Source organism: Janthinobacterium sp. 61, from assembly GCF_002846335.1.
Taxonomy (GTDB): Bacteria; Pseudomonadota; Gammaproteobacteria; order Burkholderiales; family Burkholderiaceae_D; genus Janthinobacterium.
The window spans coordinates 5091314-5147550 of record NZ_PJMQ01000001.1; the positions used below are offsets into that span (position 1 = coordinate 5091314).

Annotated in this window: 54 protein-coding genes and 3 rRNA genes (1 of these 57 cut by a window edge); 36 read left to right on the forward strand and 21 right to left on the reverse strand. The window is 61.7% G+C overall.

Annotation, left to right across the window (positions count from 1 at the left end; all coding sequences use genetic code 11):
* The 3 genes from CLU92_RS23085 to rrf (CLU92_RS23095) all read left to right on the forward strand — a co-directional run.
* Positions 1–993 (forward strand): 23S ribosomal RNA (locus CLU92_RS23085); it begins 1897 nt to the left of the window's first position.
* 138 nt (positions 994–1131) lie between these two features.
* A 5S ribosomal RNA gene (rrf, locus tag CLU92_RS23090) occupies positions 1132–1244 on the forward strand.
* 210 nt (positions 1245–1454) lie between these two features.
* Positions 1455–1567 (forward strand): 5S ribosomal RNA (gene rrf, locus CLU92_RS23095).
* Between the two features lie 60 nt (positions 1568–1627).
* Here rrf (CLU92_RS23095) and CLU92_RS23100 read toward each other — a convergent pair.
* The 4 genes from CLU92_RS23100 to CLU92_RS23115 all read right to left on the reverse strand — a co-directional run bounded on the left by CLU92_RS23100 (position 1628) and on the right by CLU92_RS23115 (position 4643).
* Positions 1628–1972, reverse strand: coding sequence for a DUF1840 domain-containing protein (locus tag CLU92_RS23100; RefSeq protein WP_101483760.1), 345 nt, complete (start codon positions 1970–1972; stop codon positions 1628–1630).
* 180 nt (positions 1973–2152) lie between these two features.
* Positions 2153–2698 (reverse strand): hypothetical protein, encoded by a 546-nt coding sequence (locus tag CLU92_RS23105; protein WP_257561460.1) that lies wholly within the window; start codon positions 2696–2698, stop codon positions 2153–2155.
* A gap of 64 nt (positions 2699–2762) precedes the next feature.
* The gene (locus tag CLU92_RS23110) at positions 2763–4283 is read right to left on the reverse strand and encodes a YifB family Mg chelatase-like AAA ATPase (RefSeq protein ID WP_101483762.1); all 1521 of its coding nucleotides are present in this window, start codon (positions 4281–4283) and stop codon (positions 2763–2765) included.
* Between the two features lie 111 nt (positions 4284–4394).
* Positions 4395–4643 carry an accessory factor UbiK family protein gene (locus CLU92_RS23115; protein WP_035824443.1) on the reverse strand — a complete coding sequence of 83 codons (249 nt, stop codon included), beginning with the start codon at positions 4641–4643 and terminating at the stop codon, positions 4395–4397.
* A gap of 269 nt (positions 4644–4912) precedes the next feature.
* On the opposite strand from CLU92_RS23115, the gene CLU92_RS23120 reads away from it, so the two are divergent.
* The 13 genes from CLU92_RS23120 to CLU92_RS23180 all read left to right on the forward strand — a co-directional run bounded on the left by CLU92_RS23120 (position 4913) and on the right by CLU92_RS23180 (position 17687).
* Positions 4913–5680 carry a TorF family putative porin gene (locus tag CLU92_RS23120; RefSeq protein ID WP_101483763.1) on the forward strand — a complete coding sequence of 256 codons (768 nt, stop codon included), beginning with the start codon at positions 4913–4915 and terminating at the stop codon, positions 5678–5680.
* Positions 5681–5691: 11 nt separating this feature from the next.
* Positions 5692–6030: a P-II family nitrogen regulator gene (locus tag CLU92_RS23125; RefSeq protein WP_010393464.1), complete on the forward strand. Its 339-nt coding sequence runs from the start codon at positions 5692–5694 to the stop codon at positions 6028–6030.
* A gap of 11 nt (positions 6031–6041) precedes the next feature.
* A complete protein-coding gene (locus CLU92_RS23130) occupies positions 6042–7577 on the forward strand; it encodes an ammonium transporter (RefSeq protein ID WP_101483764.1) in 1536 nt (511 codons plus the stop codon).
* A 204-nt stretch (positions 7578–7781) separates the two neighbouring features.
* Complete coding sequence (gshA, locus tag CLU92_RS23135; RefSeq protein ID WP_101483765.1) at positions 7782–9080, forward strand: glutamate--cysteine ligase; 1299 nt, start codon at positions 7782–7784, stop codon at positions 9078–9080.
* Positions 9081–9177: 97 nt separating this feature from the next.
* Positions 9178–10146, forward strand: a complete 969-nt coding sequence (gshB, locus tag CLU92_RS23140) for a glutathione synthase (protein ID WP_101483766.1) — start codon at positions 9178–9180, stop codon at positions 10144–10146.
* A gap of 2 nt (positions 10147–10148) precedes the next feature.
* Positions 10149–10553, forward strand: coding sequence for a PTS sugar transporter subunit IIA (locus CLU92_RS23145; RefSeq protein WP_029496035.1), 405 nt, complete (start codon positions 10149–10151; stop codon positions 10551–10553).
* A gap of 92 nt (positions 10554–10645) precedes the next feature.
* A complete protein-coding gene (locus tag CLU92_RS23150; protein ID WP_034749416.1) occupies positions 10646–10915 on the forward strand; it encodes an HPr family phosphocarrier protein in 270 nt (89 codons plus the stop codon).
* 44 nt (positions 10916–10959) lie between these two features.
* Positions 10960–12702 (forward strand): phosphoenolpyruvate--protein phosphotransferase, encoded by a 1743-nt coding sequence (ptsP, locus tag CLU92_RS23155; protein WP_101484849.1) that lies wholly within the window; start codon positions 10960–10962, stop codon positions 12700–12702.
* 134 nt (positions 12703–12836) lie between these two features.
* Positions 12837–14036 carry a homoserine O-acetyltransferase gene (locus tag CLU92_RS23160; RefSeq protein ID WP_101483767.1) on the forward strand — a complete coding sequence of 400 codons (1200 nt, stop codon included), beginning with the start codon at positions 12837–12839 and terminating at the stop codon, positions 14034–14036.
* Positions 14033–14644: a methionine biosynthesis protein MetW gene (gene metW, locus CLU92_RS23165; RefSeq protein WP_070222822.1), complete on the forward strand. Its 612-nt coding sequence runs from the start codon at positions 14033–14035 to the stop codon at positions 14642–14644. The genes CLU92_RS23160 and metW overlap by 4 nt, the downstream gene beginning before the upstream one ends.
* Positions 14644–15903, forward strand: coding sequence for an AmpG family muropeptide MFS transporter (locus CLU92_RS23170; protein ID WP_101483768.1), 1260 nt, complete (start codon positions 14644–14646; stop codon positions 15901–15903). Before metW ends, CLU92_RS23170 begins: the two co-directional genes overlap by 1 nt.
* Positions 15884–16786, forward strand: coding sequence for a M48 family metallopeptidase (locus CLU92_RS23175; protein ID WP_101483769.1), 903 nt, complete (start codon positions 15884–15886; stop codon positions 16784–16786). Before CLU92_RS23170 ends, CLU92_RS23175 begins: the two co-directional genes overlap by 20 nt.
* Position 16787: 1 nt before the next feature.
* Positions 16788–17687: a pseudouridine synthase gene (locus CLU92_RS23180; RefSeq protein WP_101483770.1), complete on the forward strand. Its 900-nt coding sequence runs from the start codon at positions 16788–16790 to the stop codon at positions 17685–17687.
* 6 nt (positions 17688–17693) lie between these two features.
* Here the strand turns inward: CLU92_RS23180 and CLU92_RS23185 are convergent, their stop codons facing one another.
* Complete coding sequence (locus CLU92_RS23185; RefSeq protein ID WP_101483771.1) at positions 17694–18470, reverse strand: exodeoxyribonuclease III; 777 nt, start codon at positions 18468–18470, stop codon at positions 17694–17696.
* A gap of 108 nt (positions 18471–18578) precedes the next feature.
* Between CLU92_RS23185 and pyrE the strand changes: the two genes are divergently transcribed.
* A complete protein-coding gene (gene pyrE / locus CLU92_RS23190; protein ID WP_010393161.1) occupies positions 18579–19241 on the forward strand; it encodes an orotate phosphoribosyltransferase in 663 nt (220 codons plus the stop codon).
* Here the strand turns inward: pyrE and CLU92_RS23195 are convergent.
* On the reverse strand, positions 19238–19492 hold the full coding sequence (locus CLU92_RS23195; RefSeq protein ID WP_180338576.1) for a GNAT family N-acetyltransferase: 255 nt from the start codon (positions 19490–19492) through the stop codon (positions 19238–19240). The two genes, pyrE and CLU92_RS23195, sit on opposite strands and share 4 nt — an antisense overlap.
* Positions 19480–20223 (reverse strand): sulfite exporter TauE/SafE family protein, encoded by a 744-nt coding sequence (locus tag CLU92_RS23200; protein ID WP_101483773.1) that lies wholly within the window; start codon positions 20221–20223, stop codon positions 19480–19482. The genes CLU92_RS23195 and CLU92_RS23200 overlap by 13 nt, the downstream gene beginning before the upstream one ends.
* A gap of 124 nt (positions 20224–20347) precedes the next feature.
* Here CLU92_RS23200 and CLU92_RS23205 point away from each other — a divergent pair, with 124 nt between their 5' ends.
* The 5 genes from CLU92_RS23205 (at position 20348) to CLU92_RS23225 (ending at position 23267) form a co-directional block, all read left to right on the forward strand.
* Complete coding sequence (locus tag CLU92_RS23205; RefSeq protein ID WP_070222806.1) at positions 20348–21241, forward strand: LysR substrate-binding domain-containing protein; 894 nt, start codon at positions 20348–20350, stop codon at positions 21239–21241.
* A 21-nt stretch (positions 21242–21262) separates the two neighbouring features.
* Positions 21263–22138, forward strand: coding sequence for an alpha/beta fold hydrolase (locus CLU92_RS23210; protein WP_101483774.1), 876 nt, complete (start codon positions 21263–21265; stop codon positions 22136–22138).
* A gap of 93 nt (positions 22139–22231) precedes the next feature.
* On the forward strand, positions 22232–22423 hold the full coding sequence (locus CLU92_RS23215; RefSeq protein WP_092716721.1) for a YqaE/Pmp3 family membrane protein: 192 nt from the start codon (positions 22232–22234) through the stop codon (positions 22421–22423).
* Between the two features lie 65 nt (positions 22424–22488).
* Positions 22489–22953 (forward strand): carboxypeptidase-like regulatory domain-containing protein, encoded by a 465-nt coding sequence (locus CLU92_RS23220; RefSeq protein WP_101483775.1) that lies wholly within the window; start codon positions 22489–22491, stop codon positions 22951–22953.
* Positions 22953–23267: a hypothetical protein gene (locus CLU92_RS23225; RefSeq protein ID WP_101484850.1), complete on the forward strand. Its 315-nt coding sequence runs from the start codon at positions 22953–22955 to the stop codon at positions 23265–23267. The genes CLU92_RS23220 and CLU92_RS23225 overlap by 1 nt, the downstream gene beginning before the upstream one ends.
* Positions 23268–23288: 21 nt before the next feature.
* Here CLU92_RS23225 and CLU92_RS23230 read toward each other — a convergent pair whose 3' ends face one another.
* The 6 genes from CLU92_RS23230 to gatC all read right to left on the reverse strand — a co-directional run bounded on the left by CLU92_RS23230 (position 23289) and on the right by gatC (position 29717).
* On the reverse strand, positions 23289–24326 hold the full coding sequence (locus CLU92_RS23230; RefSeq protein ID WP_101483776.1) for an oxidoreductase: 1038 nt from the start codon (positions 24324–24326) through the stop codon (positions 23289–23291).
* Between the two features lie 97 nt (positions 24327–24423).
* Entirely contained in the window at positions 24424–25671 is a 1248-nt protein-coding gene (locus CLU92_RS23235) for a M56 family metallopeptidase (RefSeq protein ID WP_101483777.1), read from the reverse strand.
* Positions 25668–26051, reverse strand: a complete 384-nt coding sequence (locus CLU92_RS23240) for a BlaI/MecI/CopY family transcriptional regulator (RefSeq protein ID WP_101483778.1) — start codon at positions 26049–26051, stop codon at positions 25668–25670. Before CLU92_RS23240 ends, CLU92_RS23235 begins: the two co-directional genes overlap by 4 nt.
* A 189-nt stretch (positions 26052–26240) precedes the next feature.
* Positions 26241–27716 (reverse strand): Asp-tRNA(Asn)/Glu-tRNA(Gln) amidotransferase subunit GatB, encoded by a 1476-nt coding sequence (gene gatB, locus CLU92_RS23245; RefSeq protein WP_257562693.1) that lies wholly within the window; start codon positions 27714–27716, stop codon positions 26241–26243.
* A gap of 35 nt (positions 27717–27751) precedes the next feature.
* Positions 27752–29236 (reverse strand): Asp-tRNA(Asn)/Glu-tRNA(Gln) amidotransferase subunit GatA, encoded by a 1485-nt coding sequence (gatA, locus tag CLU92_RS23250; protein WP_101483780.1) that lies wholly within the window; start codon positions 29234–29236, stop codon positions 27752–27754.
* Positions 29237–29414: 178 nt separating this feature from the next.
* Entirely contained in the window at positions 29415–29717 is a 303-nt protein-coding gene (gene gatC / locus CLU92_RS23255) for an Asp-tRNA(Asn)/Glu-tRNA(Gln) amidotransferase subunit GatC (protein ID WP_101483781.1), read from the reverse strand.
* Between the two features lie 351 nt (positions 29718–30068).
* Here gatC and CLU92_RS23260 point away from each other — a divergent pair, with 351 nt between their 5' ends.
* The 6 genes from CLU92_RS23260 (at position 30069) to CLU92_RS23285 (ending at position 36944) form a co-directional block, all read left to right on the forward strand.
* On the forward strand, positions 30069–31112 hold the full coding sequence (locus CLU92_RS23260) for a rod shape-determining protein (RefSeq protein WP_010393186.1): 1044 nt from the start codon (positions 30069–30071) through the stop codon (positions 31110–31112).
* A gap of 104 nt (positions 31113–31216) precedes the next feature.
* Positions 31217–32284 (forward strand): rod shape-determining protein MreC, encoded by a 1068-nt coding sequence (gene mreC, locus CLU92_RS23265; RefSeq protein WP_101483782.1) that lies wholly within the window; start codon positions 31217–31219, stop codon positions 32282–32284.
* Positions 32281–32793 (forward strand): rod shape-determining protein MreD, encoded by a 513-nt coding sequence (gene mreD, locus CLU92_RS23270; protein WP_035824494.1) that lies wholly within the window; start codon positions 32281–32283, stop codon positions 32791–32793. The genes mreC and mreD overlap by 4 nt, the downstream gene beginning before the upstream one ends.
* Before the next feature lie 12 nt (positions 32794–32805).
* Positions 32806–34776 (forward strand): penicillin-binding protein 2, encoded by a 1971-nt coding sequence (gene mrdA, locus CLU92_RS23275; RefSeq protein WP_101483783.1) that lies wholly within the window; start codon positions 32806–32808, stop codon positions 34774–34776.
* A 9-nt stretch (positions 34777–34785) separates the two neighbouring features.
* A complete protein-coding gene (gene rodA, locus CLU92_RS23280) occupies positions 34786–35901 on the forward strand; it encodes a rod shape-determining protein RodA (RefSeq protein ID WP_101483784.1) in 1116 nt (371 codons plus the stop codon).
* Entirely contained in the window at positions 35901–36944 is a 1044-nt protein-coding gene (locus CLU92_RS23285; protein ID WP_101483785.1) for a septal ring lytic transglycosylase RlpA family protein, read from the forward strand. The genes rodA and CLU92_RS23285 overlap by 1 nt, the downstream gene beginning before the upstream one ends.
* On the opposite strand, the gene CLU92_RS23290 is transcribed toward CLU92_RS23285, so the two are convergent.
* Genes CLU92_RS23290 through argS form a run of 7 tightly spaced genes read right to left on the reverse strand, consistent with a single transcriptional unit; the run spans position 36945 to position 43157 of the window.
* Positions 36945–37637: an SPOR domain-containing protein gene (locus tag CLU92_RS23290; RefSeq protein WP_101483786.1), complete on the reverse strand. Its 693-nt coding sequence runs from the start codon at positions 37635–37637 to the stop codon at positions 36945–36947.
* Complete coding sequence (locus tag CLU92_RS23295; RefSeq protein WP_101483787.1) at positions 37631–38389, reverse strand: type III pantothenate kinase; 759 nt, start codon at positions 38387–38389, stop codon at positions 37631–37633. Before CLU92_RS23295 ends, CLU92_RS23290 begins: the two co-directional genes overlap by 7 nt.
* Positions 38390–38393: 4 nt before the next feature.
* Positions 38394–39188, reverse strand: coding sequence for a biotin--[acetyl-CoA-carboxylase] ligase (locus CLU92_RS23300; RefSeq protein ID WP_101483788.1), 795 nt, complete (start codon positions 39186–39188; stop codon positions 38394–38396).
* Positions 39189–39203: 15 nt separating this feature from the next.
* Positions 39204–39986 carry an SDR family oxidoreductase gene (locus CLU92_RS23305; protein WP_101483789.1) on the reverse strand — a complete coding sequence of 261 codons (783 nt, stop codon included), beginning with the start codon at positions 39984–39986 and terminating at the stop codon, positions 39204–39206.
* A 37-nt stretch (positions 39987–40023) separates the two neighbouring features.
* Positions 40024–40695, reverse strand: coding sequence for a thiol:disulfide interchange protein DsbA/DsbL (locus CLU92_RS23310; protein ID WP_101483790.1), 672 nt, complete (start codon positions 40693–40695; stop codon positions 40024–40026).
* 9 nt (positions 40696–40704) lie between these two features.
* Positions 40705–41427, reverse strand: coding sequence for an SPOR domain-containing protein (locus tag CLU92_RS23315; protein ID WP_101483791.1), 723 nt, complete (start codon positions 41425–41427; stop codon positions 40705–40707).
* 20 nt (positions 41428–41447) lie between these two features.
* On the reverse strand, positions 41448–43157 hold the full coding sequence (gene argS, locus CLU92_RS23320; protein ID WP_101483792.1) for an arginine--tRNA ligase: 1710 nt from the start codon (positions 43155–43157) through the stop codon (positions 41448–41450).
* A gap of 376 nt (positions 43158–43533) precedes the next feature.
* Here argS and rsmB point away from each other — a divergent pair, with 376 nt between their 5' ends.
* The 8 genes from rsmB to CLU92_RS23365 all read left to right on the forward strand — a co-directional run bounded on the left by rsmB (position 43534) and on the right by CLU92_RS23365 (position 51762).
* A complete protein-coding gene (gene rsmB, locus CLU92_RS23330; RefSeq protein ID WP_101483794.1) occupies positions 43534–44961 on the forward strand; it encodes a 16S rRNA (cytosine(967)-C(5))-methyltransferase RsmB in 1428 nt (475 codons plus the stop codon).
* 43 nt (positions 44962–45004) lie between these two features.
* Complete coding sequence (locus tag CLU92_RS23335; protein ID WP_243857861.1) at positions 45005–45565, forward strand: DUF4390 domain-containing protein; 561 nt, start codon at positions 45005–45007, stop codon at positions 45563–45565.
* Positions 45565–47862 carry a PAS domain-containing sensor histidine kinase gene (locus CLU92_RS23340; protein ID WP_101483796.1) on the forward strand — a complete coding sequence of 766 codons (2298 nt, stop codon included), beginning with the start codon at positions 45565–45567 and terminating at the stop codon, positions 47860–47862. The genes CLU92_RS23335 and CLU92_RS23340 overlap by 1 nt, the downstream gene beginning before the upstream one ends.
* Positions 47863–47960: 98 nt before the next feature.
* Positions 47961–48680 (forward strand): response regulator, encoded by a 720-nt coding sequence (locus CLU92_RS23345; protein WP_101483797.1) that lies wholly within the window; start codon positions 47961–47963, stop codon positions 48678–48680.
* On the forward strand, positions 48677–49078 hold the full coding sequence (locus CLU92_RS23350; RefSeq protein ID WP_101483798.1) for a GTPase: 402 nt from the start codon (positions 48677–48679) through the stop codon (positions 49076–49078). Before CLU92_RS23345 ends, CLU92_RS23350 begins: the two co-directional genes overlap by 4 nt.
* A 151-nt stretch (positions 49079–49229) precedes the next feature.
* The gene (locus CLU92_RS23355) at positions 49230–49487 is read left to right on the forward strand and encodes a DUF3567 domain-containing protein (protein ID WP_071079509.1); all 258 of its coding nucleotides are present in this window, start codon (positions 49230–49232) and stop codon (positions 49485–49487) included.
* 77 nt (positions 49488–49564) lie between these two features.
* Entirely contained in the window at positions 49565–50344 is a 780-nt protein-coding gene (locus CLU92_RS23360) for a class II glutamine amidotransferase (protein WP_101484851.1), read from the forward strand.
* A gap of 137 nt (positions 50345–50481) precedes the next feature.
* On the forward strand, positions 50482–51762 hold the full coding sequence (locus CLU92_RS23365) for an EAL and HDOD domain-containing protein (protein WP_101483799.1): 1281 nt from the start codon (positions 50482–50484) through the stop codon (positions 51760–51762).
* 316 nt (positions 51763–52078) lie between these two features.
* Here CLU92_RS23365 and metH read toward each other — a convergent pair whose 3' ends face one another.
* Positions 52079–55849, reverse strand: coding sequence for a methionine synthase (gene metH, locus CLU92_RS23370; RefSeq protein WP_101484852.1), 3771 nt, complete (start codon positions 55847–55849; stop codon positions 52079–52081).
* Positions 55850–56237 lie beyond the last annotated feature (388 nt).

Consider the following 56237-nt stretch of genomic DNA (forward strand, 5'->3'; position numbering starts at 1 on the left):
TAACTATAACGGTCCTAAGGTAGCGAAATTCCTTGTCGGGTAAGTTCCGACCTGCACGAATGGCGTAACGATGGCCACACTGTCTCCTCCCGAGACTCAGCGAAGTTGAAATGTTTGTGATGATGCAATCTACCCGCGGCTAGACGGAAAGACCCCATGAACCTTTACTGTAGCTTTGCATTGGACTTTGAACCAATCTGTGTAGGATAGGTGGGAGGCTTTGAAGCGGGGACGCTAGTTCTCGTGGAGCCAACCTTGAAATACCACCCTGGTTTGTTTGAGGTTCTAACCTTGGTCCGTTATCCGGATCGGGGACAGTGCATGGTAGGCAGTTTGACTGGGGCGGTCTCCTCCTAAAGTGTAACGGAGGAGTTCGAAGGTACGCTAGATACGGTCGGACATCGTGTTGATAGTGCAATGGCATAAGCGTGCTTAACTGCGAGACTGACAAGTCGAGCAGGTACGAAAGTAGGACATAGTGATCCGGTGGTTCTGTATGGAAGGGCCATCGCTCAACGGATAAAAGGTACTCTGGGGATAACAGGCTGATTCCTCCCAAGAGTTCATATCGACGGGGGAGTTTGGCACCTCGATGTCGGCTCATCACATCCTGGGGCTGTAGCCGGTCCCAAGGGTATGGCTGTTCGCCATTTAAAGTGGTACGTGAGCTGGGTTTAAAACGTCGTGAGACAGTTTGGTCCCTATCTGCCGTGGGCGTTGGAAATTTGAAGGGGGCTGCTCCTAGTACGAGAGGACCGGAGTGGACGAACCTCTGGTGTACCGGTTGTCACGCCAGTGGCATTGCCGGGTAGCTAAGTTCGGAAGAGATAACCGCTGAAAGCATCTAAGCGGGAAACTTGCCTTGAGATGAGATTTCCCAGAGCCTTGAGCTCTTTGAAGGGTCGTTCGAGACCAGGACGTTGATAGGCTGGGTGTGGAAGTGCAGTAATGCATTAAGCTAACCAGTACTAATTGCCCGTACGGCTTGTCCCTATAACCTTAGCAGGTACAGAGGATAAGACGGTACAACGTTGTGAGTTTGTTGATACTACTATTCATTACCCTAATCTTTGCTTCTTCCAGATTCAGGCTTTGTCGCTCAATTGAGGACAAATGCCAGTACAAGTTATGCCTGATGACCATAGCAAGTTGGTCCCACCCCTTCCCATCCCGAACAGGACCGTGAAACAACTTTGCGCCGATGATAGTGCTGCAACCAGTGTGAAAGTAGGTTATCGTCAGGCTTGTTATTCGTAGTAGAGAAAAACCCCCTCCAGTGCCAAGATGCCATGATGTCATCTTGCTGCCGGGAGGGGGTTTTTTTTCGTCTGGAGATTTATTTCAATAAAAACCGGGGCTTTTGGCACCGCATTGAGGCGAATTGCTATATAATTCGCCTCCTCAGATCAGATGGTTTGCTGCCCCGTTGGGAGCCGGCTGTTGAAAAAGTTATGCCTGATGACCATAGCAAGTTGGTCCCACCCCTTCCCATCCCGAACAGGACCGTGAAACAACTTTGCGCCGATGATAGTGCTGCAACCAGTGTGAAAGTAGGTTATCGTCAGGCTTGTTATATAAAAAAACCCCGCGTGCGCGGGGTTTTTTTTCGTCTTCAGTGTTCATCGAACTAGATGCCCCAGGTGATGCTTTCACCTTCCGCCTTGGCTGAGCGCAGCATTTCCATCAATGGGTAGGCACGCTGCGAAAAATGCACTTTCTGTGCGCGCGCATGGGTGCCCGTTTCGCCATCTTCCAGCGATTCAGGCGTATGCGCATCGTGTTCGATGTCGTTCTCCGGATGCAGTTTGCTTTCCGCGACTTCCTTTTCCAGCAAGGCCAGGGCATCTCCCGCTTCCGTCGGCGTGATCACGCCGCGGGTGGGGTTTTTGTGCAGGATGTCGAGGATACGCTGGGCATGTTCCTGGTACATCAGCACTTCAGGGGAGGATTTGGATTTGAATGAGATCAACATAAGCGCTTTCTGAAACTTGTTGTTAGTGTCGAAACAATATCACGACTTGAAATATTGCACAGGCTGTCCGATTGCCCGGATGACGCATTTGCGAGCCGGATAGGGCTATCTGTTGGACAGCACACGTATTTACAAGGGCGGCTGCTCCAGGCAGCTGCCTGTTTAAGCGATCATTAAGTCTCAATCCAGTTTCACTGAGTCCATGAAAGTGTCGATGGTGTCACGCGACAGCTTGCGCTCTTCACCGAGAATGATGATCTGGAAGATGTGCTTGTCCTGTGCCACGAAACGGCCGACCAGCAAGACAGGCTTGCCTTGCTGCGTGCCGCTCGCCTCGATGCTGAGCGAAGTGCGCTGGTGCGTTCCGGCAGCAGTGCTGCTGGCCGCCGATGCGGTTTTTTCGCTGCGCACGGTGCCGTTGATATTTTTCAACAGAGCTGTCTGCATGGCGGGCAGGGCAGCTTGCGCCTGTTCTGCGCTGTCGAGCACCGCGCTGCCGATGGCGAAGGTATTGCCATCGATTTCGCTCGCTGTCATGGTCAGGCTGACTTTCTTGCCATCGAGATCGATCTCGCGCGTCAGCACGGCCGGCTTGCCTGGAAACAGGGCCGTGAACTGGGCGTCGGGGCTGCGATAGTCGCGCCAGTCGAATTTCGGACTGCAGGCGGCCAGCGTGCAGGCTGTAGCGAGCATGGCAAGGAAGAGGGCAAGTGATGGTTTTTTCATCAGCAGATGGTAGCAGTGCCGCCAATCACGCGCAATCGCGCACGTGTGGCGTTTACCAGTCGCCTTATATTTCACGCAGTACGCGCCGGTACTGGATCGCTTCGGCGACATGCGGCGGCGTAATGGCGGAGCTGTCCGACAGATCCGCGATGCTGCGCGCCACGCGCAGTACCCGGTGGTAGGTGCGGGCCGACCAGTGCAGGCGCGTCATGGCGCCATGCAGCAACTGTTCGCCATGTGGCTCCAGGCGACAATGCTGTTCGATTTCCACGTTGCTCAGGCGCTGGTTCGATTTTCCCTGGCGTGCCAGCTGCAAGGCAAAGGCTGCCGCCACCCGGGTGGCGATGGCTTGCGTGCTTTCGCCAGCGCCTGCGTGCCTGCCCAGCGCCGCTGGCGGCATGGCGGCAACTTCGATTTGCAAGTCGATACGGTCGAGCAGCGGGCCGGACAGGCGACTGTGATAGCGCAGCACCGCGTCCGGTGTGCAGCGGCAGCGGCCGGAAGCGTGGCCCAGATAGCCGCATGGGCAGGGATTCATGGCGGCGATCAACTGAAAGCGGGCAGGAAATTCGGCCTGGCGGGCCGCGCGCGAAATGCTGATGACGCCCGATTCCATGGGCTGGCGCAAGACATCGAGTACCCGGCGCTGGAATTCGGCGATTTCATCGAGAAACAACACGCCGCAGTGGGCCAGCGAGATTTCTCCCGGGCGCGGCACGTTGCCGCCACCCACCAGGGCCACGCCGGACGCCGTCTGGTGCGGGGCACGATAGGGACGACGTTTCCAGTGTTCCACCTTGAAGTGGCCGCTCAGGGAATGCACGGCGGCCGATTCCAGCGCCTCTTCATCGCTCATGGGCGGCAGCACGCCGGGGAAGCGGCTGGCCAGCATGGTTTTGCCCGCGCCCGGTGGCCCCACCATCAGCACGTTATGGCCGCCTGCGGCCGCTACCTCCAGTGCGCGCCGCGCCTGCTGCTGCCCCTGTACGTCAGCAAAGTCGGGATACGCAAAAACCTGCGCTGCCAGCAAGGGCTGATGGCGCTGCAGGGCGGTCTTGCTGGCATGCGCGGCAAAATGGGCGCAGACCTCGAGCAGGCTGTGGGCGGGATAGATGCAGGCATCACTGACCAGCGCCGCCTCGCCCGCGTTCGCCTGCGGCAGGATGAAGGCGCGTGGCGCGCCAGCCTGGCTGCGCTGCATGGCAAAGGTCATGGCCAGTGCGCCACGGATGGGGCGGAGCTGTCCCGATAGCGACAGTTCCCCCGCGAATTCGTAATGGTGTAATTGGTCGCCTGGCAACTGGCCGGAGGCGGCCAGGATGCCCAGCGCAATGGGCAAGTCGAAGCGGCCCGATTCCTTGGGCAGGTCCGCAGGCGCCAGATTTGCCGTAATGCGCCGCGCCGGCATGTCAAAGCCACAGTTTTGCAGCGCGGCACGGACGCGGTCGCGCGATTCCTTCACTTCGGTGTCCGGCAGGCCGACTATCGTAAAGGAGGGCAAGCCATTGGCAAGGTGGACTTCGACACTTACCTCGGGTGCCTCCATGCCGGCCAGGGCGCGGCTTTTCAGGACGGCCAGACTCATCAGACTCCCCTTTAGCGCGGGCGCGGTCAGGATCAGTCTAGTCCTTGAAAAGGTGTCAGGCTTGAGGTATGCCAGCAAGGTTGTCAATAACGCGACCTTGCTGGCGATACTTTATGCCTTTGGGTCGTTCAGGCGCGTTTCCAGTTCGATCAGGCGCAATTCCAGTGCGTCCAGCTTGGCGCGGGTCTTGGCCAGCACTTGTGCCTGGATATCGAATTCCTCGCGCGTGACGAGATCGAGACGGGCGAAGCCCTGGGTCATCATCGATTTCACGTTTTTCTCGATATCCTTGGCAGGCGAGTTTTCGATGGCTTGATGGATCTTGCCTTGCAAGTCGTTAAAGAAGGTATTCATGTCCATGGTCAGTCCTTTTATGGTGCGGCCTGTGCATCGCACCATTGCGGTGCACAGCGGCGTTAATCTGGTGCGAAACTGGGCGGTTCATTGTGCTTCAGCAGTCCATTAGCGCAGTCCTGGCGGCTTGCAGGGTATGTATGGACGGAAATGCACCTGTCAAGGTGGCAAGAGAGCTGGCACGTATTCTGCTAAAGAAGCTATGAACGCTTTGTGATCTCCAGCCAAGATTTTAAACCTCAACCGCTTTAAAAGTTCAATAAAAGGGAATCGCCATGAAGAATCTGTCCAAGAACATGACTTTAGTAGCAGCGTTGACGCTGGCCATGACCGCCGTGTGCGGTAGCGCCATGGCCCAGGATGCAGTGGCAGCGCCTGCTGCGGCCGAAGCCGTACCTGATAACGTGGTGAGCTATAACGTGGCGCTGACCAGCGACTATCGTTACCGTGGGATCTCGCAAAGTCGACTCGATCCTGCCATCAGCGGTGGTGCCGACTACACCCACAATCCGACGGGCCTGTATGTAGGCACCTGGCTGTCGAGCATCAAATGGATCAAGGACGGCGGCGGCGATACCAACCTGGAATGGGATATCTACGGCGGCAAGCGTGGCGAGATCAGCAAGGACTTCACCTACGATGTGGGCGGCCTGTACTACTTCTATCCCTCGAATGGGCTGAGCACCAACGCGAACACCTTCGAGCTGTATGGCCAGCTCGGCTATGGTCCGGCCTACATCAAGTACTCGCACTCGACGACCAATCTGTTTGGCGTGGCTGACAGCAAGAACAGCGGCTACCTCGATGTGGGCGCGAATATCGATGTATACGAAGGTTATCTGCTGAACCTGCATGTGGGCCGTCAGAAGGTCGAGCACAACGATGCCCTCAGCTATACCGATTACAAGCTGGGTGTCACCAAGGATTTCGGCGTGGCAACAGTCGCCCTGGCCTACGTCAAAGCCAATATCACTTCGCTGGCGCCGAATGGCAAGAACCTGGCGAAATCCGGTCTCGTGCTGACCGTGTCCAAAACCTTTTAAGCGAGAATGCCATGAAAATGATTACAGCAATCATTAAACCGTTCAAACTGGACGAAGTGCGCGAAGCCTTGTCGGCTATCAATGTGCAAGGCATTACCGTCACCGAAGTCAAAGGGTTTGGTCGCCAGAAAGGTCACACGGAACTCTACCGTGGCGCTGAGTATGTCGTCGATTTCTTGCCAAAAACTAAGATTGAAGCGGCCGTGGATGACGCCATTGTCGACCAGGCCATTGAAGCGATCGAAGGTGCCGCGCGTACCGGTAAAATCGGCGATGGCAAGATCTTCGTCTACAACCTGGAACAAGTCATCCGCATCCGTACCGGTGAAACCGGCAACGAAGCGCTCTAAGGGGAATATTGATGCGTAAAAATATAACAAAATTGCTCGCTGGGATAGCCTGTCTGTGTGCTTTTGGCCTTGCCACGCCGAGCTTTGCCGATGCCCCCGCCAAGGCGGAAGAGGCCACGACTACTGTCGTCGCCGCTCCCGCCGTGACGCCGGTTCCTGACGCAGCGCCCGCAGCTGCCGCTCCGGCACCGGCAGCTGCCGCGCCAGCAGCTGCGCCCGTCGCCAACAAGGGCGATACCAGCTTCATGATGATCAGCACCTTGCTGGTGATTTTGATGACCATCCCCGGCCTGGCCCTGTTCTACGGCGGCCTGGTGCGGTCGAAGAACATGCTGTCGGTGCTGATGCAAGTGTTCATGGTGTTCGCGCTAGTGATCGTGCTGTGGTGTATTTATGGCTACTCGATCGCCTTCACGGAAAAAACCGCCTTCTTCGGTGGCTTCGACCGCCTGTTCCTGAACGGCATCTGGGATCCGGCCAAGGGCACGTTTGCCGCCGCCGCCACCTTCAGCAAGGGCGTCGTCATTCCCGAGTTCGTCTTCGTGGCTTTCCAGGGCACGTTTGCCGCCATCACGTGCGCACTGATCGTCGGCGCCTTTGCCGAGCGCGCAAAGTTTGCCGCGGTGCTGGCCTTCGTCGTGCTGTGGTTCACGTTCGCCTACCTGCCGGCCGCCCACATGGTGTGGTTCTGGACCGGTCCTGACCTGATCACGAATGCCGCCACCTCGGCCAGTGAAGCCCTGAAGGCTGGCTGGATCTGGCAAAAAGGCGCGCTGGACTTCGCCGGCGGCACCGTGGTGCACATCAATGCCGCTGTCGCCGGCCTGGTGGGTGCGATCATGATCGGCAAGCGCGTTGGCTACGGCCGTGAATCGATGGCGCCGCACTCGCTGACGATGACCATGATCGGCGCCTCCCTGTTGTGGGTGGGCTGGTTCGGTTTCAATGCCGGTTCCTCGCTGGAAGCGGGCGATGTGGCTGCCTTGGCCTTCGTCAACACACTGCTGGCAACTGCTGCCGCCACCCTGTCGTGGGTATTTGGCGAGTGGATCAGCAAAGGCAAGCCATCCATGCTCGGTGGCGCATCGGGCGCCGTTGCCGGCCTGGTGGCGATCACCCCGGCGGCCGGCTTTGTCGGCCCGATGGGCGGCCTGGTCATCGGCTTGCTGGCCGGTGTCATCTGCCTGTGGGGCGTGAACGGCTTGAAACGCCTGATCGGCGCCGACGATTCGCTCGACGTGTTTGGCGTGCATGGCGTGGGCGGCATCCTGGGTGCCTTGTTGACGGGTGTGTTTGCTGCACCACAACTGGGTGGTCAAGGCATCTTCGACTATGTCACCAACAAGATGTCGGCTGACCCGTATTCGATCGGACACCAGGTATGGGTGCAGGCGCAAGCGGTCGGCACCACCATCATCTGGTCGGCCGTGGTCTCCCTCATCGCGTATAAGCTGGTCGACATCGTCATCGGCCTGCGCGTACCGGAAGAAGAAGAGCGCGAAGGCCTCGATATCACCAGCCATGGCGAACAGGCATATCATGGCTAAATGATAATGATCTGGCATGTCAGCGCCCCGGCGCGGCATGCTAGGCTTGAAAAGGCGCCTCTTTGAGGTGCCTTTTTTTCGTTGTGGGAATGGAAAAGGTCTTTAAAACAAGGCTTTTGCCCCGATTTGGGGTACTTACACGGTAATATAGTCGGCAGTTCTGTGTGCTTTTTTGAATACTGCACATAATTTAAGGATGTAACTATGGTTCCCCATCTCGTCACGGCCCTGACCGGACCGCTGCTCGACCTCGAAAAAAAGATTCTGGCCGCGACGCCGGCCATTGAGCGCTGGTTCCGCATGGAGTGGCAAGAGCACACGCCGCCCTTCTATTGCTCGGTGGATTTGCGTAATGCGGGCTACAAGCTGGCGCCCGTCGATACCAATTTGTTCCCCGGCGGTTTTCATAACCTCGCCACGGAAATGCTGCCCTTGTCAGTGCAGGCGGCCATGGCTGCCATCGACAAGTATTGCCCGGACGCCCGCAACCTGCTGATGGTGCCGGAATTGCACAACACCACGCCGCAATACTTGCAAAACGTGGCGCGATTGATGCAGATCTTCCGCCAGACGGGACTGCACGTGCGCCTGGGCTCGTGGTCGCCCGAGATCACCCAGCCGACACCGCTGGCGTTGCCAGATGGCAACATGCTCGTCATCGAGCCGCTCGTGCGCCTGAATAACGGCCGCCGCCTGGGCTTGAAGGATTTCGATCCGTGCACGATCTTGCTGAATAACGACTTGTCGGACGGCATCCCCGATATCTTGCAAAATATTCATGAACAAAGCCTGCTGCCGCCTTTGCACGCGGGCTGGGCCCTGCGCCGCAAGAGCAACCACTACACGGCCTACGATGAGGTGGTGAAAAAATTCGGCAAGATGATCGATGTCGATCCATGGATGCTCAACCCGTTTCACGCCAAGTGCAGTGACGTCAACTTCCAGGAAGGCGAGGGCGAAGATGCGCTGGCCGCCAGCGTCGACGTGCTGCTGGCCAAGATCCGCAAGAAATACAAGGAATACGGCATCAAGGAAAAGCCCTTCGTCATCGTCAAGCCCGATGCGGGCACGTATGGCACGGGCATCATGACGGTGCGCGACGCCAGCGAAGTGCGCGACTTGTCGCGCAAGCAGCGCGACAAGATGTCCATCGTCAAGGACGGCAAAGTCGTCACCGACGTCATCATCCAGGAAGGCGTGCCCACGTTTGAAAGCATCAAGGATGCCGTGGCCGAGCCTGTTGTCTACATGATCGACCGCTACGTGGTGGGCGGTTTCTATCGCGTGCACGCGGAGCGGGGCGTGGACCAGAACCTGAACGCGCCCGGTTCGCAGTACGTGCCGCTGGCGTTTGCCCAGCAGCATGCCGTGCCGGACTTGAAGGCCAAGCCGGGCACGGCCGCGCCGAACCGCTTCTATGTGTATGGCGTGGTGGCGCGACTGGCCTTGTTGGCTGCATCGCTGGAAATGGAGCGCACGGACCCGAATCCCGAGGTGTATTGATCGATCCCAGCAGCTTGCCGGGCGCGGTGACTACTGCGCCTGGCGATCTCGGCTAGAATCAAGCATTCCTTATCCAGGCTCCCCGATTGGACGCACCATGAAAATTGCATTCCTTGCCGACCCGCTGGCAGGCTTCAAGACTTACAAAGATTCCACTTTCGCCATGATGCGCGAAGCGGCCAAACGCGGCCACGCCGTCTACGCCTTCGAGCAGAAGGACATGGCGCTGGAAGAGGGCATCGTCACGGCCCATGTGCAGCACATCGAGCTGACCGGCGACGAGCACGACTGGTACAAGGTTGTCTCGCGCGAGGAAGTGCGCCTGTCGGCCTTGGACGCCATCATCGAACGCAAGGACCCGCCGTTCGACATGGAATACGTGTACGGCACGTATCTGCTGGAACTGGCGGAAAAGCAGGGCGCGCATGTCTTCAACACGCCGTCCGCCATCCGCGACAACAATGAAAAGCTGGCCATCGCCCAGTTTTCCGAATTCACTTCGCCCACCCTGGTGACGTCGAATGAAGCGCGCCTGCGCGCCTTCCACGCCAAGCACCAGGACGTCATCTTCAAGCCCCTCGACGGCATGGGCGGCACGGGCATCTTCCGCGTCAAGGCCGATGGCCTGAACCTGGGCGCCATCATCGAGACCTTGAGCGAGAACGGCGCGCAAACCATCATGGCGCAGCGTTTCATTGCCGACATCGTCAAGGGCGACAAGCGCATCCTCGTCATCGGCGGCAAGCCGGTGCCATTTTCGCTGGCGCGCATCCCGCAGGCGGGCGAAGTACGCGGCAACCTGGCGGCCGGTGGAACGGGCGTGGCGCAGCCCTTGACGGCGCGCGATCTGGAAATAGCAGAAAAGCTGGGCCCGATCCTGGCCGCGCGTGGCCTGATGCTGGTAGGATTGGATGTGATCGGCGACTATCTGACGGAAGTCAATGTCACCAGCCCGACCTGCTTCCAGGAAATCATGCAGCAGACGGGTTTTGACGTGGCGGCCATGTTTGTCGACGCCGTCGAACATGGCGTCGCACAAGCGCAGCAGCGCCAGAAGGTGAAATGACTATGGTAGGGATTTTGCTCATGACACATGCCCCGCTGGGACAGGCGTTCATCGCCGCCTGCGCGCATGTGTTTCGCGGGCCAACAGAACGTTTTGAAGCCATCGATGTCGTCGCCGACCAGGACCTGGCGGAAGTGCAAAAGCTGGCTTCCGAAGCCATTTGCCGCCTCGACGACGGCTCCGGCGTGCTGGTAATTACCGATGTGAAGGGCGGCACGCCGTCGAACTGCTGCAACAAGCTGGCCGATGCTGGCCGGGTGGAAGTCATCGCCGGCATCAGCCTGCCTATGCTGCTGCGCGCCATCACGTATCGCCGCGACACGCTCGACGTGGTGGTGGAGATGGCGCTGGCCGGTGCGCAAAGCGGCGCCGTGCGCGTCGATAACCGCATCCGTGTGGGCGAATAAGGAAGTGCATGGCCGCCGCCCTGAAGGCGGCGGGTTTTATAGGCCAAGATTGTCATCAGCGTAGTGCATTCAGGGATAGAGACCATACAAAAATGATTCAAAGAGAACTCGAAATCATCAACAAGCTGGGACTGCACGCACGCGCCTCCGCCAAATTTACCCAGCTCGCCGCCAAGTTCAAGAGCGACGTCTGGCTGACCCGCAACGCGCGCCGCATCAACGCCAAGTCCATCATGGGCGTAATGATGCTGGCCGCCGGCAAGGGCGCGAAAGTGACCCTGGAAGCCGAGGGCGATGATGAGCAGGCATGTGTCGATGCGCTCACCGCCCTGATTAATGACAGGTTTGGCGAAGGCGAGTAATGCCCGCCGAACGCAGCCGCAGCCGCATTCCGACAGGTCACCCCATGGCATCTTTCACGCTCCACGGCATCCCGGTCTCCCGCGGCATCGCCATTGGCCGCGCGCATCTGCTGGCGCCGGCAGCCCTTGACGTCAAACATTACCTGGTCGCCCAGGAACAGATCGAAGCCGAAGTCCAGCGTTTGCAAAACGCCATCGCCGCCGTCCACAAGGAACTGCAAACCCTGTGGAACGAGCTGCCGAAAGATGCGCCCACCGAGCTGGGTGCGTTCATCGATGTGCATGCGCTGATCCTCTCGGACCCGATGATCGCCGAAGCGCCGCTCGACATCATCCGTTCGCGCCATTACAACGCCGAATGGGCGCTGCTGACGCAAATCGATGAATTATCGGCGCAGTTCGACGAAATCGAAGACCCGTATTTGCGCGAGCGCAAGGCCGATATCCAGCAAGTGGCCGAACGCGTGCTGAAGGTCTTGCTGGGCACCGAACAGCTGCTGCCCAAGGCGGCAGCCGAAGATGAGGTGCTGGCGCAGATGATCGTGGTCGCCCACGATATTTCGCCCGCCGACATGCTGCAATTCCGCGACCGTTCCTTCATCGGCTTCATTACCGACGTGGGCGGACAGAACTCGCACACGGCCATCGTCGCGCGTAGCCTGGATATCCCGGCCGCCGTTGGCATGTCGCAGGCGTCGATGCTGATCGAGCAGGACGACTGGCTGATCATCGACGGCGACGCCGGCGTGGTCATCGCCAACCCCAGCGCCCTGGTGCTGGAGCAGTACCGCGAGCGCCAGGTGGCCATGCAGCGCGCGCGCAAGAAGCTGGGCAAGCTGAAAAAGACGCCGGCCGTCACCAAGTGCGGCACCCCCATCACCCTGCTGGCGAATATCGAACTGCCCGAGGATTGTCCGTTTGCGCTGGAATCGGGCGCCAGCGGCGTGGGCCTGTTCCGTTCTGAATTCCTGTTCATGGGCCGCGCCCACAAGATTCCTACAGAGGACGAGCAGTTCGAGGCTTACCGCAGCACGGTGCAGTCGATGAAAGGGCGCGTGGTGACCATCCGCACGCTCGACATCGGCGCCGACAAGCCGCTCGATCAGTCCGACCATACGGCCTTGAATCCTGCCCTGGGCCTGCGCGCCATCCGTTACTGCCTGGCCGAGCCGCAACTGTTCCTGACGCAGCTGCGCGCGATTCTGCGCGCCTCGGCCTTTGGCAAGGTGCGCATCCTGATCCCCATGCTGGCGCATGCCTTCGAGATTGATCAGTCGCTGGCCATGATCGCCCAGGCGAAGGCCAGCCTGCGCGAGGAGGGCGTCAAGTTCGACGACGCCGTCGAAGTGGGCGCCATGATCGAGATTCCCGCCGCTGCGCTGGCCCTGCCCATGTTCGTCAAGCGCATGGATTTCCTGTCGATCGGCACGAATGATTTGATCCAGTACACCCTGGCCATCGACCGCGTCGATTACGAAGTGGCGCATTTGTACAATCCGCTGCACCCGGCCGTGCTGCAGCTGATCTCCATGACGATTGCGGCTGGCCATAAGGCGGGCATCGACGTGGCCGTGTGCGGCGAAATGGCGGGCGACGTGAAGCTCACGCGCTTGCTGCTGGGTATGGGGCTGCGCGAGTTTTCCATGCATCCGGCCCAGCTGTTGGCGGTCAAGCAAGAGATCCTCAACAGCGACCTGGGTCTGATCGCACCACAAATGCGCAAAATTATGCGCTCCATGGAACCAAATGTGATCGCGGAAGCCGTACAACAGTTGCAGCTCATGTAAACTGTCGCTTTATCAGCACCAGGAGGCATCGCGCGCGGCAAGATGTTTCCTGGTGTTAAAGTTGCAGAACCTATCATCGCGGTGCTGCATCGACCATGGCCCGTGGGGCCACCCCCTTTTATAAACCGACACACATGTCATCCATTGGAATCGTTTCGCCGCAAACCATGTATTTTGCGCAACCCCTGCAGCTGCAAAGCGGAGCATCGCTGCGGGACTATATGTTGATGTATGAAACCTACGGCACCCTGAACGCCGACAAATCGAACGCGGTGCTGGTTTGCCACGCCCTGAATGCCTCGCACCACGTGGCCGGCGTGTATGCCGACGAGCCGAAGAGCACGGGCTGGTGGGACAATATGGTGGGGCCGGGCAAGCCGCTCGATACGAACAAATTCTTTGTCATCGGCGTCAACAACCTGGGTTCCTGCTTCGGTTCGACGGGCCCCATGCACACCAATCCCGCCACCGGCAAGCCATATGGCGCCTCTTTCCCTGTCGTGACGGTGGAAGACTGGGTCAGCGCGCAGGCGCGCCTGGCCGATGAGCTGGGCATCAGACAGTTCGCCGCCGTGATGGGCGGCTCGCTGGGCGGCATGCAGGCGCTGGCGTGGAGCATCATGTTCCCCGAGCGGTTGAGGCACTGTGTGGTAATCGCCTCGACGGCCAAGCTGTCGGCGCAGAACATCGCCTTCAATGACGTTGCGCGCCAGGCCATCCTGTCCGACCCCGATTACCATGGCGGCGACTTCTATGCACACGGCGTGGTGCCGAAGAACGGCTTGCGCGTGGCGCGCATGGTGGGCCACATCACGTATCTGTCAAATGACGACATGGCCGAAAAATTCGGCCGCAAGCTGCGCGATGCGGCGCAGACGGGCGACTACAAATTCGGCTTCGGCATCGATTTCGAGATCGAATCGTACTTGCGCTACCAGGGCGACAAGTTCTCCGAGTACTTCGACGCGAACACCTATCTGCTGATTACCAAGGCGCTCGATTATTTCGATCCGGCGCGCGCGCATGGCGGCGACCTGGCCAAGGCCCTGTCGGGCACCCAGGCCAAGTTCTTCCTCGCCTCGTTTTCCACCGACTGGCGTTTCTCGCCCGAGCGCAGCCGCGAAATCGTCGAGGCGCTGGTGTGCAACCGCCGCCAGGTGACCTATGCGGAAATCGACGCGCCGCACGGCCACGACGCTTTCCTGCTGGAAGATGCGCGCTACATGAACATGGTGCGCGCCTATTATGGCCAGGTATGGAATGACATCAACGTGGGCGCGCCCGCAGCAGCCAGGAACACCGCCGTCCGCCAGGGCGCCAAGGAGATAGCATGACTTTTGACGAATTGAGCGCGTTGCGCCCCGACCTGGCCTTCATCGCCCACTGGGTGCCGAATAACGCGCATGTGCTGGACGTGGGCTGCGGCGAAGGCGTGATGCTGCAGTACCTGCAAAGCGACAAGGAGTGCAGCGGCTATGGCATCGAGATCGCCGACGACAAGGTATTGGCCAGTACGTTACGCGGCGTCAATGTGATCCAGCAGGACATGGAAAAAGGCCTGGCCATTTTTGGCGACAACAGCTTCGACACGGTGCTGTGTCTGTCGTCCTTGCAGATGATGAAGCAGGTCGAGCCGCTGCTGCGCGACATCGTGCGCGTGGGCGCCGAGGCTATCGTCTCGTTTCCCAATTTCGCCTACTGGCCGCACCGCGTGGCGCTGCTGAAAGGGCGCATGCCCGTGTCGAAATCGCTGCCTTACCAGTGGTATGACACGCCCAACGTGCGCTGCGCTACCATCAATGACTTCCGTGAACTGGCCGAAGAATGCGGCCTGGAAGTGATCGAATGCGTGGCCCTTGCCGAAGGCAAGATGGTCTCCGTGCTGCCGAACCTGCGCGGCGACCTGGCCGTCTTCCGTCTGCGCAAAAAAGCGGTGCATTGATGACGACAAGTCCGGCGCCAGGCTGGCGTTCCTACGCCAGCGGCCGCATGCTGGCCGTGCTGGTGCTGGGCTTCAGTTCCGGCCTGCCCCTGTTCATCCTGCTGTACCTGCTGCAGGCATGGCTGGCCAAGTCGGGCCTGAACGTAAAAGCGCTGGGGCTGTTCGCCCTGGTGCAGTTCCCCTACATCTGGAAATTCCTGTGGGCGCCTCTGATGGACCGCTACCGCATCCTGGGACTGGGTCGCCGACGCGGCTGGATGGCACTTACGCAGGTGGCGCTGTTCTTTTCCATCGGCGGCATGGGCATGCTCGATCCGCTCACGCAGATCGGCCTGATCGCCGCCGCTGCGGGCGGCGTGGCCTTTCTGTCGGCCAGCCAGGACATCGTTATCGACGCCTACCGACGCGAAATCCTTTCCGATAACGAGCAGGGCCTGGGCGCCGCCGTCATCGTCAACGCCTATAAAGTGGCGGGCATGGTGCCGGGTGCGCTGTCGCTGATCCTGGCCGACCGCATGCCGTGGCAGCCCGTCTTCTGGATCACGGCCGCCTTCATGTTGCCGGGCCTCGTCTGTACCTTGCTGATCAAGGAACCCACCGTCTACGGTTCGCCGCCGAAGACCATGCGCGAAGCGATCATCTTGCCGTTCCAGGAATTCATCGCGCGCGATGGTTGGCGTAACGCAATGTGGATCCTCGCCTTCGTACTACTCTACAAAATCGGCGACAGCATGGCCACGGCGCTGGCGACGAAGTTTTACCTGGACCTGGGGTTTAGCATGACGCAGATCGGCCTGGCCGCCAATACCACGGGTTTCTGGGCCAGCCTGGCCGGCGGCGTGGTGGGCGGCGTGTGGATGCTCAAGCTGGGCATCAACCGTGGCCTGTGGGTGTTTGGCGCGCTGCAGGCGATCGCCATTCTCGGCTTTGCCTGGCTGGCGCAGGTGGGGCCGAACACCATGCTGCTCAGTGCCGTGATCGGTTTTGAAGCATTTGCCAGCCTGGGCCTGGGTGCTGCCGCCTTTGTCGCGTTCCTGTCGCGCACCACGGATCCGCGCTACACGGCCACGCAATATGCGCTGTTTTCCAGTTTGAGCGCCGTGCCGCGCACCCTGATCAATGCCTCGGTGGGCTTTCTGGTTGCCGAGCTGGGCTGGTTCTCGTTTTTCATTGTTTGCTTCTTCCTGGCCTTCCCGGCCATGATGATGTTGCCTAAAATTGCCCCATGGAGGTCTGCCAATGGCACCAATATCCCTTAAACGTTATACCGTCCTGGCCAGCCTGTGCGCGGCCACCGCGCTGGCGCCCCTGTCCGTCTTTGCCCAGCAGGCGACGGTACAGGATGGCATCAAGGTGCGTCCTTTGTCGACCTCGCGCATCTTTGCCGGCGGCGCCGATTTCAACGCACAATCGAAGCAGCAATATACGCAGCTGGTCAACGAAGCGAAGGAAAAAAATGCGCTGGTGCCGGACAGCGACCCGCAAGTGAAACGCCTGCGCGCCATCGCCCAGCGCATCATCCCGTTCGCCACGCGCTGGAACGAGGCGGCGGCTAACTGGAACTGGCAGGTCAACCTGCTCAACTCGGATGAGGTCAACGCCTTTTGCATGCCGGGCGGGCAGATCGCTTTTTACAGCGGCATTATCACGAAGCTGAATTTGACCGACGATGAAGTGGCCGTCGTCATGGGACATGAAATTTCGCATGCCTTGCGCGAACACGCGCAGGCGCAGGCAGGCAAGGGCAACCTGGCCGCCGTCGGCGCCAAGCTGGCCGGCGCCGGCCTGTCGGCCTGGCTCGGCGTCGACCCGAATCTGACCAGCACCGCCACGAATATGGCGGCCAAGGGCGTGATGCTGAAGTTCTCGCGCGACGATGAACGCGAGGCGGATTTGATCGGCATGGACCTGGCCGCGCGTGCAGGTTTCGATCCGCGCGCCGGCGTCATCCTGTGGCAGAAGATGGCGGCCGCAAGCGCGGGCGCGCCGCCGGAATTCCTCTCGACCCACCCGTCGGGCAAGGACCGCATCTCGCAGATGAACAGCCATATGGCGCAGGTGCTGCCCCTGTACGCGCGCAGCAAGGGCGTCAGTGTCGAGGCATTGCCGCCCTACCGCAGCAACGCTATCGCGCAGCGCTAGGATGTCCAGCCGCCACGCTGCCTCACCCTTGCCCATGCGCGATGGCGTGGCGCCCAGCTACCTGTGGCTGCCGGAAGGACAATGGCCCGACATGCTGTCGTTTCTGCTTGATCGCTATCCGCAGATCAGCGCCGCGCAATGGCAGGACCGCATGGCGCGCGGTGACGTGGTCAATGGCGACGGCGCCGTGCTGGCGCCCGACAGCGCATACCGGCGCGGCATGCGCATTTTTTACTACCGCGAGCTGGAGCGCGAAACGCCGATCCCGTTCCAGGAAGAGATCCTGTTCCAGGACGAACACCTGGTGGTGGTCGACAAACCGCATTTCCTGCCCATGACGCCGGCCGGGCGGTTCGTGCAGGAGACCTTGCTGACGCGCCTGAAGAAAAACCTGGACTGCGCCGAGCTGACGCCGATCCACCGCCTCGACCGCGAGACGGCCGGCGTGGTGATTTTTTCGCGCCTGGTAGCCAGCCGTGGCGCCTACCAGTCGCTGTTCCAGCGCCGCGAAGTGCGCAAGACGTATGAGGCGCTGGCACCGCACCTCGATGGCCGCGATTTTCCGTTCACCTATCGCAGCCGCATGGTCGAGGGCGAGCAGTTCTTCCTCATGCGTGAGGAGGCGGGCGAGCCGAACTCGGAAACCGTCATCGACGTGATCGAACGGCGCGGCGAGGTGAACCTGTACCGGCTGTACCCGCACACGGGGCGCAAGCACCAGCTGCGCGTGCACCTGGCTTCACTCGGCATCCCCATCGTCAACGATGCGTTTTACCCGCTGGCCCTGCAGTGCAAGGAAGATGACATGTCGCAGCCCTTGCAGCTGCTGGCGCGGGCGATCGATTTCACGGATCCGTTGACGGGCGAGCTGCGCCATTTTGAAAGCCGGCGCAGCCTGTAGCAGTGCTTATGCCTTGATCGTGTAATCGATGATCAGTGGCGCATGGTCGGAGAAACGCTCGTCCTTGTAGACGCTGACCGTATGCGCCTGGGCCGCGATACCGGGCGTGGCGACATGGTAGTCGATGCGCCAGCCCACGTTCTTCGCGTAGGCCTGGCCCCGGTTGCTCCACCAGGTGTACTGGTCTTCGCGCTTGTCCAGGCCGCGGTGCACGTCGACAAAGCCCACTTCGTCGAAGACGCGCGTCAGCCACGCGCGCTCTTCCGGCAGGAAGCCGGAATTCTTCTTGTTGCCCTTCCAGTTCTTCAGGTCGATTTCATGGTGGGCGATATTCCAGTCGCCACAGATGACCACTTCGCGGCCCAGCGCCTTCAATTCCAGCAGATGCGGCAGGAATAGCTCCATGAAACGGAACTTGGCTTCCTGGCGCTCCGGGCCGGACGAGCCGGAAGGGCAGTACACGGAAATGACGGACAGCTTGCCAAAATCACAGCGCACGTAGCGGCCTTCGGCGTCGAATTCCGGGCTGCCGAAGCCGATATGCACGGCGTCCGGTTCGACCTTGCTATATATGCCCGTTCCCGAATAACCCTTCTTCTCGGCATAGTGGAAATGGCCATGATAGCCGTGGGGATTGAGGAATTCCGGCGTCATGTCGGGCAGTTGCGCCTTCAATTCCTGCACGCAGATGAAATCGGCCGTCTGCGTGCCCATCCAGTTGAAAAAGCCTTTTTTGGCGGCGGAACGGATGCCGTTCAAGTTGGCGGAGATAATTTTTGGCATAAGTCGAGAGTGAAAGGGCGCTGGACGGGGCCGGCGGGCGCGGCATGGCGATTGTCTCGCCGGTGCGCGCGGATTAAAATACAGGCACTTTTAAAAAATGAGGCTAATGTGAATAATTTACGCCAGCAGTTTATCGCGTTTTCAGTATCCAAGGGAGTCTTGCGGTTTGGCGAGTTCACCACCAAGGCCGGACGCCAGTCGCCATACTTCTTCAATGCGGGCCTGTTCCATGATGGTGCTACCCTGGCCGAGCTGGCGCAGTTCTACGCGCAGACCCTGCTCGACTCGGGCGTCGAATTCGACATGCTGTTCGGCCCCGCCTACAAGGGCATCACCCTGGCATCGGCCACCGCCGTGGCGCTGGCCGGCAAGGGCCGCAACACTTCGTTCGCCTTCAACCGCAAGGAAGCCAAGGACCATGGCGAAGGCGGCACCATCGTCGGCGCCAAGCTACATGGCAAGGTTGTCATTATTGACGATGTGATCTCGGCCGGTACCTCGGTACGCGAGTCGGTGGACATGATCCGCGCCGCCGGCGCCGAGCCATGCGCCGTGCTGATCGCCCTGGACCGCATGGAGCGTTCGGGCCCGGACGGCCAGCTGTCGCCAAGTTCGGCGGTGCAGGAAGTGTCGAAACAGTATGGTATTCCCGTCATCTCAATCGGCAACCTGGACGACTTGTTCGGCTACCTGAATGGCGCGGGCGCCGATCCGGAACTGCTGAAATATAAAGAGGCTGTTTCCGCGTACCGCAATCGGTATGGAATTTAAGTAGTCCTCTCCAGCAGCGCCCGCAGCCGCGGGTCGCTGCAGGTAGCGCTGGCCGATGGGTGGCATTGCAACAAGCGCCGCAACAGCGCGCCGCCGATGCCGCGCCGCCGGAACGGCGGTTTCACGAACAGCATGTTCACCGTCACTTCATCGGCGCGCCTGCTGATATCGAGCATGGCCACTTGCTGGCCGTCGATCCACGCGCACAGCGCGCTATCCCCTTGCCACTCTATCTGCATCACGCCAGCCATGGTTTCAGCGCCGCATGCAGGCCCAGGGCGAACAGCCCGACAAAAAAGCACCGCTTGAATACTTGCTGCGCGATGCGCCCGCGCAGCCATTGGCCGGCCAGCATGCCGCCCAGCGCCGGCAGCAGCGCATACGCGGAAACGGCCGCCGCGCCCAGGCTGAAGTTGCCGTGCAATGCCAGGCTGGCCGCCAGCGCCACGGTCGATGCCGTAAACGCCAGGCCCAGCGCCTGCACCAGCGCGTCGCGTGCCAGCCCCAGTCCCTGCAGATACGGCACGGCGGGGATCACGAAGACGCCCGTGGCGGCAGTCAGCAATCCCGTCACGGCGCCTGCCATGGGCCCCAGCCAGGCTTCATGCCGCGTCGGCACGCGCAGTTGCAGCGAGAACAGTCCCGCCAGCGCGTACAGCATCAGCGCCACGCCCAGCGCAACGACGGCCCAGGCGCCGCTGTCCTGCGGCAGCAGGGCGCCGCCCGTCAAGGTAGCCGCGATGACGGCGGCCAGCATGGGCCACAAACGGCGCAGCAGGGCGCGCAGGCCCGGGCCGGCCGCCAGCTGCCATACATTCGTCACCATCGACGGCACGATCAGCAGGGCTGCCGCCTGCACGGGTGGCATGACGAGGCTGAGCGTGCCCATGGCCACCGTCGGCAGCCCCAGTCCGACTACGCCCTTGACGAAGCCAGCGACGAGGAAGCTGGCGCCGATAGCCAGCAGAAATGATGTCTCCATTTTTTATTCCACAGTGGTTTTGCAAGGATTCTGCGCCTGCCCGCGCCTTTCGCCAAGGTGGATTATCTTGAGTCAGCCTTAGGGATGGACGAAGGCTGATAAGATGGCGAAAAGGAGAGCTGCCATGCGTTTTGATCTGGTCGATTTGCAGCTGTTTGTCAACGTGGTGGAGGCGGGCAGCCTGACGGCGGGGGCTGCGCGCAGCCACCTGGCGCTGGCCTCAAGCAGCGCGCGCGTGCGCGGCATGGAAGAGATGCTGGGCATGCCCCTGCTGCTGCGCGGGCGGCGTGGCGTTGAGCCGACACCGGTAGGGCAGACCTTGCTGCATCACGCGCGCCTGGTACTGCTGCAAATGGAGAAAATGCGCGGCGAGTTAGGTGAATTTGCGCGCGGCTTGAAAGGACAGTTGCGGCTGCTATGCAATACGGCGGCGCTCAGCGAATTTTTGCCTGAGGCACTCGGTGCTTTTCTCGACCGCCATCCGAACCTGACCATCGACCTGGAGGAGCGCCTCAGTTACGATATCGTCAAAGCCGTTTCGGAAGGGCTGGCCGACATGGGCATCGTGTCCGACTCGGTCGACATGCGCGGCTTGCAGACGTTTTTGTTCCGCCCCGACCGTTTAGTCGTCATCGCGGCAGCCGACGGCGTGCATCACCGCGCGCTCGGCCAGGATGGCGTCGTCGCGTTCTCCACGCTGCTGGATCACGATTTCATCGGCCTGGCCGATGACAGCGCGATGCAGCAGTACCTTGGCATGCATGCGGCGCGCCTGGGTCGTCCGTTGAAGGTGCGCGTGCGCCTGCGCAGTTTCGATGCCGTGTGCCGCATGGTCGCCAGCGGCGTGGGCATCAGCGTGGTGCCGCTGGCGGCGGCCAGCCGCTGCCAGCAGACGATGGCGCTGCGCTGCCTGGAATTATCCGATCCCTGGTCGGTACGCAATCTGACGATTTGCGTACGCCAGTTCAGTGAATTACCCCTGTACGCGCGCCAGTTGATCGATCATCTGAAGGCGTAACAGGGCACGACAGGAGCAGCGATGCGTTTTTCAGAAGACAAGATGGCCAGCCTGCTGTGCAGCGACCAGGTCGAGCGGCCCATTCATATCTGGCAGCCGCCACAGCCCCAACGCCCCCGCGCCGTGATCCTGGCGATCCACGGCGGCATGGCGCACGCGGGCGATTACGTCACGCCGGCGCTGACCTTCCGCCAACATGGCTTCGCCACCGCCAGCTTCGACATGGTGGGCCACGATGGCAAGCGCAAGGTGGATATCCCTTCGTTCGAGGCCTTCCTCGACGACGAGGAACTGTTCCTCGCCTGGATCAAGCAGGCGTATCCGGGCTTGCCGATTTTCGTCATGGGCCATTCAATGGGGGGCTTGATCGCCACGCACCTTGGCCTGCGCCGTTTTGCGGGCGACCCGGCCATCCGGGGTTTCATTATCTCCTCGCCGTATTACGTGAATGCGATTCCCGTGCCGAAGGTGCTGCAGATGCTGTCCGGCTGGCTGGCCAAGCGCTACCCCACGATGAAGGTGCCGCTGGGCAACCTGACCATGTTGCTGACGCACGATCAAACCATCACCGCGCGCCATTTTCAGGATGAGCGCGATGGCATACGCGCCAGTGCAGCGTCGGTGCGCTTCGCCCATGCCTTGACGTCGGCGCAAAAGGAACTGGCGGGCGGCTTGTCGGATTGGCGCTTCCCCCTGTTTGCCGTGGTGGCGGGCGACGACAAGCTGGCCAACAGCCGCGCCACGGAAAGCCTGCTGCGCAGCGTGCCCGAGGGCCTGCTCGACTATCATTACTATCCGGCCAATTACCACGAGAATTTCAATGAAGTGAACCGCGACGTGATCTTTGCCGCCATCCTGGCCTGGATCGAAAAGCTGCTCCCACCCGTGCCGGCGTGAGTCGCAGGTATCGTTATAATCGGATAAATTGATTTTATCGCCGGCGCGCCGGCCCGGTCCCCGCGGCACAGGGGAATACTCAAGGAACGAACGATGCGCTTGCTGATTGCCCTGATACTCCCGTGGCTGACCTTTTTCACCATCGGCCGCCCCATTGCCGGCATCATTTGCCTGATCCTGCAAATCACCTTGATCGGCTGGCTGCCAGCCACGATCTGGGCCGTTTATGCGCTGAGCCAGTACAAGACGGACCAGAAGATCGCCGAAGCCATGCGCCGGCGCTGATCGTGTTCTAAGGCTGGCCTAAGCTGCGCTTCCTATCTTGATTCAAGCAATATGAGGAGAGTGAGATGGCACCAGACAGACGCGGTACCCTGAGCCTGGCGGCGGTAATGCTGGCAGCCGGGCTGTTGCTGGGAAGTGCGGTGCAAGCCCAAACCGACAGCGCACTTCCGCCCGTGCAAAAGAGCGGCGCGGTGGAATATCTGAGCGGCGGTATCGGCCTCGACGAGTCGACTGCCATCAAGAGCGCCAGCCGGCATTGGCCCTTGAGCCTGGTGTTTTCCGTGCAGGCGGGGGGCAAGGCGGAATTTGCCTCCGACGTGAAGCTGGAAATACACGATGCCAAGGGCGCGCAGGTGCTTGAAACGACGGCCAGCGGACCGTTCCTGCTGGCGAAACTGCCGCCGGGCAGCTACAGCTTGCGCGCCACCCTTGCCGGCAATACTTTGGCGCGCAAGGTGCAAGTCAAGGCGGGATCGTCCGCGCGCGTTGAGCTGGTCTGGGCGGCGGGAACGAACCAGGGCCGGCCTTGATGCCCGGCGACGGCAAGGCGTCCGAACGGGGCTTGTCGGCGCATATCCTGCCCACATCGGCGACGATGGTCGGCGTGTGCATGACGGTGCTGTCGATCGGGCACCTGGCGCCGCGCGGCGAGGTGCGCGTGGCCATCGACAAGCTGCTCGCCGTCGATGCCATCGTCTTTCTCGTCAGCGCCGTGCTTTCGTTCATGTCGCTGCGCCCCGGCCAGTCGCGCTTGCGCTACGAATGGTGGGGTGAACTGCTGTTCATTTGCGGCCTGGCCCTGCTGGCGCTGGGTGCCGTGGTGCTGGCCTTCGTCATCAACTGATCTCGGTCAGTTGACATCGAATCAGCTGACCGCGAGCACGCGTCCTTCGGCGGCGCTTTGCAGCGCCAGTTCGATCAGGCGTATTGTCGCTGCCGCATCCTCGGCTGCTACGGGCGCCGGTGCGCCGTGGCGGATGGCGTCGGCCATGCCCTGGTAAAAGTCCTGGTAGCGGCCCGCCTGCATGTCGAGGTGTTCAAAATGTCCATCCGGCTGGGTACCCAGGTGCAGCGCGCCGCGCACGGGGTCCACGCCCCAACCTGGCTGTCCCGGCCTGCCGCCCGCCTTCAGGGCATCTTCCTGCGGGTCGAGGCCAAACTTCACGAAACTCCCCTTGTCGCCATGCACGGCGAAGCGCGCCGTCGGCGCCTTCACCAGGCAGCCGGCTTGCAGCACCACGCGCAAGCGGTCGTAGTACAAAACGATGTGCATATAGTCGACTGCTTGCGCCCCATCGCGCTGCAGGACGATATCGGCGTACAGTTTTTCCGGCTGGCCGAACAGCTGCATGGCCTGGTCCAGCATGTGCGGGCCCAGGTCGTACAGCAAGCCGCCACCGGGTGCGCCAGACTCGCGCCAGCGCTGGCGGATCTCGGGGCGGAAACGGTCGAAATGCGATTCGACGCTGGCGATGCGCCCCAGGGTGCCCTGTGCCAGCAGTGTTTTCAGGGTCAGGAAGTCGCCATCCCAGCGCCGGTTGTGATACACGCTGAGCACCAGCTTGCGTTCCTTGGCCAGGGCGATCAGGGTCTGCGCCTCGGCGCTGGAAATAGTAAATGGCTTGTCGACCACCACGTGCTTGCCCGCCTGCAGGGCCGCCAGGGCCAGGCTGAAATGCGCTTCATTGGGCGCGGCGATGACGACCAGCTCGATCGACGCATCGGCAAACAGCTGCGCCGCTTCCGCATACACGGTCGTATTCGGCCAATCCTTGTGCACGAGCTCCGGTTTGCTGGAGGCGACGGCGGCCAGTTCCAGGGCAGAGACGGTAGACAGGACGGGGGCGTGGAAGGTGGAGCCGGCAAAGCCGTAGCCAACCAGGCCGGTTTTGATCTTGTTCATGGCGGGTTCACAGGTGCGTGGAAGAATCCATGATCATACCCGCAAGCGGGCGGCGGCAGCGCTGCTGCAATGTTGCTACGATGCCGCCGCGCATACATTAGTTCAGGCTCCAGACGTATTGCACCTTGACGCTGGCGCTGACAGGCTTGCCGCCAGCAAGGGCAGGCTTGAACGTACACTTGGCAATGCCGCTGCGCGCCGCCTCGTCGAGGGCCGGATGGCCGCTGCTTTTGACCACGCTCGAGCCCAACACCTTGCCGGAGGCATTGACGTCAAAGGACATGTTGACCGTGCCCTCTTCTTTCGCCTGCAGCGATGCGGCTGGGTAGACCGGTTTGCCGCAGACGCCAAAGTCGATGATGGGCCGGCGCTCCAGTACAGGTGCACTGTCGGCGGCGACGGCCTGGCGGTAGATGCCGAGGCAGGCGCCGGCGAGGGCCAGCAGCGGCACGGCCGCTTTCCAGTTCAAGGTTTGTGGTGCAGGGCGCAGCAATCGTTTGATACGTGACATAAGATCTCCTCCGTTGGCCGCTTGGGCCAGGTGGTGGGTTGAGAACTGGAGACGTTCCAGTTCCGAGAGTGCAAGAGCCAGACGCCGCGGTTCGCCCAGTTGTCTTGCTGCGAAATCATCTGCAATATGTTCGCGTTCGAGGCGCACGCCGCGAGAGATCCACCAGACGGCAGGGTGGAAGAACAGCAGCGTCTCGATGGCGTTTTGCAGCAGGTTGATCAGATAATCGTGGCGCCGGATGTGCGCCAGTTCGTGCGCCAGCAGCGCATCGAGCAGGTGCGGCGGCATGCCGGTGATCAGCGCTGCAGGCACCAGCACCATGGGGCGCCAGATGCCGGCCGTGAGCGGGCTGGCAATGTTGTCGAGCACGCGCAGACGCACGGGCCGTCCCACGCCGGCATGCTGCGCCATGCGCGACAGCCTTGTCTGCAGTTGCGGGTGCGTGGCCCCGGTGTTCCTGGCGCTGCGCTCTATCCACAGCATGCCCAGCGCCATGCGCACGGCCAGCACGGCGGCGCACAGGGCCCACACGCCGACGACGGCGCGCAGCAGCAGGTCCAGGTCGGGCAAGCTGTCGGGCGCCAGCAGGGCGGCCGGCAGCAAGGCACTGGAGAACAGCGCGCCCGTGGCATCGCCGCCGGCCAGGCGCAGATACAAGCCCGCCGCCGGCCATGCCAGGCTGGCCAGCAAGGCGCCGCAACCGATGGCGTAGCGCGCCTCGGGACGCGCGTTGCGCAGGGCCGCCCACGCCAGCGCCGTGGCGCAGCCGATCAGCAAGCCTTGCCACAGGAAGTGCAGCAGGGTCCAGCCCAGCGCTGGCACGAAGCCGTTCATGATTGATCCTCCTTGAGCATTTTTTCTATCTCTTCACGTTCTGCGCGCGACACGCCCGTGCGCAGCGCCGCCAGCACCAGCGCCTTGGCCGAACCGGCAAAGGCCTTCTGCATCAATTCCTTGAGCAGGTTCGTCTGCAGGCTGTCCTGCGCCTGGGCCGGCGCATACACGTGCGAACGCTGGCTTGCGTCGCGAATCAGCAAGCCCTTGGTGTGCATGATCTGCATCAGGCGCAGCACGGTGCCATACGTGATGGCCGGCTTGGCCAGGGCCATCGCCTCGTGCACCTGCTTGGCCGTGGCGGCGCCCAGCGGCCACAGTGCCTGCAGCAGATCGAGTTCGGCTGCCGTCGGTTTCGGGATGTCGTGCGTCTTGGTCATGCTGTTTTCCTCTTGCCTGAAAATCAATAAGGTTAGAATAGTCGTTGTAGACAGAAATGTATACTTTAATTTTATGTGCCGCATAAACGCCTTCCAGGCATGCGGAAAAAACTAGACAAGCTTGTTTATGAGTGGAGTGGCCAGGCAAAAAAAAAGACGCCGCGGCGTCTTTTTTGGGGGGCGTGGGAATTATCCGGCCAGCTTGGCCTTCAGCATTTCCGTCAGCTGGGCCGGGTTGGCCTTGCCCTTGGACGCTTTCATTGCCTGGCCGATCAGCGCGTTGATGGCCGCTTCCTTGCCGGCGCGGTATTGCTCCACCGACTTGGCGTTGGCCGCCAGTACTTCATCAACGATGGCTTCCAGGGCGCCCGAGTCCGAGATCTGTTTCAGGCCCTTGGCGTCGATGATGGCGTCGACCAGGTTCTCGTCGCTGGACTTGGCTTCCCACATGCCGGCGAAGACTTCCTTTGCCGCCTTGTTCGAGATCGTGCCGTCGGCGATGCGCTTGAGCATGGCGGCCAGCTGCGCGGCGGAGACGGGGGCGTCGTCCAGGTCCACGCCTTCTCGGTTCAGTGTCGACGACACGTCGCCCATCAGCCAGTTGGCGGCAGCCTTGGCGTTTTCCTTGCCGGCCTTGTCCACCACGGCGACGAAATAGGTCGCCATGGCTTTCGATTGCGTCAGCACCAGCGCATCATATTCAGGCAGCGCGTATTCGCTGATGAAACGCGCGCGCATGGCGGCCGGCAGTTCCGGCATCGAGGCCTTGACGGTGTCGATCCACGCTTGCGAGATGACCAGCGGCGGCAGGTCGGGGTCCGGGAAGTAGCGATAATCCTGGGCGTCTTCCTTGCTGCGCATTTCGCGCGTTTCCTTGCGATCCGGGTCGTACAAACGCGTGGCTTGCACGACCTTGCCGCCGTCTTCGATCAGCTCGATCTGGCGGCGCACTTCCACGTGCACGGCTTCCTCGATGAAGCGGAAGGAGTTCAGGTTCTTGATCTCGCAGCGGGTGCCGAATTCTTTCTGGCCGACAGGACGCACGGAGACGTTGACGTCGCAGCGGAACGAGCCTTCCTGCATGTTGCCGTCGCAAACGCCCAGCCACATGACCAGCGAGTGCAGGGCCTTGGCGTAGGCCACGGCTTCGGCAGCGCTGCGGATCTCCGGTTCCGAAACGATTTCCAGCAGCGGCGTGCCGGCGCGGTTCAAGTCAATGCCGCTCATGCCTGCGTAGTCTTCGTGCAGGGATTTACCCGCGTCTTCTTCCAGGTGGGCGCGCGTCAGGTTCACCGTCTTGGTGACGAATTCGCCATCCTTTTCATAGCCGAAGGTCAGCGCGCCGCCGATGACGACAGGGTCCTCGAACTGGCTGATCTGGTAGCCCTTGGGCGAATCCGGATAAAAATAATTCTTGCGCGCGAAGACCGAGTGCGGCGCGACGGTGGCGCCGACGGCCAGGCCGAAGCGGATTGCGCGGTCGACCGCTTGCTTGTTCATGACGGGCAGCACGCCTGGCAGCGCCAGGTCTACCGGGCTGGCCTGCGTGTTGGCGTCGGCGCCGTACTTGATCGGCGAACCGCTGAAAATTTTGGATTCGGTCGTGAGCTGCACGTGGTTCTCAAGACCGATGACGACTTCCCATTGCATAGTGTTCTCGCTTATTTTTTAGTGGCGCCGCCAGGGCGGCGCGTCTGTTCTTAAATGCCGGCAGGGCTGCGCGTATGCCAGTCCGTCACTTGCTGGAACTGGTGGGCCACGTTCAGCAGCTTGGCTTCGCCAAAATAATTGCCGATGATTTGCAGGCCAACGGGGCGCTTGGCGTTTTTCTCGCCGGTGCCGAAACCGCAAGGGATCGACATGCCGGGCAGGCCGGCCAGGCTGGTCGACAGGGTGTAGATGTCGGCCAGGTAGTTCGCCACCGGGTCATCCGTCTTGTCGCCCAGGTCCCAGGCGACAGTTGGCGCGACCGGTCCCATGATGACGTCACAGACGGCGTTCGGACCATTTAATACGGCATCGAAATCCTGCGCGATCAGGCGGCGGATCTTTTGCGCCTTCAGGTAGTAGGCGTCGTAGTAGCCGTGGCACAGCACATAGGTACCGACCATGATGCGGCGCTGCACTTCCGGGCCGAAGCCCTGTGCGCGCGATTTCTTGTACATGTCCTGCAAGTCCTTGTACTCGGCGGCGCGGTGGCCGTAGCGCACGCCGTCGTAGCGCGACAGGTTCGACGACGCTTCAGCCGGGGCGATCATGTAGTAGGCGGGAATCGACAGGGCCGTGTTCGGCAGCGAGATGTCGACCAGGGTGGCACCCAGTTTTTCATACTGCGCCAGTGCGCCGCGCACGGCCGCTTCCACGTCCTTGGCCAGGCCCTCGCCGAAGTACTCGCGCGGCACGCCGATGCGCAAGCCCGTCAACGGCTGGCCCAGCTCACGCGAAAAATCTTCCGCCACGCCGCCTTGTTCCGGGGAGAGGCTGGTCGAGTCGCGCTCGTCGAAGCCGGCCATGGCGGTGAGCAGCAGGGCGCAGTCTTCGGCCGAGCGAGCCATCGGGCCACCCTGGTCCAGCGACGAGGCAAAGGCGATCATGCCGAAGCGCGACACGCGGCCATAGGTTGGCTTGATGCCGGTGATGCCGCAGAAGGCGGCAGGCTGGCGGATCGAGCCGCCCGTGTCGGTGCCGGTGGCCGCGGGCGTCAGGCCTGCAGCAACGGCGGCGGCCGAGCCGCCGGACGAGCCGCCCGGCACTGCTGTTGTATCCCAAGGATTCTTCACGGCGCCGAAGGCCGAGTTTTCGTTGCCGGAACCCATGGCGAATTCATCGCAATTGACCTTGCCCAGGGTGACCATGCCGGCCGCCAGGAATTTTTCCACCACGGTGGCGTCAAACGGGCTGGCGTAGTTGGCCAGCATTTTCGAGCCGGCCGTGGTGCGCCAGCCACGGGTCACGAACAGGTCCTTGTGCGCGATCGGCACGCCCGTCAATGGTGTGGCCGTGCCGGCGGCGATGCGCGCGTCGGCCTCTGCAGCTTGCGCCAGGGTCAAGGCACGGTCGACGTGCAGGAAGGCGTTCGAGTTGTCCGCTGCGATGCGGTCGAGGAAGTGCGTCGCCAGTGCAACGGCGGAAATTTCCTTGTTCTGCAAAAGCGTGGACAGCTGTTTGATGGATTTTGTATGCATGGCGTTTCTATTTTTATCTATTCGGCAAGGTTGTTGTTCGTGCACTGCGCCGTTCTAGCGCCTGACAGAAGCGTAGCGAGCGAAAGTGAGTTGTGGCCGAGAAGCGGGGCTGTGCTTAGGCACAGTGAGCATCGGAGGCCGCAAGTCGCGACGCGCAGTAGCTTATGTCAGGTGCCAGTTATTCGATCACTTTCGGCACCAGATACAGGCCATCCTGGACTTTCGGTGCCACTGCCTGGTAGGCGTCGCGGTGATTTGCTTCGGTGGCGATGTCCTCGCGCAGGCGCAGGGCGATATTGTCCATATGGGCGGCCAGCGGGTGGCTCAGGGGGGCCACGCCATCGGTATTGACGGCTTGCATTTGTTCGGCCAGTGCAAAAATCTTGTTCAATTGGGCCAGCGACGTGACGGCCTGATCGTCGGCCATTTCAAGTTGTGCCAGGTGGGCGATGCGTTTTACGTCGGATAGTGTCAGGGACATGGCGAATGGCGCGGAGTGCCGCGCATGAGTATTAAGTTGGCGTTTTGTTAAAACGCGGGTATATGCTGCTTTTTTGCTCACAAAAGCCAAGGAATGCCGCGTAACTTGCGGCTGCAAGAGTCGCACTTTTCCATGGTTTTTGAGCAAATCGCATTCAAATTATAAGGTAGAATGGCGGGTTAATGCGTTGCCGGCGCTGATGGACTGCTGCCGCAGCATAGAAAAGATTGCGCAAGCGCCAAGCGAAACCCGGGAAAATCGCCTTCATGGATTTTCAGGGTGCCTGAAAGCGCCCGCTTTGAAACTCCCCATAAACAGCTTTTGCGCAGCTCGATGCGCTACAGGACACTCATGTTTGGTTTTTTACGCAGGTATATCTCCACCGATCTGGCCATTGACTTGGGCACGGCCAACACCCTTATTTATGTGCGCGGCCTCGGTATCGTCCTGGACGAGCCATCCGTCGTCGCCATCCGCCAGGAAGGCGGTCCGAATGGCAAGAAGACCATTCAGGCAGTCGGCAAGGAAGCCAAGCAGATGCTGGGCAAGGTGCCGGGCAATATCGAAGCGATTCGTCCGATGAAAGATGGCGTGATCGCCGACTTCACCGTGACCGAACAGATGCTCAAGCAGTTCATCCGCATGGTGCACGACTCGAAATTCTTCCGTCCTTCGCCACGCATCATCATTTGCGTGCCGTGCGGTTCGACCCAGGTCGAGCGCCGCGCGATCCGCGAATCGGCCCTGGGCGCCGGGGCCTCGCAGGTATACCTGATCGAAGAACCGATGGCAGCGGCCATCGGCGCGGGCTTGCCCGTGTCCGAAGCGACCGGCTCGATGGTGGTCGACATCGGCGGCGGCACCACGGAAGTGGGCATCATCTCGCTGGGCGGCATGGTCTACAAGGGTTCCGTGCGCGTGGGCGGCGACAAGTTCGATGAAGCCATCGTCAACTACATCCGCCGCAACTACGGCATGCTGATCGGCGAACAAACGGCCGAAGCCATCAAGAAGGCCATCGGTTCGGCTTTCCCGGGTTCGGAAGTGAAGGAAATGGAAGTCAAGGGCCGCAACCTGTCCGAAGGCATCCCGCGCTCGTTCACCATTTCCAGCAACGAGATTCTCGAAGCGCTGACCGATCCGCTGAACAACATCGTCTCGGCCGTGAAGAACGCGCTGGAACAGACACCGCCGGAACTGGGCGCCGACATCGCCGAAAAAGGCATGATGCTGACGGGCGGCGGCGCACTGCTGCGCGACCTGGACCGCCTGCTGATGGAGGAAACCGGCCTGCCGGTGCTGGTGGCCGAGGACCCGCTCACCTGCGTGGTGCGTGGTTCCGGGATGGCCCTGGAGCGTATGGACAAGCTCGGCTCGATCTTCTCCTACGAATAATCTGACAGAAGGGCCGGAAACCAACTCCGGCCTTTTTTTGGTTTTGGCGCCGGTGTTCGACCGGGCCTTGCACGTTGGCGCACTGCGCCTGATTATTGGATGTCATGGAATACAGTCCTCCGCCACTTTTCAAACAAGGCGCCTCCGCCCGCGTCAAGATGATGGTGTTCGCCGGCATTTCTATCGCCCTGTTGCTGGTCGATTCGCGCATGCACGCCTTGACAGCCGTGCGCCAGGCAGTCGGCACCGTGCTGTATCCGGTGCAGATGGCAGCCCTGGTGCCGCGCGATGTGGCGCTTGGCGTCGGCAACTACTTTTCTTCGCTGTCTTCCCTGGAAAAACAGGTGCGCGACCTGAAGCACGAACAAATCGCTTCGGCGCAGATCATGCAGCAGGCGCAGCTCAATATCGTTGAAAACAACCATTTGCGCAAATTGATGGAGGCGCGCGAAAGAGTCCCCGTCAAGACCCTGATGGCTGAAGTGCTGTATGACACGCGCGATTCTGCCACGCGCAAGATCGTGCTGGACAGGGGCATCCAGAATGGCGTCGAACTGGGCCGCCCCGTGATCGACAACCTGGGCGTGGTGGGACAAGTCACGCGCGTGTTCCCGTTCACCTCGGAAGTGACCTTGCTGACCGATGAAGAACAAGCCATTCCCGTGCAGCTGCTGCGCAATGGCGTGCGCAGCGTGGCCATCGGTCGCGGCAAATCCGGCACCATGGAGCTGCGTTTTACAGCGCCCACCGCCGATATCCAGATCGGTGACATCGTCATTACCTCTGGCCTCGACGGCCTGTACCCGGCCGGCCTGGCAGTGGCGCGCGTGACACTGGTCGAGCGCAACGCGCATGGCCCGTTTGGCCGCGTCGTGTGCCAGCCGCTGGCCGGCATCGAACGCAACACCCAACTGCTTATCTTGATGACGTCGCCCGAGATGCCCGCCCGCCCGCCGACCGAAGAAGTCAAGACGGGCCGCAAGATTGCCGGCAAGATGGCGCCGATCAAGGACCCTGTCAAGGAGGCTGCCGCCGGCGGGGCGGCGACAGCGCCGGCCACCGCACCGGCCACACCGGCCGCGAAGCCGTCCGCTAGCCCGGTTCCGAAACCGGCGGCGCCGGCCGCTGCCACAACACCTGCTGCCGTGCCACCGAAGGAAGCGACACGATGAACCGCCCGCATTACATCCTGCTGCCGGTCAGCCCCCTGTTCATCGGATTTTCCCTGCTGTGCGCTTTTCTGCTGAACCTGCTGCCATGGGGGCAGTTTGTCGGCGTGCCCGATTTCGTCGCCCTGGTGCTGGTCTTCTGGGGCATCCACCAGCCGCGCAAGGTCGGCATCGGCGTGGCGTTCTTCATGGGTTTGATGATGGACGTGCACGACTCGACCCTGCTGGGTGAGAATGCGCTGGCCTACACCTTGCTGTCCTACTTCGCCATCATGATGCACCGCCGCGTGCTGTGGTTCCCCATCCTGACGCAGGCGCTGCACGTGCTGCCGCTGCTGCTGCTGACGCAGGCGCTGCAATTGCTGACGCGCCTGATCGTCTCGGGCCGTTTCCCCGGATGGCTCAATTTCATCGAGAGCTTCGTCGCCGTGGCCCTGTGGCCCTTCGTCACGTGGATCTTGCTGGCGCCGCAGCGCCGCGCCGTGGACCGCGACCACAACCGGCCGATTTGACGGGCGCCTGCCATGACTGAACTTAAGAATACCGAGCGCGAACTGCATTTTTTCCGCATGCGCCTGACCATCCTGGGCGGGCTTGTCTTCGTCTGCTTTTCGCTGTTGCTGGCGCGCTTCATCTGGCTGCAGGTGATCAAGCACGAGGACTACGCGACCAAGGCCGAGGACAACCGCATCGCCGTGGTGCCCATCGTGCCCACGCGCGGCCTGATCCTCGATCGTAACGGCGTGGTATTGGCGCGCAATTACTCGGCCTATACGCTGGAAATCACGCCATCGAAATTGAGTGCCAGCCTCGATTCGGTGATCGACGAGCTGTCGACACTGGTGCAGATCGACATCAAGGACCGCCGCCGCTTCAAGAAGCTGCTGGAAGAGTCGAAGAACTTCGTCAGCGTGCCGCTGCGCACGCGCCTGACGGACGAGGAAGTGGCGCGCTTCACGGCGCAGCGCTTCCGCTTCCCCGGCGTCGAGGTGCAGGCGCGATTGTTCCGCCAGTATCCGATGGGCGAGGTGGCGTCGCACGTGGTGGGCTTCATCGGGCGCATCAACCGCAATGAAGCCAAGGCGCTGGAAGAGGGCGAGGACGCGGCCAACTACAACGGCACCGACCATATCGGCAAGGAAGGCCTGGAAAAAAGCTACGAAAAGCAGCTGCATGGCACCACCGGCTACGAAGAAGTGGAAGTGTCGGCTGGCGGGCGCGCCATGCGCACCCTGTCGCGCACGGCAGCGACGCCTGGTAACAACCTGATCCTGTCGATCGACATCGAACTGCAAAAAGTGGTCGAGGAAGCGTTTGGCGAATGGCGCGGCGCAGCCGTGGCGATCGACCCGGCCACGGGCGACATCCTGGCTTACGTCTCCAAGCCCGGCTACGACCCCAACCTGTTCGTCGACGGCATCGACCAGCAAAGCTGGAATGAACTCAATACCTCGCTGGACCGGCCGATGGTGAACCGTCCCCTGTCCGGCACCTACGCGCCCGGCTCGACCTTCAAGCCCTTCATGGCGCTGGCCGCACTCGAATTGGGCAAGCGCACGCCGAGCCAGTCGATTTCCGATCCCGGTTTCTTCATCCTCGGTGGCCACACCTTCCGCGACGACAAGGTGGGCGGCCATGGCACGGTGGACATGCACAAGTCCATCGTTGTCTCCTGCAACACCTATTACTATCAGCTGGGCCGCGACATGGGCATCGATGCCATCCACGACTTCATGAAGCCGTTCGGTTTCGGCCAGTTGACGGGCATCGACCTGAATAATGAAAAGACGGGCGTGCTGCCGTCGACGGAATGGAAGCGCAACCGCTTCAAGACGCCACAGCAGAAAAAATGGGTGGGCGGCGACACGATTTCGGTGAGTAACGGCTCCGGCTATAATTCCTACACGCCGCTGCAGATCGCCCACGCGACAGCCAACCTGGCCAATAACGGCGTGGTGATGAAGCCGCATCTGGTGAAGATCATCGAAGATGCCGCCACGCGCGCGCGTACCCTGACGGTGCCGAAGGAAAGCTACCGCATCGCGCTCAAGCAGGAAAACATCGATACCATCAAGCGCGCCATGGTGGGCGTGACCAGCGAGCAGGGCGGCACGGCCGCGCGCATCTTCGCCGGCGTGCAGTACACGGTGGGCGGCAAGACGGGTACGGCGCAGGTGGTCGGCATCAAGAAAAACGAGAAGTACAATGCCAAGCTGCTGGCCGAACGCCTGCGCGACAACGCCTTGTTTACGGCCTTCGCGCCGGCCGACAAGCCGCGCATCGCGATTGCCATCGTGGTGGAAAACGCGGGCTTCGGCGCCGGCGTGGCTGCGCCGATCGCGCGCAAGGCACTCGATTACTACCTGCTGGGCAAGCGCCCGAGCGACAAGGAAAAGGACACCACCAAGGTGCCCAAGGAAGATGTCGACGAGGTGCGCACCCTGGAAGAAATCACTGACGAGCAGGCTGCCCCGGCGCCGCCTGCCAGGCAATAAAGGAAGCACATGCCCATTAACGAGAGGCGCTCGCTGTGGCGGCGCGCCAAACCCTATCTGGCGGTGTTCGATCCGCCGCTGATGATCATCATCCTGATGCTGCTCAGCACCAGCCTGCTGACCCTGTATTCGGCCAGCATCGGCATCCCCGGCAAGATCGAGGACCACCTGCGCAACATCCTGCTGTGCTTTTTCGTCATGTGGGTGGCGGCCAACGTCACGCCGCAGATGATGATGCGCATCGCCGTGCCGGCGTACACGGTATCGGTGATATTGCTGGTGGCCGTGGCGCTGTTCGGCACCATCAAGCTGGGTGCGCGGCGCTGGCTGCATATCGGCGTGATCGACATCCAGCCCTCGGAATTCCTGAAGATCGCCACGCCCCTGATGTTGGCCTGGTTCTTCCAGCACAATGCGGGCGCCCTGCGCTGGAAATCGTTCCTGATGGCGGCCGTGCTGTTGCTGGTGCCCGTCTACCTGATCGCGCGCCAGCCTGACCTGGGCACTGCATTGCTGGTGGTGGCGGCCGGCTTTACCGTCATCTTCCTGGCCGGCCTGTCGTGGAAGGTGCTGGCCGGCTTGCTGATCACCTTTGTTTCCTGCCTGCCGATCGCCTGGTCGCATCTGCATGATTACCAGCGTGACCGCGTGATGATGCTGATCGATCCGACCAAGGACCCGCTGGGCAAGGGCTTCCATATCATCCAGTCCATCATTGCCATCGGCTCCGGCGGCATGACGGGCAAGGGCTGGACGCACGGCACGCAGGCCCACCTGGAATTCGTCCCGGAGCGCACGACAGACTTCATCTTCGCCGTGTATTCGGAGGAGTTTGGCCTGGTGGGTAATCTGATTCTGATGCTGATGTATTTGCTGCTGGTGGGACGGGGCATGATGATTGCCGCCAACGCCCCCAGTTTTTTCACTCGCCTGCTGGCAGGAGCGATAACAATGATTTTCTTTACGTATGCGTTTGTAAACATGGGCATGGTCAGCGGCATCGTGCCGGTGGTCGGCGTCCCCCTGCCTTTCCTCAGCTATGGCGGCACCGCGCTGCTGACCCTGGGCGTGGCCACCGGTATCTTGATGAGCATCCAGCGTCATCGCAAGCTGGTGCAGACCTGATGCGCGCGCCTTTCGACACTCTCGCCATGCGCGGACTGAGCCTGGCGGTCTTGCTGACCCTCGCCGCGTGCGGCACCACGCCGCACAAACCGGCATCGAATAACGTGCCGCTGCCGTCAGGCGGCAAGGTCAAGTCCCCCGTGCGCCAGGACCCCACCTTGCCGGCGCTGCCGGCGGCCGGCTCCGGACGCGGCGGCTACTACAAGGACGATGGTCCGGGCGACAATCCGCCTGCGAACCTGCGCGACGTGCCCGACGCGGAAGTACGCAACGAGCCGTATTCGACGCGTTCGAACCGTCCCTACGTCGTGTTTGGCAAGACGTACACGCCGATCACCGACAACGAACCGTTCAAGCAGAAGGGCACGGGGACCTGGTATGGCAAGAAATTCCATGGCCAGCGCACCTCCTCGGGTGAAATCTACGATATGTACAAGATGACGGCGGCCCATCCCACCTTGCCGATTCCGTCGTATGCGCGCGTGACGAGCATCGACAGCGGCGAACAGGTGATCGTGCGCATCAATGACCGTGGCCCCTTCCACGCCACGCGCGTGATCGACGTATCCTACACGGCGGCGCTGAAACTTGGCTTCCTGGGCAAGGGCAGCCACCAGGTGGTCGTCGAACGCTTGCTGCCGGCCGATATCGACGCCATCCTGGCTGCCAGAGCGGCGCCCAAGCCGGTGCCTTCCGTGGTGGCCATCTCCATCGACACGCCGGTGGAAACGGGCGCCGTGGTGCAGCCGGAAGTGTCGTCGCAGATGTTGCCCGTCGATGCGACGGTGGCCATGCCTGCCCCGGCGGCGCTGGCCAGCGGCTTTTATTTGCAGCTGGGCGCTTACTCGCGCGCCGACAATGCGGAAACGGGGCGTACGCGCCTGGCGCCATACGCGGCGGCCCTGGGTACGCTTGGGGTGGTGCAGACCGGTAACCTGTTCCGCCTGTACGGCGGACCGTTCTCCAGCCGTGCCGAGGCGGCACGCGCGGCGGCTAATTTACCGGAATCGACTGGTATCAAGCCTATCGTTATTCAAAGGTAGTTATTTGCAATTACGCAATTCCTGCTCCGGGAATTGCGCTTTGATTTTCTCCAGCCGCGCGCGCGTGGCGGCGTCGAGGTCGCGGAATTGGTAGGCCATCTGCTTGCTGGCGCTGTAGCGCGGCGCGATGCGGGCGCTGTGCACGCCCTGCTTGTTGAGCGATGCCAACTGGCTTTGCGCGCTGTTTTCCGACTTGAATACGCCCAAGGAAATGCCCCAGCGCAGCGGGCTGCTGTCGTTCATGATGAAGTAATTCGTCACGCCCAGCTGCTTCAATTCGCCTGCCTTGCGGTCCGCGCCTTCCTTGCTGCCCTGCGGCGGGATGTACACCATGTAGCTGGAAATCTCATGGCCGGCCACGTTGCGGCGCGACTGCCGGTCGCCCAGATCCAGCGCTGCCACTTGCGCTTCGAAGCGGCGTCCGTCGGCCAGCAGGAAATTGCCCACCTCCGTACAGGCATACGTAGGCTGCGGCGCCGGCACTGCGGGCGTCGCCGCCGCCTCGGCGGCTGGCGGCGCGGCTGCCGCCGTGGCCTGCTCCTGCGTGAGCAAGGTTAGCTTGGTCACCTGCAGCTGGTTTTTCAGACGCGCCGGTTCGCGCGTCTCGCTGCGAAAACTGCCTAGATAACCCTGGCCGATGGCCAAGACCAGCAGGTTGACGCCGGCCAGCAGCCAGAAGACGAATTTCAGCATACGTGGTTTCCTTGTGTTCCTGCCGCGCCGGCGCGCGCGGCTGCCTGCAGGCCGATCATGACGATATTGTCCACCAGATGCAGCGGTACCGGCAGTGCCAGGGCCGGTGCGATACGCGGCGCGGCGCCGCCTGACAATACACAGGTGCTGGCGCCGTGCATGCGCACGGCCCGTTCAATGGCGCCCGCCTGGGCCGCCAGGCAACCACTCAAAATCGCGTCGTCCGTGTTGTCGGCAAAGCCGGCCGGCAGCATGGTGTCGCCGGCGATTTGCGGCAGCTGTGCCGTATTGCGCGCCAGCGAACTGGCCATCAATCCCAGCCCGGGCAAGATCATCCCGCCGAGGAAAACGCCGTCGGCGGTGATGGCGTCGATGGTGGTGGCTGTACCGCAATTGGCGACGATGACGGCCTGGTCAGGCGTCAGCGCCCGTGCGCCGATGGCGGCGGCAAAACGGTCGCAGCCCAGTTGCGAAGGCGCGCGGTAGGCGTTCGTCAGTCCGGCCAGCTGCGGCAGCGAGGCGAAGTCGCGGGGCACCACCGGCAGCATGGCGCGCAGGCGCGTGCCGATGACGCTGCCTGCCACGTTCGACAGCAGCACCTCATTGATGGCGAGTGTCTCCCACTGCGTAGCCAGCGTATCGATCTGCGCATGCGTGACGGCGCCGCTGGCCAGCCAGCCGCCGAGGGGGCTATCGGCGGCCACGAGTGCCCATTTGATGCGCGTATTGCCGGCGTCTATCAGCAGTAGCATGCGCTTACTCCCCGGCCAGGCGCAAGGACACATCGCCGGACATGATTTCCTGCAAGCCGCCGTCGGTACGCAGCAGCAGGCGGCCCAGCTGGTCCACGCCGGCGGCCACGCCTTGCTGCAGCAACTGGCCGTTGTCGAGGATTTTCACGTGCTGGCCCTGCCAGGCATGCAGCAGGTTCCAGCGTTCGGCAAAGGGCGCGAAGCCCGTGTCGTCGAATTCGGCCAGCACGCCAGCCAGGCGGCTGAGCAAGGCTGCCACCAAGGTATTGCGCTCCATCTGCGCCAGCCAGGGCACGGCCGAGGCGCTGCGGCCGATCTGCCGCTCCAGCGCATCGGGCATCAACAAATTGATGCCGCAGCCGATGACGGCCCACACACCGCCATCCGCTGCCTGCTGCGTCTCGACCAGGATGCCGGCCAGTTTATGGCCATCCCTGAGCATGTCGTTCGGCCACTTCAGTTGTACCGGCACGCCCAAGGAAGTCATGCTTTCGGCCAGGGCCACGCCGACGGCCAGTGGCAGGCCGACCAGTTGATGCAGCGGCCCCTTGAAGCGCCAGGCCAGCGAGAACATCAGGCTGGCGTCCGGCTGCGACACCCACGGCCGTCCGGCGCGTCCGCGCCCGGCCGTCTGCTGGCCGGCGATGCGCAATGTCGGCCCGCCCAGGGTGGCGCAGCGCGCCAGCAGGTCGGCGTTGGTCGATCCCGTTTCGTCGACCACTTCGATGGCCACGTGGGAAGCGCCCGTGGCGCAATGGGCGGCGATGGCCGCGCTGTTCAGGTCTGAGTGCTTCGTCATGGGGATCGTAGAGTTTTACTGGCTGTCGCCGGAGGGCTTGTTGCGCGCCTTGTGCGGCGCATTCGCGAAGGCCCGGTCGTACACGGCATTGGGCAGCGCGCGCAGCAGCTTGGCGACGACGCCCATCTGCCACGGGATCACGCGGTAGCTGTCGCCGTCGGCGATGGCGCGCGCGGCGCGCACGGCGAATTTTTCGGCCGGCATCAAGAAGGGCATGCGGTAGGCGTTATGGCGCGTCATCGGCGTGTCGATGTAGCCGGGCGTGATGGTGACGACCCTGATGCCGGCGGGCTTGAGTTCCAGGCGCAGCGATTCGCAGTAGCTGATCACGGCCGCCTTCGAGGCGCTGTAGGCTTCGGCGCCGGGCAGGCCGCGGATGCCGGCCACGCTGCCTATACCCACCAGGCGCCCGCTGCCCTGGGTTTTCATGGCGGCGATGAAGGGCGCGAAGGTGGCAACGGTGGCCGTGACGTTGATGGCCATCAGGCGCGCGAAGGCGTCGAGGTCTTCCGCGTGTTCAGTCAGGGTGCCGAACGATACGCCGGCGCTGGCGATGACGACGTCGATGCGGCCAGCGTAGCCGATGAAGTCCTGCGCCGCGCTTTTCAGGGCGGCGTGGTCGCACACATCGACGGCGTAGGCGCGGTGGCGTTCAGGGTGGGGCAGGGAGGCGATCAGTTGCTGCAGGGTGTCGCCGCGGCGGGCCAGCAGGCCCAATTTGGCGCCCTGGCGTGCGTACTGCAGCGCCAGGGCGGCGCCCAGTCCGCTCGACGCGCCCGTGATGAAAACGCTGTGCATCAGGCGATGCCCGGGCGCGCCAGGGAAGTGGCCATGCTTATTTCTTTTCCGCTTTGGCTTTCGCAACCAGCACGTCCATCACGCTGAGCGCCTGGGCGTTCAGCTGCTCTTCGTTCTTGGCCGACTTGCTGCCCTGGTCGGCCTGCGATGGCGAAGTGATGTAGCGGCCATCGATGGCGATCATGGGCCAGAACGTCACGTTATAGCCCTGCATCATGGCGTCCGCACGGCGCACGCGGGCCGAGATCCCCATCGAACGGTAGGTGTCGATGAATTTCTGGCGGTCCACGCCCTGCTTAGCGACGAAGTCGAATACGGCGTCATCGGTGTTGAGGCGGTTGCGCTCCACGTGCATGGCGTGGAAGACGCTGGTGTGCAGTTTGTCGAGCAGGCCCATGGCTTGCAGGGTGAAGAACAAACGCTGCTGCGGCGCCACGCTGTCATCACGCGACACGTGCACGCGCTTGAAGACGATGTTGTCGCCTTGTTTCTTGACCCAGGCAGCCAGTTGCGGTTCAAGCACGTTGCAATGCGGGCAGTAATAGGCGAAGAATTCAGTCACTTCGATTTTCTTGCCCGATTCCGTTGCCTGCGGCGTGGCCAGAGTTTCGTATTCGACGCCATTCTTCGGCTCGGCCGGCGAGGCCGATGCGCCCATGGCGGCCGTGCACAGGGCGGCGGCGAACAGGATTTTCTTCAGAAAACGCATGCTGGTTCCTTATTTTTGGTTGCGGACGACGGCGACATCGATGCCGTTTTCAGACAGTTTGGTGCGCGCGCGGTTCATCGATTCGAGCTGGTTGAACGGCCCGATGCGCACGCGGTGCAGCACGCCGGCATCGGTGCTGCGGTCACTGATGGCCGCTTCGAAGCCAAGCAGCGCCAGTTTGCCGCGCGTGCTTTCGGCGTCCGACATGTCATGGAATGCGCCGGCCTGCAGATAATAAATCCATTTGTCGCTGGCTGCATCGGCCTTGGCTTCGGTTTTCACGTCGGCCTTGGCTTGCGCTGCCGGTGCTGCCGCTGGCGTTTTCGGTGCCGGCTTGTCCTTCAGGGTGCCGATCAATTCCTGCAACGCGTCCGGCGGCGGTGCCTTCGGCTGCTGCGCGGTGCTTGGCGAGGGCGCTGGCGCGCCTGGCTGCGTCGGCGTGACGATCTCGCGTGGCTCCTTGGAGAAGTCGCGCGCCGCTTCCTTGGCCGCTTCCTTGTTGCCGTACATCGGCTTGTTCGGGTCGGCGATCTGGCCGGCCGTCGGTTCGGCCGATTTGCCGGCCTTGCCCGACTTGTCGGTGAAGGGCGAGGCGCCCTTGGTGATCACCAGGGCGACCACCACGGCGATGCCCAGACCAATGACCAGGCCGATGATGATGCCGACCAGGGTATTGCCCTGCTGGCGCCGGGTCGAAGAGAAGCGGGAAGCGTGGGGAGAAGCGTGACTCATTGACGGTTTGACCTTCGCGATTACATTTTGTTTGGCGCGGACACGCCGATCAGTGCCAGGCCGTTGCGCAGCACCTGGCGCGCGGCGATGACGAGGGCCAGACGGGCCATCTTGACGGCTTCGTCCTCGACCAGCACTTTTTCGGCGAAGTAGAAGCTGTGCAGGTTGGCAGCCAGGTCGCGCAGGTAGAAAGCGACTTGATGCGGCCCCAGTTCCGCTTGCGCGCGCGCCAGCATTTCCGGATAGGCAGCCAGGGTTGCCAGCAGGGTCGCTTCGGTCGGTGCCGTCAGGGGAGACAAGTCAACGCCGGTGACCGTGCTGGCATCGCCGCCCCAGTTTTCCAGGATGCGGCAGATGCGCGCATGCGCGTACTGCACGTAATACACCGGGTTTTCATCGGTGGTTTTCAGCGCCACGTCGACGTCGAAGACGAATTCCGTGTCGGCCTTGCGTGAGATCAGGAAGAAGCGCACCGCGTCGCGGCCCTTGGCGATGTCGCCGCCGCCCGACCATTCGATCAGGTCGCGCACGGTCACGTAGGAGCCGGCGCGCTTCGAAATCTTGACTTCTTCGCCGTCTTTCATGACGGTGACCATCTTGTGCAGCACGTAGTCGGGGTAACCTTGCGGGATGCCCATGTCGACCGCCTGCAAGCCGGCGCGCACGCGCGCGATGGTGCCGTGGTGGTCGCTGCCCTGGATATTGATGGCCTGTACGAAGCCGCGCTGCCATTTCACCAGGTGATATGCCACGTCCGGCACGAAATACGTGTAGGTGCCATCCGTCTTGCGCATGACGCGGTCCTTGTCGTCGCCGAAGTCGGTGGTGCGCAGCCACAGCGCGCCATCCTGCTCGTAGGTATGGCCCGCCTTGATCAGCATTTCCACGGCGCTATTGACCTTGCCGTCCGCGTACAGCGACGATTCCAGGTAGTAATTGTCGAACTTCACGCCAAACGCCTGCAAGTCGATATCCTGCTCGTTGCGCAGGTAGGTGACGGCGAATGGGCGGATCGAATCGATGTCGTCGATGTTGCCATTGGCCGTGGCAGGCAAGCCATCGCTTGCCGAGACGGTCTTGCCGGCCTTGAAATCGTTGGCGATATCGGCGATGTAGTCGCCGTTGTAGGCCGACTCGGGCCATTCGGCGTCGCCCGGCTTGAAGCCGCGCGCGCGCGCCTGGACGGAATTGGCCAGGGTCTGGATCTGCACGCCCGCGTCGTTATAGTAGAACTCGCGCGTCACTTGGTAGCCTTGCGCGTCAAACAGCGAGGACAGGGCGTCGCCCAGGGCCGCCTGGCGGCCGTGGCCCACGTGCAGCGGGCCGGTCGGGTTGGCCGAGACGAATTCCAGGATGACCTGCTTGCCGGTGCCTGCCGTGCTGCGGCCATAGCTGTCACCTTCACCCAGGATGGTCTTCACCACGGCCTGCTTGGCGGCGGCGGAGACGCGCACGTTGATGAAGCCGGGACCGGCGATTTCCACTGCCTCGATCAAGCCCTGGCCAGCCGGATTGGCCAGCACGGCCGTGACGATGGTTTGCGCCAGTTCGCGGGGATTCTGTTTCAGCTGCTTGGCCAGTTGCATGGCGATGTTGCAGGCGACGTCGCCATGCGATGCGTCGCGTGGTCGCTCGAGCACCACGGATGGCTCAAGCGAAGTGCCGGCCAGGACGGGAGCGAGGGCGGCCTGGAACAGGGCGATGATTTCTTGTTTCTGTTGGGCGAGCATGAGCAGGATGGCGGTGGAACCGCGTTAAGAATGAATAGAATGAATCAAAAAGCAAAACGGACGGCCAGTACCCAAGCCGCCCAGACTGCGTCAATTATACTGGTTTGCCGGCGGGAACAATACGCTTGCCGGCAAGGTCCCCGTGCCGGCGCATTTCACGATATTATCAGGAGTACATGCCCATGTTGGTGCATGAAAACATCAGCATGGCGCATTCTGCTTGTATATATGCAGTTTTTTGCCCCAAATTGCCCATATCGCTGCAATCGCTTGGGCCAGAGAGCGCCACAAACGCTACAATCGACCCTTTATTGATGACGCGCGGCCGCGTATTTGCTTCCATGCCGCCAGCCGCGCGCAGCCACACCGGATAATTATGAACAAGCGCCCCACGCTGAAATTGAAAACCAAGCCGGCGCCAGGCCAGGCTCCTGCCCCTGCCGCACCGAAATTGCGTCCCAGCTACCATCCCGACCTGAAACCGGTCTTGCAGCCAGGCTTCCAACCCGATTTGCGCGCCGACTCGCTGGCGTTTTGCCTGCTGGGCGCCGCCAATGCCGTGGCGCAGGTGCGCACGGGCACGGCCCTGCCGCAGGCGCTGGCCAAGGTGTTTACGCAATCGAACGCCAGCCCGCAGGCGCGCGGCGCCATCCAGGATATTTCCTACCGCACCATGCGCCAGCTGGGCCGCAGCGAAACCCTGGTCGGCCTGATGACGTCGAAGGCGCCCGAGCCGCCGATGCTTGCGGCGCTGCTGTGCTGCGCGCTGTCGCTGATGTCCGCCGAGCCGGGCGAGCAGCCCTACGAAGAGTTTACCGTTGTCGACCAGGCTGTCACGGTGGCCACCTCGCATCCTGACCTGGCGCATGCCAAGGGCATGGTGAATGCCGTATTGCGCCGTTTCTTGCGCGAGCGCAAGTCCTTGCTGGAAGCGGCCCTGCAGCAGCCTTTGGCGCAATGGAATTATCCGCAATGGTGGATCGATTCGCTGCGCCTGGCCTATCCCCGCGACTGGCAAGCCATTTTGACAGCCGGCAATGCCGTGCCGCCATTGACCTTGCGCGTGAATCGTCGCAAGAGCACGGTTGTAGCGTATCTGGCCGTGCTGGCAGAGGCGGGCATCGCCGCGCGCCAGGTGGGGCCGTTTGCCGTGCGCCTGGACAAGCCCATCGGCGTGGCGCTGATCCCCGGCTTCGAGCAGGGAGTCGTCTCCGTGCAGGATGCCGGCGCGCAGCTGGCGGCCCCGCTGCTGGACTTGCAAGATGGAATGCGCGTGCTCGATGCCTGTGCGGCGCCCGGCGGCAAGACGTGCCACATTCTGGAACTGGCCGATGTGCAAGTCACCGCCATCGACGCGGACGCCAAGCGCCTGCCACGCATCGCGGAAAACCTCGAGCGCCTGGGCCTGGATGCCACCTTGAAGGCGCAGGACGCGCAATCGAGCGCGTGGTGGGACGGCCAGCAGTACGACCGCATCCTGGCCGACGTGCCTTGCACGGCTTCGGGCATCGTGCGTCGCCATCCGGACATTCGCTGGTTGCGCCGCAAGGGCGATGCGTTCCAACTTGCAACACTTTCCTCCAAAATTCTGGACAACCTGTGGCAGATGCTGCGTCCCGATGGTAAATTGCTATTCGTGACATGTTCATTGTGGCCGCAGGAGTCCGAGGCACAGGCGGCGGCATTTGCGGTGCGCAATAATGCGACCCGATTGACAGCGCCTGGCCAGCTGTTGCCGACTGGCAGCGCGGAGCAGGACCATGACGGTTTGTTCTATGCTCTATTCCAAAAAAATGCGGCTTGAACGATTCGTCGAACCTTTTCTTACGGACACCACCGGCACACTTGTGACAACACGACTCTTCCGACTCCTGACCCTGCTGCTGATGCTGGCATGTACCATGCCACGCGCGCATGCTGGCGATATGGTCGAGATTACCCGTGCCTACATCGAGTCGAGTGAAGAGGGCTACAAGCTGGCCGCCACCTACTCCTTTGATCTCAATCACGACCTCGATGATGCCGTGCAGCATGGCGTGCCGCTGTTTTTCACGACGGAAATCGAACTGACCCGGCCCCGCTGGTACTGGTTCGATGAAAAGGCCATCGTGGCGCGCCAGACCAGCCGGCTGTCGTACAACGTGCTCACGCGCCAGTATCATGTGTCGGGCGGTGGCTTGCAGCAAAGCTTCCCCACGCTCGACGATGCGCTGTTCCTGATTCGGCGCCCCAGCCGCTGGCTGGTGGCGCCGCGCGGTGCGCTGAAAGTGGGGCAGACGTATAACGTCACCTTGCGCATGGGCATGGACCGTGACTACCTGCCCAAGCCGATACAGGTCAATGCCTTCAATAACAGCGACTGGCGCCTGGCTTCGAATAAGAAAACCTTTTTGTATACGGCGGAGTAGTGAGTCAAGCATTGCGCTATCTGCTGGTGGTAGGCGGCGGCATTGTCAGTATTTTGCTGTTCCTGCTGGCGTCGGCTTCCGACAATTCCGGCTTTTTCGACCGTTATTACACCTGGCTGCTGGGCCTGAATGCGGCCGTGGCCGTGTCGCTGCTGGCGCTGGTGGGCATTTCCCTGGGCCGCCTGTACGTGCGCTACAAGAGCGGCAAGTTCGGCTCCAAGCTGATGACACGTCTGGTGATGCTGTTCGCCGCCGTCGGCATCCTGCCGGGGCTGGTGATTTTTCTTGTCTCTGTGCAATTCGTCTCCCACTCCATCGAGTCCTGGTTCAACGTCAAGATCGAAGCGGCGCTGGAGTCGGGGATTGAGCTGGGCCGTGCCGGCCTCGATGCGGCGCTGGTCGAGCTGGACCACCGGGGCCACAAGGCGGTCGAAGAACTGGGCGCCGACCCGGTGGCTGGTCCGGCGGTGCTGACGAGCCTGTTACGCGAAGAAGGCATGCAAAATGTCATGATCGTCAGCGGCGACGGCGTGCTGCTGGCCAGCGCCGGGCCGCACAGCGCGGCCGACTTGCCCACGCCGGCCATGCTGGTGCAGGCCGCCTTGCCGGCCGGTTATGCCTCCGCCGAAGGGGGGCTGGAGTTGCACGATGATGGCACGGAGTCGGGCGGAGGCGGTTTTCGCGCGGGTACGTCGGCATCGCTGGAAACGGCGGCCAGCCTGCGGTTGCGCGTGCTGGTGGCCGTGCCGGGCCCTTCCGTCTCTCCCCGCTACCTGCAACTGCTGCAGGCGGTACCGCCCAAGCTGGCGACGAATGGCGAGGTGCTGCGCGCCGCCTACAGCGAATACAAGGAACGTTTCGTCGCGCGCGTGGGCTTGCGCAAGATGTACATGGAAATCCTCACCTTGACCTTGCTGCTGGCCATCTTTGGCGCCATCGGCAGCGCTTTTCTGATCGCGGGTAACCTGGCCCAGCCGCTGCTACTGCTGGCCGAAGGCACGCGCGCCGTGGCCGAGGGTGACCTGTCGCCGCGCCCCATCGTCGCCACCAAGGATGAACTGGGCACCCTGACGCAGTCGTTCAACATCATGACGCGCCAGCTGCTCGACGCGCGCACGGCCGTGGAAAGCAACCGCGCCGCGCTGCAAAACGCCAAGGCCCACCTGGAATCGGTGCTGGCGAACATGTCGGCCGGCGTGATGGTGCTCGACGGCGATTTCAAATTGGTGACGTGCAACGAATCGGTCGAGCGCATCTTGCAGCATTCGGGCATGAGCATGGTAGGCCAGCCGCTGGCACATATTGCTGGAATGGAAGAGTTTGGCGGTGCCATCATCAGCGCCTTCACGGCGCAAAGCGCGCAATCGGCGTCGGGCCGCAACCAGCAGCGCCTGCACTGGCAGCGCCAGATCGAGATTCCGCGCCGCCTGGGCAGCAGTGCCGACGAGCATGACATCACCTTGCTGGCGCGCGGTTCACGCCTGCCGCTGGAGTCCGGCAGCGGCTACATCGTCGTCTTCGATGATATTTCCGACGTCATTTCCGCGCAGCGCTCGATCGCCTGGGGCGAGGTGGCGCGCCGCCTGGCGCATGAAATCAAGAATCCGCTCACGCCCATCCAGCTGTCGGCCGAGCGCCTGCAGATGAAGCTCGAAGGCAAGCTGGAGCAGCCCGATGCAGATTTGCTCAGCCGCGCCACCACCACCATCGTCAAGCAGGTCGATGCGATGAAGCGCATGGTCGATGACTTCCGCGACTATGCGCGCACGCCGCCGGCCGTGCTCACGCCTTTGCGCCTGAACGAACTGATCGAAGAAATCCTGAACCTGTACCTGCGCGGTGATGATGGCGACATCATTCACCCGCAACTGGCGCAGAATCTGCCGATGGTGATGGGCGATCCGACCCAGTTGCGCCAGGTGATCCATAACTTGCTGCAGAACGCGCAGGACGCCATGGCCGACTTGCCGCCGGACTCGCCGCATCCGCGGATTGACGTAAGGACGGAAGCAATTCATTATCGCAGTGCGGACGGCGGCGTGAATATCGCCGTGCGGCTGGCCATCACCGACAATGGCCCTGGTTTCGCGCCAAAAATCCTGGCGCGCGCCTTCGAACCCTATGTGACGTCGAAGGCGCGCGGTACGGGATTGGGCCTGGCGATGGTAAAGAAAATTATCGATGAACATGGCGGACGCATCGATATCGAGAACCGGGTCGACGGCAATGGCGCTTCGGTGGTCATTTTGCTGTTAAAGTTAGCTCCCGACACTCCTGCCCAGGAATTCCTGGCGTGAGGGTCTGGTTTAGTATTTAAAACACTAATAAAATCATAGCTGTCCGCCGTGTGCATCTTGTGCGCGAGGGCCGGCGAAATGAGGAAGGCAAGACACGAATGGCAAACATACTCGTAGTGGATGATGAAATGGGTATCCGTGAGTTGCTCTCGGAAATATTGGGCGACGAAGGACATGCTATCCAGCTGGCCGAAAATGCGCAGCAGGCGCGTGAAGCGCGTGCCGCCGGTGCGCCGGATCTGGTATTGCTCGATATCTGGATGCCCGACACCGATGGCGTGACCCTGCTCAAGGAATGGCAGCGTGACGGCTTGTTGACCATGCCGGTGATCATGATGTCGGGCCACGCCACCATCGATACGGCGGTCGAGGCGACGCGCATCGGCGCCATGAACTTCCTGGAAAAACCGATTGCCCTGCAAAAACTGCTGAAAGCAGTCCAGCAAGGCTTGACGCGGGCACAGGAAACCGTGCGCGCGCCGAGTGTGGCGCCGCGTCCCGTGGCAGCCGTGGTGGTCGAGGAAAGCAGTCATCCCGTGCCCAGCTTTGGCGGCAGTGCACCGCAGCAGCTGATGGTGCGCCCAGGCATCGCCGTACCGGCTGTGGCCGAAGGCCATGGCTACAACCTGTCATTCGACTTGCCCCTGCGCGAGGCGCGCGACGCGTTCGAGCGCATGTATTTCGAACACCACCTGGGCCGTGAAGGCGGCAGCATGACCCGCGTGGCGGAAAAAACAGGCCTGGAACGTACCCATTTGTACCGCAAGCTGAAACAGCTGGGCGTCGAACCGGGCAAGCTGGCCAAGAAAAGCCTGTGACGGCAGCAGTGCGGCGTCCGACGCCGCTGACCCTGGTCAGCGGTGGACGCGCCGCCGAGCGCGAGGCAGCCATCGCGCGAGCCTTGGCACCGGACCAGCCGGCCGCCGTGATCCTCGAGGGACTGGCTGACGGCAGCGCCATCCTGGCCGACCTGGCCGAACAAGTTTCCCCTTCTCCATCGTTTCCATTGCAACTTTTGCGCATTGCGCCTGGTTGCCTGTGCTGCAGCGGCAATCTCGTATTGCGTGTAACATTGAATCGTCTGCTGCGTCATCCTCCCGCACGCTTGTTCATCAGCTTGGCCGATGCCACGCATATCGAACAATTGCGCGCTTGGCTCACTGCCAGTCCCTACGACGTCCTGTTGGCGCTGCAAGCCGACATAGTGGTTGCTTGACGATCTCCTGATGGAATTACCGCACTTGCCTTTGCATCTCGTTACAACTCTGTAGCCCGCCGGGTGGCATGGCGCTTGAAATGGCGCCGTATCAGCCCCACCTCTGTTCTGAAACCGCAGGAGGCTCTCCTGCTTGAGCGAAGGATGCAAAATGAATCTGATCTATAACAGCGAACAATACAGCGTCGTGGAATTCGGCGCCGACGTCGACCTGGAAGCCCTGCGCTTTGGCGGCTATGAAATCGTCGACAAGGGCGGCAAGCGCGAAACCTTTATCGCAGGCATCCTTGCGCAAAACTTCCGCCGTGACGTCACGGAATTGATCGCCAGCGAACCCAGCATGGAAGAGATCGATGAATTTTTGGGCAGCTACGATTCCCTCATGAGCCAGCCCGTGCTGTTGCACTGACCGGATGGCTATCGCCACCATACCAATCCGTCTGACGGCATGGTATGGTGGTTGTGTTATCCAGCTGCAAACAGACCATGTGCCAACTTCTCGGAATGAATTGCAATGTCCCCACGGACATTGTCTTTAGTTTTACCGGCTTCGCCATGCGCGGCGGCCATACCGATACCCACCATGACGGCTGGGGCATCGCTTTTTTCGAGGGCGCCGGCGTGCGCCATTTCGTCGACCACCAGGCGGCCATCGCCTCGCCAGTGGCCGAACTGATCAAGCGCTATCCGATCAAGTCGCGCAATGTCATCGCGCATATCCGCAAGGCCACGCAAGGCCAGGTGGCGCTGGAAAACTGCCATCCCTTCGTGCGCGAACTGTGGGGCCGCTACTGGGTATTTGCCCACAATGGCGATTTAAAGGAATTCCATCCCGTGCTGACGGGCAGTTACCGCCCTGTCGGCTGCACCGACAGCGAGCTGGCCTTCTGCTATCTGCTGCAGGAACTGCATGCGCGCTTTGGCGATGCCCCGCCAGCCTTGCCGCAGCTGCATGCTGCCCTGGCGGAGCTGTTGCCCAGCATTGCCGCCCACGGCACATTCAACATGATGCTGTCGAGCGGCGAGGCGCTGTTCGCCCATTGCTCGACCAGCTTGCATTATCTGGTGCGACAACATCCGTTTCCAACTGCTAAACTCTCCGATGAAGACTTGAGCGTCGACTTTTCCCAAGTGACGACGCCCCAGGACCGCGTGGCCGTGATCGTTACCCAGCCGCTGACGACGAATGAGCAATGGACGGCGTTTGCACCGGGCGAATTGAAATTATTTGTCGACGGGATGGTGCAAGACACGCCAGTGGCCTAATTTGTTGACGACAATACGCTTGATTGCTGCCAAAATACCCACAGCGCGGGCGAAATTCAGCTAAAGTATTGTCAATAGTGAACCTTGATGCGGGCGCGGCGCGGCCGGTGTCACTCGACCTGATTGATGAAGACTTAATGATCGATATTTCCAGCAACGACATCACCCCGAAACCCTTGCGTGTGCGCGAGTTCTATCTGGGTCGACAACCTATTCTTGACCGCAATCAAGCGCTGTTTGGCTATGAGTTGCTATTCCGCAACGCTCCGGTCGGCCCCGCCAACATTACCAGCGACCTGTCCGCCACGGCGTCTGTGATTGCCCATGCGTCCCAGCTGGGCATGGAAAAGGTCATCGGCGACGCGCTCGGTTTCGTCAACGTCGATGCCGACGTGATTATGAGCGATATCTTCGTTTTCCTGCCGCGTGAAAAAGTCGTGCTGGAAATCGTCGAATCGATGCCCGTCACACCGGAAGTGCGCGCACGCATCAGCGAACTGGTGGGCCATGGCTTCACCTTCGCGCTGGAAAACGTCGTTTCCGACACGGCGCAAGTGCAGGAGCTGCTGCCGCTGGTGCAATACGTCAAGATGGACATGAGTACCGTCGATCCGAAAGTGCTGGCAGCCCTGGCGCCCCGTTTCAAGCGGGAACAAAAGAAACTGGTGGCGGAGAAGGTCGAGACGCGCGAAGAATTCAAGTCGGGCCTGGACCTGGGCTTCGATTATTTCCAGGGCTATTATTTCGCCAAGCCCGCGATCATGACGGGCAAGAAGCTGTCGCCGTCGCAACTGGCTGTCATGGAACTGATGACACTGGTGACGTCCGACGCCGATAACATGGATATCGAGCGCGCCATCAAGCGCGACGTATCGCTGGCCCTGAACCTGTTGCGTTTGGTCAATACGCCCGCCGTGGGCGCCCGCCAGCGCATCGATTCGCTGAGCCAGGCCGTGACCGTGCTGGGCCGCCGCCAATTGCAGCGCTGGCTGCAAATCATGTTGTATGCGGAGCCAAGCAAACGCGGCCATAGCATGACGCCTTTGCTGATGCTGGCCACCACGCGCGGCCGTTTGCTGGAACTGCTCGCGCATAAACTGCGCCCGAACCATGCCCATTCGGCCGATATCGCCTTTACGGTTGGCATCATGTCCCTGATGGATACCCTGTTCGGCGTGCCGATGTCGGAAATCCTCAGCCAGATCGAAGTCATCGATGAAGTGGCCGAAGCGCTGCTGTCGCGCGAGGGCTTCTACGGCGACCTGCTGCGCCTGGCTGAATGCATCGAGCGCATCGAAGACATGGAAGGCGAGATCGTGCCGACCCTGCGCGAGTTGGCCATGTCGCCGGACGACCTGGTGGAACTGGAAATGGCGGCCTATGAATGGAGCGACAACGTCGTAAGGTATGCGTTGTAGGCCGGATCAGGCCCGCAGGGCCGTAACCCGACAACATTGTTGGCGCTGACCGGTGTTGTCGGATTACGCGCAAGCGCTAATCCGACCTACCCGCTGTCGTAGCATCCCTTAAAAAGCCCCGTACGGCGTCGCCGTAGCGGGGTTTTTTCTTAGGCTGCCGCGCCGGGCCAGTGCTTGTGCAGCTCGGGGGCCGTACGCAACTCCCACAGGGCCAGCACGGCGACGGCGATACCGACAAGCAGCTCATTTCACATGAGGATGCGCTGTTCGGTTGCTGCGCTGCGGCGCGCGATAAGTTCCGCGCGCCTTGCGCCTATCAGGACAGATTGGGTGCCAGCCAGCGTTCCACGTCCTCGATGCTGGCGCCGCGGCGCTTGGCCATGTCTTCCACCTGGTCCATGCCGATCTTGCCGACAACGAAGTACTTCGACTCCGGGTGGGCAAAATAGAAGCCGGAAACGGCCGCGCCAGGGAACATGGCATACGATTCCGTCAGCTGCATGCCGATTTCCTCGGCTTGCATGACCTCGAACATCTCTTTCTTGACCGTGTGCTCGGGGCAGGCGGGGTAGCCGGGCGCGGGGCGGATGCCGACATATTTCTCGCCGATCATGTCGTCGTTGTTCAGCTGCTCGTCCGGCACATAGCCCCACAGGTCCTTGCGCACGCGCTCATGCAGGTATTCGGCAAACGCCTCGGCCAGACGGTCGGCCAGGGATTTGAGCATGATGGACGAGTAATCGTCATGCGCATCTTCGAAGCGCTTCTCGTATTTCTCGATGCCCAAGCCGGACGTGACGGCGAACATGCCGATGTAATCCTTCACCCCCGATGCCTTAGGCGCAATGAAATCGGCCAGGCACTGGTTCGGCCGTTGCACGCCATCGACCACGGGCTTGACGCCCTGCTGGCGCATGCCGTAATAGGTGAACGCCACCGTACTGCGCGTATCGTCCGTGTACACCTCGATATCGTCGTCATTGACGCTGTTTGCCGGCAGCAGGGACACGACGCCGTTGGCCGTCAGCCAGCGCCCGTCGATGAGTTTCTTCAGCAAGGCCTGGCCTTCGGCGTACACCTTGGTGGCCGCGTCGCCCACGACTTCATCCGTCAAAATGGCGGGGAAGGGGCCGGCCAGATCCCAGGTCTGGAAGAACGGGCCCCAGTCGATATAGTTGGCCAGGGCGGCCAGATCGACATTTTTAAAGACGCGGCGGCCGATGAACTTCGGTTTCACGGGTGTGCAGGGACCGTCGAAGGGCACGATCATCTTGTTGGCGCGCGCCTGCGCCAGCGGCAGGATGGGCAGGGCCTTCTTGTTGGCGTGCTGCTCGCGGATGCGTGCGTAGTCGAGTTCGATGTCTTCCACGTATTTGTCGCGCTGCTCCGGCGTCAGCAGCGATTGCGCCACGGACACGGAACGCGAGGCGTCCGGCACGTAGATCACGGGCCCTTCGTAGTTGTGGGCGATTTTCACTGCCGTGTGGGCGCGGCTGGTGGTGGCGCCGCCGATCAGGAGGGGGATTTTCAGCATGCGGAAATGTTCATCGCGCTGCATTTCCTTGGCGACATACGCCATTTCTTCCAGCGACGGCGTAATCAGACCCGACAGGCCGATGATGTCCGCGTTTTCCACCTTGGCGCGCGCCAGGATTTCCGAGCACGGCACCATCACGCCCATGTTCACCACTTCAAAGTTATTGCACTGCAGAACGACGGTGACGATGTTCTTGCCAATGTCATGCACGTCGCCCTTCACGGTGGCCATGATGATCTTGCCCTTCGGCTTGGCGACGATGCCCGTGCGTTTTTCTTCCAGCAGCTTTTCTTCCTCGATGAACGGAATCAAATGGGCCACGGCTTGCTTCATCACACGGGCCGATTTCACCACTTGCGGCAGGAACATCTTGCCCTGGCCAAACAGATCGCCGACCACGTCCATGCCGGCCATGAGCGGGCCCTCGATCACGTGGATGGGACGGCCGCCATTGTGCAATAGCTCCTGGCGCGCCTCTTCCGTGTCTTCGACGATGAATTGCGTGATGCCGTGCACCAGCGCGTGCGACAGGCGGGCCTGCACCGTGCCTTCGCGCCAGGCCAGGGTTTGCGCTTCGGCCTTGCCGCCCGCCTTCAGGGTGCCGGCAAACTCGATCATGCGTTCGGTGGAGTCTTCGCGGCGGTTCAGCACCACGTCTTCCACGCGCTCGCGCAATTCCGGGTCCAGATTGTCGTACACGCCCACCATGCCGGCGTTGACGATACCCATGGTCATGCCGGCCTTGATGGCGTGGTACAGGAACACCGTGTGGATGGCTTCGCGGGCCGGATCGTTGCCGCGGAAACTGAAGGACACATTCGATACGCCCCCCGAGATCTTCGCGTACGGCAAGTTTTCCTTGATCCAGCGCGTGGCGTTGATGAAGTCGACGGCGTAATTATTGTGCTCTTCGATGCCGGTGGCGACGGCAAAGATGTTTGGATCGAAAATGATGTCTTCCGGCGGGAAGTCCAGCGCATCGATCAACAGGTGATACGCGCGTGCGCAAATCTCGATCTTGCGCTCGAAGGTATCGGCTTGCCCCTTTTCATCGAAAGCCATGACGATCACGGCCGCGCCATAGCGGCGGCACAGTTTCGCCTGGCGCAGGAATTCTTCCTCGCCTTCCTTCATCGAGATGGAATTGACGATGGCTTTGCCCTGCACGCACTTCAGGCCAGCTTCGATGACGGACCATTTCGAGGAGTCGACCATGATGGGCACGCGCGAAATATCGGGTTCCGAGGCGATCAGGTTCAAAAAGCGCGTCATGGCGGCCAGCGAATCGAGCATGGCCTCGTCCATGTTGATGTCGATCACTTGCGCGCCATTTTCCACTTGCTGTCGTGCCACGGACAGGGCTTCGTCGTATTGCTCGTTAAGAATCATGCGCGCGAACGCCTTCGAGCCCGTGACGTTGGTACGCTCGCCCACGTTGACGAACAGCGATTCTTCGTTGACGACGAACGGTTCCAGGCCGGCCAGGCGCAAGTCATGCGACGGTGCAGGCACGGTGCGCGGCGTGTTTTTCGACAGCAACTCTCCGATGGCGGCGATGTGCTCGGGCGTGGTGCCGCAGCAGCCGCCCGCCATGTTCAAAAAGCCCGCGTCGGCGAATTCGCGCAGCAGGGCGGACGTGTCGGCTGGCAACTCGTCAAAGCCCGTGTCGCTCATGGGATTGGGCAAGCCTGCGTTCGGGTAGATGCAGACGAAGGTGTCGGCGATCTTGGCCAGCTCTTCCGCGTACGGGCGCATCAGGGCGGCGCCCAGCGCGCAGTTCAGGCCGATGGTCAGCGGTTTCGCGTGGCGCACGGAATTCCAGAAGGCGGGCACGGTCTGTCCCGACAGGATGCGCCCCGAAGCGTCCGTGACGGTGCCGGAAATCATCAGCGGCAGGCGCACGACGGTCGGATTTAGCTCGTAGAACAGGTCGATGGCGAACAGGGCCGCCTTGCAGTTCAAGGTATCGAAAATGGTTTCCACCAGCAGCACGTCGGCGCCGCCTTCCACCAGGCCCTGCGTCTGCTGCAGGTAGGCGGCCACCAGCTGGTCGAAACTGACGTTGCGCGCGGCCGGGTCGTTGACGTCGGGCGAAATCGATGCCGTCTTTGGCGTGGGGCCCAGGGCGCCGGCGACGAAGCGCGGCTTGTCCGGGGTGGAATACTTGTCGCAGGCGGCACGCGCCAGCTTGGCCGCCTGGACGTTCATTTCATAGGCCAGGTGGGCCATGTGGTAATCGTCTTGCGCGATCGTCGTCGCGCCGAAAGTATTCGTTTCGATCAGGTCGGCGCCCGCCGCCAGGTAGCGCTCGTGGATTTCCTGGATGATGTGCGGCTGCGTCAGGGTCAGCAGCTCGTTATTGCCCTTGACGAACAGTTCACGCGCGCCGCTATCGGCCGGCGCGGCGAAATCGATGAAGCGGCCAGCGGGGCCGCCGCGGTACGCTTCTTCGTCGAGCTTGTATTGCTGGATGATCGTGCCCATGGCGCCGTCGAGTATCATGATCCGTCGCGCAAGAATGGCGCGCAAGGTGGCTTCGGTCGGGGACATGGCGGGGATCACGGTATCGTTCATTTCATGCTTTCAATAGGCAAACGGGCGGCGGCGCGGCGACAAGACTTTACGAGGCGGATGCGGGCCAGCAGGATCAGCTGACGGAGAGTTGCCGGCCGGGTAGGGCAGGCAGAAGGTGGCAATCGCCTGATTTCACCGGGTCTAAAATTATACGGCATCAGGCTGCTTTGGTTTTAAGCAAAATCGGCCGTTCGCGCCACGGCAGGCCTTCTTGCAACACATCACCTTCCACCTGGCCTGCTTCTGAAATTACATTTCTGAAAATCTTACTCAAAATGTTAATTCTTCCAATAAAGTTGGCAGGAAAATACGGTGTCTGGGCTGTGGAAAAATTTCCACATTATTTGTGCTGTCTGAGGATATT

Excerpts from the sequence above, each read along its gene's own strand:
- CLU92_RS23100 (WP_101483760.1), bottom strand. The coding sequence starts at position 1,972 with ATGTTGATCTCATTCAAATCCAAATCCTCCCCTGAAGTGCTGATGTAC.
- CLU92_RS23105 (WP_257561460.1), bottom strand. The coding sequence starts at position 2,698 with ATGAAAAAACCATCACTTGCCCTCTTCCTTGCCATGCTCGCTACAGCC.
- CLU92_RS23110 (WP_101483762.1), bottom strand. The coding sequence starts at position 4,283 with ATGAGTCTGGCCGTCCTGAAAAGCCGCGCCCTGGCCGGCATGGAGGCA.
- CLU92_RS23115 (WP_035824443.1), bottom strand. The coding sequence starts at position 4,643 with ATGGACATGAATACCTTCTTTAACGACTTGCAAGGCAAGATCCATCAA.
- CLU92_RS23120 (WP_101483763.1), top strand. The coding sequence starts at position 4,913 with ATGAAGAATCTGTCCAAGAACATGACTTTAGTAGCAGCGTTGACGCTG.
- CLU92_RS23125 (WP_010393464.1), top strand. The coding sequence starts at position 5,692 with ATGAAAATGATTACAGCAATCATTAAACCGTTCAAACTGGACGAAGTG.
- CLU92_RS23130 (WP_101483764.1), top strand. The coding sequence starts at position 6,042 with ATGCGTAAAAATATAACAAAATTGCTCGCTGGGATAGCCTGTCTGTGT.
- gshA (WP_101483765.1), top strand. The coding sequence starts at position 7,782 with ATGGTTCCCCATCTCGTCACGGCCCTGACCGGACCGCTGCTCGACCTC.
- gshB (WP_101483766.1), top strand. The coding sequence starts at position 9,178 with ATGAAAATTGCATTCCTTGCCGACCCGCTGGCAGGCTTCAAGACTTAC.
- CLU92_RS23145 (WP_029496035.1), top strand. The coding sequence starts at position 10,149 with ATGGTAGGGATTTTGCTCATGACACATGCCCCGCTGGGACAGGCGTTC.
- CLU92_RS23150 (WP_034749416.1), top strand. The coding sequence starts at position 10,646 with ATGATTCAAAGAGAACTCGAAATCATCAACAAGCTGGGACTGCACGCA.
- ptsP (WP_101484849.1), top strand. The coding sequence starts at position 10,960 with ATGGCATCTTTCACGCTCCACGGCATCCCGGTCTCCCGCGGCATCGCC.
- CLU92_RS23160 (WP_101483767.1), top strand. The coding sequence starts at position 12,837 with ATGTCATCCATTGGAATCGTTTCGCCGCAAACCATGTATTTTGCGCAA.
- metW (WP_070222822.1), top strand. The coding sequence starts at position 14,033 with ATGACTTTTGACGAATTGAGCGCGTTGCGCCCCGACCTGGCCTTCATC.
- CLU92_RS23170 (WP_101483768.1), top strand. The coding sequence starts at position 14,644 with ATGACGACAAGTCCGGCGCCAGGCTGGCGTTCCTACGCCAGCGGCCGC.
- CLU92_RS23175 (WP_101483769.1), top strand. The coding sequence starts at position 15,884 with ATGGCACCAATATCCCTTAAACGTTATACCGTCCTGGCCAGCCTGTGC.
- CLU92_RS23180 (WP_101483770.1), top strand. The coding sequence starts at position 16,788 with ATGTCCAGCCGCCACGCTGCCTCACCCTTGCCCATGCGCGATGGCGTG.
- CLU92_RS23185 (WP_101483771.1), bottom strand. The coding sequence starts at position 18,470 with ATGCCAAAAATTATCTCCGCCAACTTGAACGGCATCCGTTCCGCCGCC.
- CLU92_RS23195 (WP_180338576.1), bottom strand. The coding sequence starts at position 19,492 with ATGGCTGGCGTGATGCAGATAGAGTGGCAAGGGGATAGCGCGCTGTGC.
- CLU92_RS23200 (WP_101483773.1), bottom strand. The coding sequence starts at position 20,223 with ATGGAGACATCATTTCTGCTGGCTATCGGCGCCAGCTTCCTCGTCGCT.
- CLU92_RS23205 (WP_070222806.1), top strand. The coding sequence starts at position 20,348 with ATGCGTTTTGATCTGGTCGATTTGCAGCTGTTTGTCAACGTGGTGGAG.
- CLU92_RS23210 (WP_101483774.1), top strand. The coding sequence starts at position 21,263 with ATGCGTTTTTCAGAAGACAAGATGGCCAGCCTGCTGTGCAGCGACCAG.
- CLU92_RS23215 (WP_092716721.1), top strand. The coding sequence starts at position 22,232 with ATGCGCTTGCTGATTGCCCTGATACTCCCGTGGCTGACCTTTTTCACC.
- CLU92_RS23220 (WP_101483775.1), top strand. The coding sequence starts at position 22,489 with ATGGCACCAGACAGACGCGGTACCCTGAGCCTGGCGGCGGTAATGCTG.
- CLU92_RS23225 (WP_101484850.1), top strand. The coding sequence starts at position 22,953 with ATGCCCGGCGACGGCAAGGCGTCCGAACGGGGCTTGTCGGCGCATATC.
- CLU92_RS23230 (WP_101483776.1), bottom strand. The coding sequence starts at position 24,326 with ATGAACAAGATCAAAACCGGCCTGGTTGGCTACGGCTTTGCCGGCTCC.
- CLU92_RS23235 (WP_101483777.1), bottom strand. The coding sequence starts at position 25,671 with ATGAACGGCTTCGTGCCAGCGCTGGGCTGGACCCTGCTGCACTTCCTG.
- CLU92_RS23240 (WP_101483778.1), bottom strand. The coding sequence starts at position 26,051 with ATGACCAAGACGCACGACATCCCGAAACCGACGGCAGCCGAACTCGAT.
- gatA (WP_101483780.1), bottom strand. The coding sequence starts at position 29,236 with ATGCATACAAAATCCATCAAACAGCTGTCCACGCTTTTGCAGAACAAG.
- gatC (WP_101483781.1), bottom strand. The coding sequence starts at position 29,717 with ATGTCCCTGACACTATCCGACGTAAAACGCATCGCCCACCTGGCACAA.
- CLU92_RS23260 (WP_010393186.1), top strand. The coding sequence starts at position 30,069 with ATGTTTGGTTTTTTACGCAGGTATATCTCCACCGATCTGGCCATTGAC.
- mreC (WP_101483782.1), top strand. The coding sequence starts at position 31,217 with ATGGAATACAGTCCTCCGCCACTTTTCAAACAAGGCGCCTCCGCCCGC.
- mreD (WP_035824494.1), top strand. The coding sequence starts at position 32,281 with ATGAACCGCCCGCATTACATCCTGCTGCCGGTCAGCCCCCTGTTCATC.
- mrdA (WP_101483783.1), top strand. The coding sequence starts at position 32,806 with ATGACTGAACTTAAGAATACCGAGCGCGAACTGCATTTTTTCCGCATG.
- rodA (WP_101483784.1), top strand. The coding sequence starts at position 34,786 with ATGCCCATTAACGAGAGGCGCTCGCTGTGGCGGCGCGCCAAACCCTAT.
- CLU92_RS23285 (WP_101483785.1), top strand. The coding sequence starts at position 35,901 with ATGCGCGCGCCTTTCGACACTCTCGCCATGCGCGGACTGAGCCTGGCG.
- CLU92_RS23290 (WP_101483786.1), bottom strand. The coding sequence starts at position 37,637 with ATGCTGAAATTCGTCTTCTGGCTGCTGGCCGGCGTCAACCTGCTGGTC.
- CLU92_RS23295 (WP_101483787.1), bottom strand. The coding sequence starts at position 38,389 with ATGCTACTGCTGATAGACGCCGGCAATACGCGCATCAAATGGGCACTC.
- CLU92_RS23300 (WP_101483788.1), bottom strand. The coding sequence starts at position 39,188 with ATGACGAAGCACTCAGACCTGAACAGCGCGGCCATCGCCGCCCATTGC.
- CLU92_RS23305 (WP_101483789.1), bottom strand. The coding sequence starts at position 39,986 with ATGCACAGCGTTTTCATCACGGGCGCGTCGAGCGGACTGGGCGCCGCC.
- CLU92_RS23310 (WP_101483790.1), bottom strand. The coding sequence starts at position 40,695 with ATGCGTTTTCTGAAGAAAATCCTGTTCGCCGCCGCCCTGTGCACGGCC.
- CLU92_RS23315 (WP_101483791.1), bottom strand. The coding sequence starts at position 41,427 with ATGAGTCACGCTTCTCCCCACGCTTCCCGCTTCTCTTCGACCCGGCGC.
- argS (WP_101483792.1), bottom strand. The coding sequence starts at position 43,157 with ATGCTCGCCCAACAGAAACAAGAAATCATCGCCCTGTTCCAGGCCGCC.
- rsmB (WP_101483794.1), top strand. The coding sequence starts at position 43,534 with ATGAACAAGCGCCCCACGCTGAAATTGAAAACCAAGCCGGCGCCAGGC.
- CLU92_RS23345 (WP_101483797.1), top strand. The coding sequence starts at position 47,961 with ATGGCAAACATACTCGTAGTGGATGATGAAATGGGTATCCGTGAGTTG.
- CLU92_RS23355 (WP_071079509.1), top strand. The coding sequence starts at position 49,230 with ATGAATCTGATCTATAACAGCGAACAATACAGCGTCGTGGAATTCGGC.
- CLU92_RS23360 (WP_101484851.1), top strand. The coding sequence starts at position 49,565 with ATGTGCCAACTTCTCGGAATGAATTGCAATGTCCCCACGGACATTGTC.
- CLU92_RS23365 (WP_101483799.1), top strand. The coding sequence starts at position 50,482 with ATGATCGATATTTCCAGCAACGACATCACCCCGAAACCCTTGCGTGTG.
- metH (WP_101484852.1), bottom strand. The coding sequence starts at position 55,849 with ATGTCCCCGACCGAAGCCACCTTGCGCGCCATTCTTGCGCGACGGATC.